We start from the raw sequence: 53,728 nt of genomic DNA, 5'->3' as shown, positions 1-53,728 counted from the left end.
CCACGTCCTCCTCGGGTTCCCGCCCCGGGGTCTTCAGATCGAACTTCATGATCGCAAACCGGAAGACCGCGTAGTACACCACCGCGAAGCACAGCCCGATCGGAATGATCAGCCACGGCTTGGTCGCCAGGTTCCAGTTGATGACGTAGTCGATCAGCCCCGCCGAGAAGCTGAACCCGTCCTTCACCCCCAGCGCCCACGTCACCGCCATCGACACACCCGTCAGCACCGCGTGCGCCGCGTACAGCAGCGGAGCGATGAACAGGAACGAGTACTCCAGCGGCTCGGTGATCCCCGTCACGAACGAGGTCAGCCCCACCGACAGCATCAGGCCGCCGACCTCCTTGCGCCGGTGCGGCTTCGCGCAGTGCGTGATCGCCAGCGCCGCCGCCGGCAGCGCGAACATCATGATCGGGAAGAAGCCCGTCGTGAACTGACCCGCGTCCGGGTCGCCAGCCAGGAACATGTTGATGTCACCGTGCACCACCGTGCCGTCCGGCTTCGTGTACGAACCGAACTGGAACCACATCGGCACGTTCAGGAACTGATGCAGACCGATCACCAGCAGCGCCCGGTTCGCCAGACCGAACACACCCGCACCCCACGCGCCGATCCCGGTCATCCAGTCACTGAAACTCTCCAGCGCGTCACCGATCGGCGGCCACACCCACAGACACAGCGCCGCGAACACGATCGCCACGAACGCCATGATGATCGGCACCAGCCGGCGGCCGTTGAAGAAGCCCAGCCAGTCCACCAGCCTCGTCCGGTGGAAACGCTGCCAGAAGTACGCCGTCAGCAACCCCATCACGATGCCGCCGAAGACGCCCGGGTTCTGGAAGACGAACGCCGTCACCTCACCGTCACCGCCGGTCGGCTGACACCCGACCTGCGGGACCACCTTCGACCCCTCCGGGCAGTCCTCCGGGAACTGCCGCAGCACGTTGTAGTAGACGAGGAACCCCGCCACCGCCGCGAGCGCCGTCGAACCGTCGGCCTTCTTGGCCATCCCGATGGCCACACCCACACAGAACAGCAGCGGCAGCCCCAGCGACCCGTCGAGCAGCGCGCCGCCCGCACCCGTCATCACCTTCGAGACGTTCGTCCAGCCCAGACCGTCGTCCCCGAACACGTCCGGCTGCCCCAGCCGGTTGAGAATGCCGGCGGCGGGCAGGACCGCGATGGGCAACTGCAGGGAGCGACCCATCTTCTGCAACCCTTGGAACGCCTTGTTCCAGCGGGCGCGAGCGGGACTGACCGTGCTGTCGGCACTCATCCGGTCTCCATCCGGTCGCCGGTACACTGGTGTAGACCAGTTGACAGACGGCACCGCCGTCGTGACGCCATCATTCGGTACGCACCGCATGACCGCTCGCGAAGATGGGCCAACTGTGGGTTACTGCGACAAAGCGGTCCGGATCAGGGAGAACGAACATGGCCAGCAAGGCTGAGAAGATCGTCGCCGGCCTCGGCGGCATCGACAACATCGACGAGGTCGAAGGCTGCATCACCCGCCTCCGCACCGAGGTCAAGGACGCTTCCAAGGTCGACGACGCCGCCCTCAAGGCCGCCGGCGCCCACGGCGTCGTCAAGATGGGCACCGCCATCCAGGTCGTCATCGGCACCGACGCCGACCCGATCGCCGCGGACATCGAAGACATGATGTGAGCCACCGGCTCACCGGCAAGGGGCCTTTCCCACTCCGGGACGGGCCCCTTCCCCATGGGCCGCTAGGCTCACCCGCATGTCACGAATCGACGGCCGCACCCCCCAGCAGCTCCGCCCCGTCACCATCGAACGCGGCTGGAGCAAGCACGCCGAAGGCTCCGTCCTCGTCTCCTTCGGCGACACCAAGGTCCTCTGCAACGCCTCGGTCACCGAAGGCGTCCCGCGCTGGCGCAAGGGCAGCGGCGAAGGCTGGGTCACCGCCGAGTACGCCATGCTCCCCCGCGCCACCAACACCCGCGGCGACCGCGAGTCCGTCAAGGGCCGCATCGGCGGCCGCACCCACGAGATCAGCCGCCTCATCGGCCGGTCCCTGCGCGCCGTCATCGACTACAAGGCGCTCGGCGAGAACACCGTCGTCCTGGACTGCGACGTCCTCCAGGCCGACGGCGGCACCCGCACCGCCGCCATCACCGGCGCCTACGTCGCCCTCGCCGACGCCATCGGCTGGGCCCAGGGCCGGAAGCTGATCAAGGCCAACCGCAAGCCGCTCACCGGCACCGTCTCCGCCGTCTCCGTCGGCATCGTCGACGGCACCCCGCTCCTCGACCTGCGCTACGAGGAGGACGTCCGCGCCGACACCGACATGAACGTCGTCTGCACCGGCGACGGCCGCTTCGTCGAGGTCCAGGGCACCGCCGAGGCCGAGCCCTTCGCCCGCGACGAGCTCAACACCCTGCTCGACCTCGCCACCGCCGGCTGCACGGAACTGGCCGACCTCCAGCGCAAGGCACTCGACGCGGTCCTCGAAAGGTAAAGCGAGTAAAGGGAACGCCAAAAGCAGGCAACTGGGCCGCCCACGGACGCGTCCCTAGCAGTACAGCACCACGGGCGTACGGCAGACCTTGCCGTACGCCCGACGCCGCACCGCACACGGGCCGCCCGGCCCTGTCCCAAGGGGAGGACCGAGACCCATGGCCGCGAGCCGCCACCGCCGCCTTCGCCGCACCGCCACCGCCGTCGCCACCGTGGCGACCATCGCCCTGACGGCCGGCCTCACCACCGGCTGCGACGCCGTCGACAAGGCCCTCGACTGCGTACGCACGGCCGACGCGATAGCCGACAGCGTCACCGAACTCCAGCAGGCCGTGGAGAACGCGGACGACCCCACCCAGTGGGAGGAATCCCTCAACTCCATCGACAAGAACCTCGACAAGATCGGCGACCAGACCGACAACACCGACGTCAACAAGGCCGTCGACGACCTCGGCAAGGCCGTCGACAACGTCCGCACCTCGGTAGAGAACGGCGACGAGACCCCCGACCTCAGCCCCGTCACCGACGCGGCGGGCGAACTGACCAAGGTCTGCACGCCGTAGGCAGGGCCCGGCCGGGCGAGGATCGGGGTCCGGAATACTGGGCCCCATGACCCGCCTCATCCTCGCCACCCGCAACGCCGGAAAGATCACCGAACTGAGGGCCATCCTCGCCGACGCGGGCCTGCCGCACGACCTCGTCGGCGCGGACGCCTACCCGCACATCCCCGACGTCAAGGAAACCGGCGTCACCTTCGCCGAGAACGCCCTCCTCAAGGCCCACGCCCTCGCCGAGGCCACCGGCCTGCCCGCCGTCGCCGACGACTCCGGCCTCTGCGTCGACGTCCTGAACGGCGCCCCCGGCATCTTCTCCGCCCGCTGGGCCGGCCGCCACGGCGACGACAAGGCCAACCTCGACCTGTTGTTGGCCCAGATCGGCGACATCGCCGACGAACACCGGGGCGCGTACTTCGCCTGCGCGGCGGCCCTGGCCCTCCCCGACGGCACGGAGCGAGTGGTCGAGGGCCAACTGAAGGGCACCCTCCGCCACGCCCCCGCCGGCACGGGCGGCTTCGGCTACGACCCGATCCTCCAGCCCGACGGCGAGACCCGCACCTGCGCGGAACTGACGGCAGCGGAGAAGAACGCCATCAGCCACCGCGGGAAGGCGTTCCGGGCGCTGGTGCCGGTGGTGCGGGAGCTGCTGCGCTGAATGACATCGGAGGGGCCACTCGTTGAGTGGCCCCTCCGGATGCGCGTGCGGCCGGTGGGACTCGAACCCACACGGGTGTGAACCCACTGGGACCTAAACCCAGCATGACTGCCAAATTCCATCACGGCCGCTCAAAAACGGTCATCATGCTCGACCAGCGGCATTCAGTGTACGGGGAGACCGGGTCACCCTGCGAGGGGCGCTCTGTCTTTCCGGCCGGTGTTGCCGCAGGTCTCGCAAGAGTACGGCAGGCCGATCTCGCCCAGAGCCTCTGTGCAGTTGGGCCCTGTTGGTTCGGCCGGCGTGAGACGGGAGAACGATCAGCACTCGGTCAGCGACAGGATCTGGGGCGGGTGACTCTGCACGCCCCCAGGACCTGCGCTCGAAGTGACTGGTGTCCACGAGCTACGCCGACGTCATGCGCAGCCTCGGGCTGGAGGTCAGTGACGTCAACCATCGCCGAGTCCGACGCGCGGTCGGGCGTCTCAGTATCGGTGATCGACGTCGGTTCCTGCTGGCTGATGCGGCGCCGAATGTGGGACAGGGTGCCGGTGGCTGGGGTGGCGCCGAGCTTCAGCGCCACCTCGCGTAGAGAGGATGACGAGGCGGCTGCCTCAGCGATGGCCGCGTCGGGATCCGCCAAAAGGGACTCAGATCCCCAAGTCCTTGATGATCTTGGCCACGTGGCCCGTCGCGCGGACGTTGTACAGGGCGCGTTCGACCTTGCCCTCTTCGTCGACGACGATGGTGGAGCGGATGACGCCCATGTAGGTGCGGCCGTAGTTCTTCTTCTCGCCGAAGGCGCCGTACGCGTCGAGGGCCTTCTTGTCCGGGTCGGCGAGGAGGGTGACCTTCAGGGACTCGGCCTCGCGGAACTTGGCCAGCTTCTCCGGCTTGTCGGGGGAGATGCCGATCACGTCGTACCCGGCGCCGGTCAGCAGCTCCAGGTTGTCCGTGAAGTCGCAGGCCTGCTTCGTGCAGCCGGGGGTAAGCGCGGCAGGGTAGAAGTAGACGATGACCTTGCGGCCCTTGTGGTCGGACAGGGACACCTCGTTGCCGTCGGCGTCCGGGAGGGTGAAGGCGGGGGCCGTGTCCCCGGGCTGGAGTCGCTCGCTCATCGATCCAGCGTAACGGGGGGTCCTGACAGTGCGGAGACGCAAGTAGCTGACAGACTGTCCGGGACAGCGTCAGAGCGGACTTCGGAGGCGTACGGTGGCGGACACGTCGGACATCAGGACCCCGGCGCAGATCGAGGCGGACATCAAGCGCCGCCGCGAGGTGCTGGCCGAGACGCTCGACGAGCTCGGGATGCGGGTGCACCCGAAGACGATCGTCGACGATGCGAAGGCCAAGGTCGCCTCCAGCGTCGATCACACCCTCGGCCGGGCGTACGTCCAGGTCAATCGCGTGGTGAGCGACGTGAAGGCGCAGTTCGTGGACGAGACGGGCGCCCCGCGGATGGAGCGGATCGTGCCCGTCGCGCTGGTGGCGGTCGGGGTCGTGGGGCTGCTCGCCCTGGGCGGCACCCGGCGGCGCGGGCGCTGAGCGGGGGCAGGTAGGTTCAGGGCGTGAGCGCCAAGAGAAACGAGCAGGGTCCCCAGGACGACAAGCTGCCCATCCGGATGCTGCACGACCGTGTGCTCGTGCGGCAGGACTCCGGTGAGGGCGAGCGGCGTTCCGGGGGCGGCATCCTGATCCCCGCGACGGCGGCCGTCGGCAAGCGGCTGGCCTGGGCCGAGGTGGTCGCGGTCGGACAGAACGTACGGACCGTGGAGCCGGGCGACCGGGTGCTGTACGACCCGGAGGACCGTGCCGAGGTCGAGGTGCGGGGTGTGGGCTACGTGCTCATGCGTGAGCGCGATCTGCACGCCGTGGCGGCGGACCGGTTCGAGGGGTCGGAGGACTCCACCGGGCTGTACCTCTGAAGCACGGGTTCGCAGCACGACTCAGGGGCTGGTGATCAAGGTCACCGGCCCCTTTCTCCTGTCTTTGCTACCTTGGGAAGCACCCCGACGAGACGCGCCGTACCGGGCTGAAGGCAAAGACGACGCACCACCGTTCAGTTCGTTCACGGAGGTGCCTGTCATGGCGTGGGTTCTGTTGTTCGTCGCCGGTCTGCTCGAGGTCGGCTGGTCGATCGGGATGAAGTACACCGACGGTTTCACCCGGCTGTGGCCGAGTGTGTTCACGGGTGCCGGGATCGTCGCGAGCATGATGCTGCTGTCGTATGCGGCCCGGACGCTGCCCATCGGTACCGCCTACGGCGTGTGGGTGGGGATCGGCGCGGCCGGGGCGGCGGTGCTCGGCATGGTGGTGCTGGGGGAGCCGGCGACCGCCGCCCGGATCTTCTTCATTTGTTTGCTGCTGGTCGCCGTTGTGGGTCTCAAGGCGACCTCCGGTCACTGACGCCGAGGCGTGACGGGGAGGCCGGGGAAGCCGGTGTTCGAGTCCCCGCCGCCCGCGCCGTCGGTGTCTCCGCCGCCCGGCCCGGTGCCGCCGTTGGAGGAGTCGTCGCCGCCCGAGTCGCCGCCGCCGGTGGGGCCCGGCTCAGTGCTGGGGCCGCCGGTGGAAGGGGTGCCGCCGCCGGTCGACGGGGGGTCGGACTCGGTGCCGCCGCCGTCGCCGGGCGGGGTGCTGCTGCCGCCGGAGTCGCCGGGGGTCGCGGAGCCGGAGCCGTCCTCGTCGCCGGTGGAGTCCTCGTCCGTCTCGCCGCTGCCGCTCTCGTCGCCGTCGCCCGGTTCGTCCGAGGCGTCGCTGCTCGGGGGCGCGGTGACGTCGGCGCCGTCCTGGAGCTGGAGGTCGAAGTCGCTGACCGGTTCGCCCTCGAGGGCGTTGCGGGTGTACTGGCCCCAGATCTCGGCGGGGGCGCCGCCGCCGTTGATGCGGGCCAGGCCCATGGCGCCGTACAGGGGCTTGTGGGCGGCGGTCTTCGGGTCCTGGCCCATCACGGCGACGACGGTGGCGAGGTCGGGGGTGTAGCCGGCGAACCAGGCGGCCGTGTCCTCCTCGGCGGTGCCGGTCTTGCCTGCCGCGGGACGGCCGGCGGCCTGGGCGGCGGTGGCGGTGCCGTTCTGGACGACGCTGCGCAGGACGGACGTGGTGGTGTCGGCGGCCTCCCGGCTGACGGCCTGGTGCTCGCGCCGTTCGGGCAGCTCGACCTCCTGCTTGCCGTCCTTCATGACCTTCTCGACGAAGGTGTACGTGCCGTGCCTGCCGTGGTTGGCGAGGGTGGCGTAGGCCTCCGCCATGTCGAGGGGGCTGGCGGTGGCGACGCCGAGGGCGATGGAGGGGGAGGGGGTCAGCTCGGGGGTGTTCTTGGAGAGTCCGAGGTCGATCGCGGTCTGCTTGACCTTGTCGGAGCCGACGTCGACGGCCATCTGCGCGTACACGGCGTTGATGGACTTGTCGGTGGCCTCGCGGACGGTGACGTGGCCGTAGTCGCGGTGGTCCTCGTTCTCGGGGGCGTAGCGGCCGCCGGTCCAGCCCTGGACGGGGCGTTCGCTGGTGCCGTCGTAGCGCGTGTTCGGGTTGATCGTCTGGCCGCTCTGCGTCTCGGAGTGGTTCTCGACGGCGGAGGTGAAGACGAAGGGCTTGAAGGTGGAGCCGACCTGGAAGTCGCGGCGGACGGCGTTGGGTGTGTACTGCTTGACGTAGTCGATGCCGTTGTACATCGCGACGACCTTGCCGGTCTTCGGGTCGACGGAGGCGCCGCCGGCGCGGACGTAGGTGTCGACCTTGCGTTCCTTCTTGTCCAGCTGGGACATCAGCTTGTCGTCGACGGCCTTGACGAAGGCGTCCTGCTTGTCCTTCTGGAGGGTGGTGGTGATGCGGTAGCCGCCGCGGCCCAGTTCCTCCTCGTCGACGATGCCGTTCTCGATCAGGTACTTCTTGACGATGTTGACGACGTAGCCGCGCTGTCCGGACATGCCGGTGGAGACGGTGGACTCCTTGGGCTTGGGGAACTTCGCCGCGGCGCGGTCGGAGGCGCTGAGCCAGCCCTTGTCGACCATGCCGTTCATGACGTAGTTCCAGCGGGCCTCGGCGGCGGGCCGGTTCTCGGGGTGGGCGACGACGTCGTACTGGCTGGGGGCGTTGAGCAGGGAGGCGAGGTAGGCGCCCTGGGCGGCGGTGAGGTCCTTGGCGTCGACGCCGAAGTACGCCTGGGCGGCGGCCTGGATGCCGTAGGCGCCGCGGCCGAAGAAGCTGGTGTTGAGGTAGCCCTCGAGGATCTCGTTCTTGCTCTTCTCCCGGTCGAGCTTGATCGAGATGAAGAACTCCTTCACCTTGCGGGTGACGGTCTGCTCCTGGGCCAGGTAGTAGTTCTTGACGTACTGCTGGGTGATCGTGGAGCCGGACTGCTTGCCCTTGCCTGTGGCGGTGTTCCAGCCGGCCCGGACCATCGCCATGGGGTCGATGGCGGACTCGGTGTAGAAGTCGCGGTCCTCGGCGGCGAGGACGGCGTGCTGGGCGTCCTTGGAGATGCGGGCGAGGCCGACGCTCTCGCGGTTGACCTCGCCGTCGCGGGCGAGGACGCTGCCGTCGGCGTACAGGTAGACGTTGGACTGCTTGGTGGCGAGCGCGTTGGCGGCGGGGATCTGGACGAGGTGGTAGCCGAGGAAGAAGCCGCCGACGATCAGCAGGAGGCCGACGACGACGGTGCTCAGCGCGATGCGCCAGGTCGGGATCAGGCGGCGCCATCCGGTGCGCTTGGGGCGCTTGGGCTTCTTCGCCTTCCCGGACGCGTCCGTTGTGCCGGGTGCTCCCGGCTGCCCGGTCTGCCCGTCGCCGGCCGCCTCCGGCTCCCTCTTGGCCCAGCCCGGGTGCGGCTGCTGCGGCTGCGGCTCGTCGCTCATCTCGTGCACGGACTCCTGTTTCGCTTCTGCTTCGCTTCGTACGGTTTTCGGAACGTCTGAGTTTCTTCTGAAGAAGACTCTCGCACCGGGCGTTCCGTTCCCACTCGACGGCACACCGGTGAAATTCCGTGGCAGGCGTCCCCGCGGTCGCACTAGGCTCCTGCGCTTTGGTGCCGGTCGGACGGGGAGGGCAGTGCGGGTGGGCTCGGGGCGGTTGTACGTGGCCGTCGCGGCGGGTGGATTCCGACGGTACGCGACGTATCGGGCGGCGACCGCCGCCGGGGTGTTCACCAACACGGTCTTCGGACTGATCCTGGTGTACACCTATCTGGCGCTGTGGGACGAGAAACCGCAGCTCGGCGGGTACGACCAGGCGCAGGCCGTGACCTTCGTGTGGCTGGGGCAGGCGCTGCTGGCGGCGCTGGCGATCGGCGGCGGCGGCTTCGAGGACGAGTTGATGGAGCGCATCCGTTCGGGTGATGTCGCCGTCGATCTGTACCGCCCGGCGGATCTCCAGCTGTGGTGGCTGGCGGCGGACGTGGGACGGGCGCTGTTCCAGTTGCTGGGCCGGGGCGTGGTGCCGTTCGTGTTCGGGTCGCTGTTCTTCCCGGTGGCACTGCCGCGGGAGGTGTCCGTGTGGGCGGCGTTCCTGGTGACGCTGCTGCTGGCGATGCTGGTGGGTTTCGCGCTGCGCTACCTGGTGGCGCTCTCGGCGTTCTGGCTGCTGGACGGCACCGGGGTGACGCAGATGGCGTGGCTGGCGGGGCTGTTCTGCTCGGGGATGCTGCTGCCGCTGAACGTGTTCCCGGGGGCGCTCGGCGAGGTGGTGCGGGCGCTGCCGTGGTCGTCGCTGCTCCAGGCGCCCGCGGACGTGCTGCTCGGCGAGGCGGATCCGCTGGGGACGTATCTCTTCCAGGCGTCCTGGGCGGTGGCGCTGCTGGCGCTGGGCCGGCTGGTGCAGTCGGCGGCGACGCGACGGGTGGTGGTCCAGGGTGGCTGAGGCGACCGAAGCGACCGAAGCGGCCGAGGCGGCCGGGGCGGGGGTGCGGCGCGGGCGGGTCGTCGAGGGGGTGCGCGCGTACGGGCTGATCGCCGGGATGTGGATCAGGTCGACGATGGCGTACCGGACGTCCTTCGCGCTGACGACGTTCGGGAACTTCGCGATGACCGCGCTGGACTTCGTGGCGATCCTGCTGATGTTCTCCCGGGTCGACGCGCTGGGCGGCTGGTCGCTGCCCGAGGTGGCGTTCCTGTACGGGCTGTCGGCGGTGTCCTTCGGGCTGGCCGACCTGGCGATCGGCTCGATGGAGCGGCTGGGCCGCCGGGTGCGGGACGGCACGCTGGACACGCTGCTGGTGCGTCCGGTGCCGGTGCTGGCGCAGGTGGCGGCGGACCGGTTCGGGCTGCGCCGTCTTGGCCGGGTGGTGCAGGGGCTGCTGGTGCTCGGGTACGCGCTGGCGGTGGTCGGCGTCGACTGGACGGCGGCGAAGCTGCTGCTGTTGCCGGTGGCGCTGCTCAGCGGGGCGGGGATCTTCTGCGCGGTGTTCGTGGCGGCGGCGGCGTTCCAGTTCGTGGCGCAGGACGCCTCGGAGGTGTCCAACGCCTTCACCTACGGCGGCACGACGATGCTGCAGTACCCGCCGGCGGTGTTCGCCCTTGACCTGGTGCGCGGGGCGACGTTCGTGGTGCCGCTGGCGTTCGTGAACTGGCTGCCGGCGAGTTTCGTGCTGGAGCGGCCGTATCCGCTGGACCTGCCCGGGTGGGTGGCGTTCACGCCGCCGCTGGTGGCCGCGGCCTGCTGTGCGCTGGCGGGGCTGGCCTGGCGGGCGGGCCTGCGTTCGTACCGGAGCACGGGGAGCTGACGGAGATGGCGGAGACGACCGAGACCACGGAGACCACGGAGACGACGGAGGCCACGGGGATGGCGGAGACGGCGGAGTCGGACGGGGCGACCGGTGCCCGGACCCCGGCCTTCATCGAGCTGGACGGTGTCGAGAAGGTCTTCGACGTGCGCAGGAAGACCGGTTTCCTGAAGCGGGAGCGGCGGCAGGTGCGGGCCGTGGACGGGCTGTCGTTCACGGTGTCGCGCGGCGAGATGGTCGGCTACATCGGCCCGAACGGTGCCGGCAAGTCCACGACGATCAAGATGCTCACCGGCATCCTGACGCCCAGCGGCGGCCGGCTGCGGGTGGCCGGGATCGATCCGTCCCGGGAGCGGACCCGGCTGGCGCACCGCATCGGGGTGGTGTTCGGGCAGCGGACGACGCTGTGGTGGGACCTGCCGCTGATCGACTCCTACCGGCTGATGCACCGCATGTACCGCATCCCGGACGCCCGTTACCGCGAGAACCTGGACCGCTGCGTGGAACTCCTCCAGCTCGCCGAGCTGCTGGACGTGCCGGTGCGTCAACTCTCGCTCGGCCAGCGGATGCGCGGCGACATCGCGGCGGCGCTGCTGCACGACCCGGAGGTGCTGTACCTGGACGAGCCGACGATCGGCCTGGACGTGGTCTCCAAGGCCAAGGTGCGGGGATTCCTGCGGGACTTGAACGCCGAGCGCGGTACGACGGTGCTGCTGACCACGCACGACCTCCAGGACATCGAGCAGCTGTGCTCGCGCGTGATGGTCATCGACCACGGGCGGCTGATGTACGACGGCCCCCTGAGCGGTCTGCACGAGGCGGGGGAGAGCGAACGCACCCTGGTGGTGGACCTGGAACGGGAGTTGCCGCCGATCCGGGCGCCGGAGCCGGCGCGGGTGGTGCGGGTGGAGGGGCCGCGGCAGTGGCTGGCGTTCCCGGCGTCGGCGTCGGCGGCCGGGCTGGTGGCACGGATCGCGGCGGAGTATCCGCTGGTGGACCTGTCGGTGCGGGAGCCGGACATCGAGTCGGTGATCGCGAAGATGTACGCGGAACGCGCGGGCGCGTAGTGTCCGGCGCGGTGACCTCGTAGGCTGCTGTACATGACCGACGACGCCCCGGAACTCCGCGCATCCGACGCCGACCGTGAACGAGTCGCCGAGGTCCTGCGCGACGCCCTCGCCGAGGGGCGCCTGGACATGACCGAGTTCGAGGAGCGGCTGGACGCCACCTACAAGGCCCGCACCTACGGGGAGCTGGCGCCGATCACCCGGGACCTGCCGGTCGGCGGGGTGGCGGCGGCACCGCGGGTGTCGATGGCCAAGGAGCCCGAGCGGAGCGGCGGCTGGGCGGGCCGGATCACCGGCGGCGAGGGCTCGTCGACCTGGGCGGTCGCCGTGATGTCCGGCTTCCAGCGCAAGGGGCGCTGGACGGTGCCGAGGCGGTTCAATTCCTTCGCGTTCTGGGGCGGCGGGGAGATCGACCTGCGCGAGGCGGACTTCGCGGCCGGCGAGGTCGTGATCAACTGCGTCGCGATCATGGGCGGGGCGAACGTGATCGTGCCGCCGGGTGTCGAGGTGATCGTGCGCGGCATCGGCATCATGGGCGGCTTCGACCACAGCGAGGAGGGCGTCCCCGGTGACCCGGGCGCCCCGCGCGTGATCGTGACGGGCTTCGCCTTCTGGGGCGGCGTCGGCGTCGAGCGCAAGGTGACGCGGGCGGAGCGGCAGCGGCTGAAGGAGGAGCGCCGGCAGGAGAAGCTGGAGCGCAGGGCCGCGCAGCGGGAGCTGCGCTCCTCGGACCGGGACGACGTGGCGGACGCGCACCGCAGGATGCTGGACGACCACCGGGACATGGTGCGCGAGCACCGTGACGCCCGCCGCGAGGACCGCGAGCTGCGCCGCGAGGACCGCGACCGCCGCAGGCGGGGCGAGGACTGAGCGCGGCGCGGACGGCCCTCCCGGCTCCCCGCAGTCGCCCCTGACAGGGGCGCGGGGTTGTGTCGATTTGCGGCTCCGCCGCGTGGGCGCGAACGGCCCCACCGGCCGGCAGCCGGAGAACTACGGCGAGATTCACACCCGCATCAGCTGCGGCGCCTCCCGACGCACCGGGTCGGGACCCGGGCGGCGCCCCCGCTTCCCGGGCGGCGCCCCCCGCTTCCCCTGCGGGCCGGTTACGCCGCCACCGGCGCCGCGCCCTTCAGCGCGTCCAGGTCGAGGACCTGGCCCATGCGCGCGTACCCCTTGTCGCTGGGGTGCAGGTGGTCGCCGCTGTCGTAGTCGGAGCGCAGGCTGCGCGGGTCGTAGGGGTCGCGCAGGGCCTTGTCGAAGTCGACGACCGCGTCGAAGACCCGGCCGGAGCGGATCTCCTCGTTGATCTCCTGCCGCATCGCCTCGCGGGCCTTGGTGTGACCGCGGTGGCCGCCGAACGGCATGATCGTCGCCCCCACGACCCGCAGCCCTCGGTCGTGCGCCCGGTCGACCAGGGTGCGCAGGCCGGTGAGGATGCCGTCGCGGTCGGCGAGTTCCGGACTGTTCAGGATGTCGTTGACACCGAGGACGATGACGACGGCCTTGACGTTGGTGCGCTCCAGCACGTCGCGTTCGAAGCGGCTCAGTCCGCTCGGGTTGTCGGCCGGGCGGCCCGACCTGCTGGTGAGGATCCGGTTGCCGCTGATGCCCTCGTTCACCACGCTGTAGCGGGGCGTGTCCCGGTCGGTGCCGGCCGCCTCGTGGAGGCGGGCGGCGAGGATGTCGGTCCAGCGGTGGTTGGCGTCGGTCTCGGCGCCGAGGCCGTCGGTGATCGAGTCGCCGAACGCCACCAGGGTGCCGTCGGCCTCGTGGCTCAGCACGTCCAGCGCGGTGAGGTAGCGCCAGTACGGCGTGGGGGTGGTGTACGCGACGGCGGTGACGTCGGCCGTGCGGTCGCCGTCGGCGAGGTAGCTGGTCTGCCGGGCCTGCGGGTGGTAGGTCACCGGCCCTGACGGGATGGGCGAGTACGTGGTGACCAGGACGTTCGCCCCGTACGGGATGGCGATGCGGGCGATGTCGCTCATCACCTGGCCGCCCGCCGGGATGATCACCCGGGCGCTGCCGCCGAAGGTCAGCCGGCGCATGGTGTCGGCGATCGCGGCGGCCGTGTCGGGCCCGGCGGCCAGGGCGATCGAGGCGTGCGTGACGGTCAGCGGCGCCTGCCCGTACAGGTTGGACAGGGTGATCCGCGCGCTGGTGCCGCCGACCGAGGTGTGCACGACGTTGCGCACGGAGCGGCCCGCCATGCCGGTCGTCTCGGTGCCCGGCTCGGCCGCGGCCGGTGCGGTGGCCCAGGCGCCCACCCAGGCGCCGGTGGAGGCGGGGGCGGCGTCACCGCGCGGGAGACGGCCTCCGGCCTGCAGAGTGTGCCCACTGGTGCCGTCGTCCGCGGACGCTCCGGCGTATATGGCCGCGGAGATCGCCACTATCAGGGTGACGATCGCCGCGAGCAGGGCACGGTGCTTGCTGGGAGGCGCCCCCGCACCTCCGTCACGACCCCGGGTCATGCTGTGCTGTTCTCCTCGGGCGAGGGGAGCCCCGAGGCTCCGGTCCGATGAACCCATGATGCGTCATGGGCGGGAGAAAGGCCGCAGGAGCCCCGGGCGTTCCCCCTCCCGTGACAGACGCCGGGAACTTGTGTTCCGTTCCGGGAGTCGGTCAGGAAGGGACAATGTGTGAGGGACGTATCAGCGAACGGTGGAGTGGATGGAACGCACGAAGGCGGAACTTCCTGAAGGTGCGGGGGGTACGGGTGGTTCCGGGGGCGCCGGGGAGGGCGCGGCGGCTCCCGGCGGCGCGGCCGCGGGGGCGGTCCGCGACCGCGCGATGACGTCCTTCAGCCCGGCCGACGAGGAAAAGCGCCGCGGCGTGCGCCGGATGAAACTGACCGCCACCGGTCTGCTGCTCTTCGTCGCCCTGGTCTACGTCCTGGCCGAGTGGGCCTCCCACCGGGGCGCGGGCGCCTGGGCGGGCTACGTGTCGGCCGCCGCCGAGGCGGGCATGGTCGGCGCGCTCGCCGACTGGTTCGCGGTCACCGCGCTCTTCCGCCACCCGCTCGGCATCCCCATCCCGCACACCGCGATCATCCCGAAGAAGAAGGACCAGCTCGGCGTCTCGCTGGGCGAGTTCGTCGGCGAGAACTTCCTCTCCGAGGCCGTCGTGCGCCGTCGGCTGCGCGCCGTCGGCATCGGCAGCCGCCTCGGCGCCTGGCTCGCCGTGCCCGAACACGCCGACCGGGTGACGGCCGAGCTGTCCGCCGCCCTGCGGGGCGCCCTGACCGTGCTGCGGGACTCCGACGTCCAGGCCGTGGTCGGCGAGGCGATCACCCGCCGGGCCGACGCCCAGGAGATCGCCCCCGGCATCGGCAAGATGCTGGACCGGGTCGTCTCCGACGGCGGTCACAAGCGCGCCGTCGACCTGATCGTCTCCCGCGCCCACGACTGGCTGATCCTGCACGGCGACTCCGTGATGGACGCCGTACAGGGCGGGGCACCCGGCTGGACCCCCCGGTTCGTCGACAAGAAGATCGGCGACCGGGTCTACAAGGAGCTGCTGCGCTTCGTCACCGAGATGCGCGACATGCCCGCCCACCCGGCGCGCGGCGCCCTGGACCGCTTCCTCACCGACTTCGCCGCAGACCTCCAGTCCGACACGGAGACCCGGGCCCGGGTGGAGCGGCTGAAGACCGAGGTGCTGGGCCGCGGCGAGGTCCAGGATCTGATCGCGTCCGCCTGGACGGCCGTACGATCCATGATCGTCTCGGCGGCGGAGGACGAGCGCAGCGAACTGCGCCTCAGGGTGCGCGCCTCGCTGCTCTCCCTGGGCTCCCGGATGGCCTCCGACGCCAAGGTGCAGGCCAAGGTCGACGGCTGGGTGGAGGGCGCCGCGGTGTACGTGGTGACCACCTACCGCAAGGAGATCACCTCCCTGATCACCGACACGGTGGCGAGCTGGGACGCCGAGCACACCACGAAGAAGATCGAGGCGAACATCGGCCGCGACCTCCAGTTCATCCGCATCAACGGCACGGTGGTCGGCTCACTGGCCGGGCTGCTGATCTACGCGGTCTCCCGCATCCTGGGGGCGTAGGGCTGCCGCGGGCGGCCCATGGCCTCCCGGCGCGGCGGGCGTGTTCCCTCCGGCGCCGGGCACACGTGAGGCGTTCGCTCGACGGAGAGCCGCCGGAGGGGTGCCATGACAGCAGAAGCGTCGTCGTCGGGCTCGGTGCCCGCCTCCACCGGGACGGTCACCACGGCCGTCCCGGCCCGCCTGGACCGGCTGCCGTGGTCGCGCTGGCACTGGATGATCGTGATCGGACTGGGCACCGTCTGGATCCTGGACGGCCTGGAAGTCACGATCGTCGGCAACGTCGCCGGACGCATCGCCGAGGACGGCAGCGGCCTGGACATCAGCTCCGCCCAGATCACCGGCCTCGCCGCGGCCCTGTACGTGGCGGGTGCCTGTTCCGGCGCGCTGTTCTTCGGCTGGCTGACCGACCGGCACGGCCGCAAGAAGCTGTTCATGATCACGCTGGTCGTCTATCTGGCGGCCACCGCGTTGACCGCGGTCTCCTTCGAGTCCTGGTGGTTCTTCCTCTTCCGCTTCCTCACCGGTTTCGGTATCGGCGGCGAGTACGCGGCGATCAACTCCGCGATCGACGAGCTGATCCCCTCCCACTACCGGGGCCGGGTCGACCTCATCATCAACGGCAGCTACTGGCTGGGCGCGATCGGCGGCGCCCTGCTGTCCATCGTCATGCTGGACACCGACATCTTCGCCAAGGACCTCGGCTGGCGGCTCAGCTTCGCCCTCGGTGTGGTCCTGGGCCTGGTGGTGCTGCTGGTGCGGCGGCACGTGCCGGAGAGCCCACGCTGGCAGTTCATCCACGGCCAGGGCGAGAAGGCGGACACCCTCGTCTCCTCCGTCGAACGGGAGATCGAGCGGGAGAAGGGCGAGAAGCTGCCGCCACCGGCCGGTGAGATCACCATCCACCAGCGCAAGTCCATCGGCTTCGGCCTGATCGCCAAGACCGTCTTCGGCCGCTACCCGCGCCGCGCGGTCCTCGGCCTGTCCCTCTTCATCGGCCAGGCATTCCTCTACAACGCGATCACCTTCGGCTTCGGCACCATCCTCATCACCTTCTTCGACGTGCCGACCGGCTCCACCGGCTACTACTTCGCCGTCATCGCCGCGGGCAACTTCTGCGGCCCGCTGGTGCTCGGCCACCTCTTCGACACCGTCGGGCGCCGGATCATGATCTCCAGCACCTATCTGCTCTCCGGCATCCTGCTCTTCGGCACCGCCTGGCTCTTCGACCGGGGCTCGCTCACGGCGACGACCATGACGGCCTGCTGGTGCGTGGTGCTGTTCTTCGCCTCGGCGGGCGCCTCCAGCGCGTACCTGACCGTCTCCGAGATCTTCCCGATGGAGACCCGGGCCATGGCCATCGCCTTCTTCTACGCCCTCGGCACCGCCGCCGGCGGTATCAGCGGCCCGCTGCTCTTCGCCGACCTGACCGAGTCGGGCGTGGTCGGCGACACGGTCCTGGCCTTCCAGATCGGCGCGGGGCTGATGTGCGCGGCCGGTCTGGTCGCCGCGTTCCTCGCGGTGAAGGCGGAACGCCGCTCGCTGGAGGACATCGCCGAGCCGCTGTCGACGGCGGCGCCGGATGCGCCGGGAACGGCGGGCCCAGGACAGAAGACCGCGTAGCGTCGCACCCGTCGACCCGACCCGACCGGTACGGACGCCAGACGTCGAGGAGTCCCGATGAGCATCCGCAGGATCGTCCCCAACATCCACGTCCAGGCCGAGGAGCAGTGGAACACGAGCCGTGAGTTCTACGGCCTGCTCGGCTTCGAGGAGGTCATGGACATGGGCTGGGTGACGACCCTGGCCTCCCCGTCCAACCCCACCGCCCAGATCAGCCTCTTCACCGAGGAGCGCACGGCGCCCGTCGTCCCCGACCTGAGCGTGGAGGTCGAGGACGTCGACGCGGTCTACGAACAGGTGCTCGCGTCGGGCGCCGAGATCGTGCGGGAGCCGCAGGACGAGGAGTGGGGGGTACGGCGCTTCTTCGTGCGCGACCCGAACGGCCGGGTGATCAACGTGCTCACCCACCACTCCTGACCGGCGCCGCCGTTCAGGCGCGCCGGTCGGCGACCGCCCACGAGGCCAGGGCCACGGCGCCCGCCGCACCGAACACGGCGGGCCAGGCGCCCACCTTCTTGGCCAGCGGGTGCGACCCGGCGAAGGCGGCGACGTACGCCGCCGTCAGCGCGCCCGCGGCCCTCCCGCCGGCCCGCGCCCGCCACTGCTGTGCCGCGGCTGCCCCGGCGACGGCGAGGACGGCCCCGCCGAGCTGCCGCTTCTTCGTCCAGCGGGCCACGCCGTACCCGCCGACGAGACCGCCCGCGGCGATCACCGCGCTGGGAACCTTCGCCATCCCTGCCTCCTGCTCCGACCTCGGCCGGACCGGCTCCGGCCGTACCGACTTGTCAGGACCGAGGCTAATCCCCGCCTCTTTCGGCCGAACACCGAGCCCTGACCGCGACACCTCCGGGTATCCGCTCCGTTGGGGAGACGAGTGGGGAGACGAGCCACCCCGGAGGAGACCCATGACCACGCAGCGCCCCGGCAGCACGTACGGCCAGACCCGCCCCCGGACGGTCACGGTGGACGGCGCCCGCCTCGCCTGCTGGGAGTCGGGACCGCCGGACGGCGAGCCCGTCCTGCTCCTGCACGGCTACCCGGCCGACCACCGCAGCTGGCGTCACCAGGTGCCGCCCCTGTCGGCCCGGTACCGGGTCATCACGCCCGACCTGCTCGGCTGGGGCGCCTCCGACCGCCCCCTGCACCTGTCCTTCGACTACGACACGGAGGTCGCCCGGCTCGGCCGGCTCCTCGACGCGCTGGAACTGGACTCGGTGAACCTGGTCGGCCACGACTACGGCGGCTTCCTCGCCCTCGGCTTCACCCAGAACCACCCCGGCCGGGTCCGCAGGCTGGCACTCCTCAACAGCCGCGCGCACGCCACCTTCACCCGCCGCTGGTACGCCGTCTTCAGCCTGCTCGGCGTCTTCGGACGCAGCCCCCTGCTCCGCCGCCCGGCGCTCCACCTGCCGTACGTCGCCCTGCACCGCCGGTCCTTCGCGCCGCTCGTGCGCGCCGGGCACCTCGACGCGCACCTCCTGGACGGCTACGTCGGCTGGATGGCCACCCCCGAGGGCCGCCGCTGGCTGCTCCACTACTTCGGCGACTACCGCACCCCGGCCCGCCCCGAACTGCGCCGCCGCCTGCGTGACATCACCTGCCCGACGGCGGTCGTCTGGGGCCGCGCCGACCCGTACCTGAGCCCGGCGATCGCCACCGAGCTGGCCGGGGCCGTGCCCCGCGCCGAGCTGACGATGCTGGACGACGCCGGCCACTGGGTGATGGACGAACGCCCCGCCGCGGTGACCCGGGCACTGGGCCGACTGCTGGAACGCACGACCGCCAGCGGGTGAGACGCAGGTCACAAGCGGGTCGCGCCCCGGCCTGTCACATCGCGCAGCCGGCATCCGTCGTAGCTGTGTAGGGCGAAGAAGCCGGACACCGGACACCGAACACCGGGCACCGGACAAGCGACGACGGAGGATCCACCATGGAAGCGCGTCTCAACCTCTTCAGCAACCCGCTCGCCGGCAAGCTGCTGCGGCACATCAACTCCGCCGGCAAGGCCGTGGGCGACTCGACGCTGCCGGCCGCGACCCAGGAGCTGGTCAAGATCCGCGCCAGCCAGATCAACGGCTGCGGCTTCTGCCTCGACATGCACACCAAGGACGCCGCGGAGGCCGGGGAGACCTCGCTGCGCCTCAACCTGATCGCCGCCTGGCGGGAGGCCAAGGTGTTCACCGACGCCGAGCGCGCCGCCCTGGAACTGACCGAGCAGGGCACCCGCATCGCCGACGCCTCCGGCGGTGTCACCGACGAGGCATGGGCGAACGCGGCGAAGCACTACGACGAGGAGCAGCTCACCGCCCTCGTCGGACTGATCGCCGTCATCAACACCTACAACCGCCTGAACGTGATCACCCAGCAGCCGGCCGGCGACTACCGGCCGGGGATGTTCGGCTGAGGCCATCGCCGCCTCCGCCGTCGTCCCCGGCCGCCCGGTCCCGTCGCCCGCCGCTCAGCCGGCGTGCAGCAGGACCGGGAGCCGCTGGTGGCCGTTGCTGATCAGCGAGGGCACCGGCGGCAGCTCCTCGGCCGGGTCGGCGAGGCGGAGGTCGGGGAAGCGGCCGAAGAGGCTCTCCAGCGCGAGGGTCACCTCCATGCGGGCCAGCGGCGCGCCCAGGCAGAAGTGGACGCCGTGGCCGAAGGCGAGGTGCTCCTTGAGCGTGCGGGTCGCGTCGAAGGTGTCGGCGTCCTCGTGCCAGTCGGGGTGGCGGTTGGCGGCGGCGTACGAGGCGAGGATCGCCTCCCCGCGGGCGATGGTCCGCCCGTCCGGCAGGGCGATGTCGGTGACCGCGTACCGCAGCGGCAGGTGCTTGACCGCCGGTTCGTGGCGCAGCGTCTCCTCCACCACGTCCCCCCAGGTGACCTCGCCCTTGCGGACCAGCGCGAGCTGGTCGGGGCGGGTCAGCAGGGTGTGCACGGCCTGGTCGATGACGTTGACGGTGGTCTCGTACCCGGCGCTGATCATCAGCAGCAGGGTGTCGCGCAGTTCCTCGGGGGAGAGGCGGTCGCCGTCCCCCTCGTCGTCCCGCGCCGCGATGAGCAGGGACGTCATGTCGTCGCCCGGCGTGGCGCGCTTGGCCGCGATGAGCTGGTCGAGGACCTCGTACAGGCGCGCGGTGTTGGCCTGGGCCTCGGCCTGGTCCAGGGTGGTGTCGAAGACGCCGTCCACCAGGGCGCGGAAGCCGTCGCGCCGGTCCTCCGGCACACCCATCAGATGGCCGATCACCGCGATGGGCAGCGGATAGGCCAGCTCCTGCCGCAGGTCCACCGGCTCCCCGGCGGGCAGCTCCGCGAGCCGGTCGACCAGCCCGGTCACCATGGCCTCCACGGCCGGCCGCATCGCCTCGATCCGGCGGGCGCTGAAGGCGGGCGCCACCAGGCGGCGCAGCTTGCGGTGATTGGGGCCGTACGCGGTGAACATGTTCTCCACCGCCACCCACAGGGCCAGCGGCCAGGTGCTGACGACCTCGCCGAACGCGGGCCAGTGCGCCCGGGCGTCCTTGGAGACGTCGGGGCTGGTCAGCAGCTGTTTCAGGAGGACGGGGTCGCTGACCGACCAGGCCTGGACCCCGAGGACGTCCACCCGGGTGGCGGGACCGGCCTCCCGCAGGGTGCGGTGCTCGGCGTGGTGACCGGCGCCGGTGGGGTCGAGGACGAGGACGGGCTGCTGGGTCGCCATGGCCTGGCTCCTTAGTGTGCGGCGGGCTGTGCGGCGGTCTGCGCGACGGGGAAGGTGACGGGCAGGGATTCGAGGGCGCGGTGGAACGGGCCCGGGCGCCAGGTCAGTTCGTCGAGGGGGCGGGCCAGGTCCGTCTCCGGCAGCGCGTCCAGCAGGTGGGTGACCGCGGTCTCGGCGATGAGGTAGGCGTGCGAACGGGCGGGGCAGGTGTGCGGGCCGATGCTCCAGGCCAGGTGGGCGCGGTTGCCGCCGTGCTGCCCCTGGGGGACGCCCTCGGTGAGGGCCGGGTCGTTGTTCGCCGCCGCCATCGAGATCACCACCGGCTGGTCGGCGGGCAGCAGCACGCCCTCCACGTCGATGGGGTACGGCGGGTAGGAGATGCAGTAGTTGGCCATCGGCGGGTCGGTGTAGAGGACGGCGTCGAGTGCGTCGCGCACCGTGGACAGACCGGCGTGCAGGTCCGCGGAGAACTCCTCGTCGGTGAGGATCTTCAGGATCGTGTTGCTGATCAGGTTGGTCATGGGTTCGATGCCGGCGCCGTAGAGCGTGACGAGCTGGTGGCTCATCTCCTCGTCGCTCAGCTCGACGGGGTGCAGGGCCAGCCGGGACGTGATGTCGTCGCCGGGGTGGGTCCGGCGCAGGGTCACCAGATCGGACACCGCCCGGGCGAGGATCACGTTGCCCTGCTCGGCGTTGGTGGTGTCGAAGATCTTCGCCATGCCGTCGGCGATGCGCTGCCCGATCTCGTCCGGGCAGCCAAGGAGCGCGCTCAGCACCCGGAAGGCGATGGGGAAGGAGTACTGGGTGAGCAGGTCCGCCGAGCCGGTGGCGCGGAACCCGTCGATGGCGCCGTCGGCGACCTGCTCCACGAGGGCACGCAGCCCGTGCTGGTCGACCTGGTCGATGGCGTGGGTGTTCGCCGACCGGTAGCGGGCGTGCTCGGCGCCGCCCGAGCGCAGCGCGTTGGGCCGCCACTCCATCATCGGCCGCACCGGGCAGGTCGCCGGGATCAGCTTCTCCCAGGCCCGCGGGTCGGCCGGGAAGTGCAGCGGGTCGTTCAGGATGCGGCGCGCCTGGTAGTAGCCGATCACCAGGGTCGCGGGCACGCCGGGCGCCAGGTCCACCGGGACCAGCGGACCGTGGGTGCGGCGCATGCGCCGGTAGGCGGCGTGCGGGTCGGCGGCGAACTCCGGGGCGTACAGGGCGATCCGGCCCGACGGACCGGCCTGCGCGGTCTCGGCGGAGGGCAACGTCATCGGCGGGTCTCCAGGAGTGCGGCTGAACGGTGCTCGGAGAGGTACTCCGTGAGCGTGATCAGGGCGTGCAGGGAGGAGGTGCGGTCGCGGGCGTCGCAGTGCGTCAGCGGTGTGGCCGGGTCCAGGGCCAGCGCCTCGCGCAGCTCGGCCTCGGGGTAACTCGGGGACCCGGGAAAGGTGTTGATGGCGACGGCGTACGGGATGCCCGCGCCGTCCAGCAGACCCAGGGCGTCGTGGGAGGCGTCGAGGTCGCGGGTGTCGGCCAGGACCAGGCAGCCGAGGGCGCCCTCGGCCAGGTCCTCCCACAGCGGCTGGAACCGGGACTGCCCCGGCAGCCCGAACAGGTACAGCGCGATCCGCCCGCCGGCCATGTGGATGCGGCCGAAGTCCATCGCCACGGTGGTCGTCGTCTTGTGCGGGGTGCCGCGCAGGTCGTCCACACCGGCGCTGGCCTGCGTGATCGGCTCCTCCATCCGCAGCGGCCGCACCTCCGAGACGCTGCCGATCAGTGTCGTCTTGCCGACGCCGAACCCGCCCGCGACCACGATCTTGGCCGACCGGGTCACCGTGGCGGGGACGTAGGTGACGGGCCGGTCGGTGCCCGCGGCCCCGGCGGACTCGTCGGTCCGGTCGGCCCGGTCAGACCATGGAGCGAAGTCCACGGAGTACCTCCTGCAGCAGGTCGAAGTCGGGCTGGTCGTCGATCGCGGCGACCGGGCTGGAGAGGTGGCCGGAGTCCATCAGCGAGGAGACGAGGATGCGCACCGTGGAGGGCGGCAGCTCCAGCGCGGCGGCGATGTCGGCGACGGCCAGGCCGCCGTCCGCGCCGGCGAAGAGCCGCATCACCCGGCGGGCGTCCGGGCCGAGGGTGTCCGTGGGACCGGTCGCGGCGATGACCACGCTCTCCAGGCGCACGTCCTCGCGCGCGCGGATCCGGCCCTGGGTGCGGACGTAGGGCCGGACCATGTCGGGATCGCGCCGCGGCCCGCTCATACCGGTGAGCCGCCGTCCGCGACCGGCACGCGCTCCTCCGTGGCCAGCTCGTGCCCCACCCGGGTGGCGAGCCGCACCATGTGGTGCGAGATCAGACCGACGTCGGCGTCGGGACCGGTCGTGCACACCGACAGCATGGTGTTCTTCGCGGCGGTCGTCGTCAGGCCGATGCAGCCGACCGACTCGATCAGCAGCTGCCGCATCCCCGCGCCGCCGGTGAACTCGTCCCATGCCTTGCCCGCCGCACGCAGCGCCGCCGTCAGCGCGGCGAACTTCTCCCCGTCGTCCTGGCCGATCGTCTGGGTGCGGGCCTTCAGCAGCCCGTCGCTGCTCATCAGCACGGCGTACCGGACGCCCTCGACGCTGCCGAGTTCCTGGTCCAGCAGCCAGCCCAGGCTGTTGGTGTGTGTGTCTTGCACGATCAGAGTCCTTCGTCGTCAGCGGCGTCGTGGGGGGTGGTGCGGGCGGCGGTCCGCGCGGCGGTGCCGGTGGTGTCGGCGGGCCCCGGCGAGGACTGCTCCCCCTCCCGGCCGAGGCGGGTGCCGGCCGCCCAGGCGGCGGCGACGGCGGGACGGCCGGGCTCGGTGTCGTCGGGGGCGGCGGGACGGCGCGCGGGGGTGGGCGCGGTGGAGCGCCGGCGGACGGTCAGGCCGCTGGCGGTGGTGGCCGAGGGGGCGGCCGCGGCGGGCGGGGCGACGGGCTCGGACACCGGCTCGGCGGCGGGCGCGAGGGACGCGACGGGTGCGACGGGTTCTGCGGGCGCCCCGGAGGGCGTGGCCGGGGCCTGCTCGTCGGTCCGGTCCTCGGTTCGGGCCACGATCTGGTCCGCGTTCCGGTCCGTCTCCTGCACGGCGGCCGTAGGCGGCACGGTCCGGGACACCGCCTGCGGCACCGGCTGGGCGGACCCAGGGTCGACGATCAGGTTCTTCGGCAGGACGACCATGGCCCGGGTCCCCTGGTAGATGTTGGGCGCGGTCAACTCGACGCGGAAGCCGTAGCTCTCCGCCAGCAGGGACGCCACGCGCAACCCGGTCTGGGGGTGGGCGCCCAGGCGTGTGATGTCGTCGCGCTGTTCGCCGGACATCACGTCGCTGGCCCACAGCAGCCGCTCGTCGTCCATGCGCAGTCCGGCGTCGTCCACGATCAGGAAGCAGGCGTGGTGCCCCTGCTCCAGTGAGACGTGGACACTGGCGGCGGGCGGCGAGTAGCGCAGCGCGTTGTCCAGCAGTACGGCGAGCGCGTGCACGACGGCCTCCACGGCGCGGCCCTCGACCACCACCGACCCCATCTCGGGGTGCTTGATCCGCTCGTACCCCTCGATCCGGCCCATGGCCGCCCGCACGATGTCGGTCAACGTGGTGGCGGGCCAGCGCCGGGACAGCTTGTCCCCGGCGAGTACGGAGTACCCGGACGCCGTGAGCAGCATCTGCTGCGCGAGGTGGTCGATCTCCACGAGCGTGGCGTACGCCTCGTCCGAGATGTGCCGCCGTACGCCCTGGCTGACGGCCCGGCCGAGCCGTGCGGAGCGGGCCACCACGTTGTTGGCGAAGCCGCGCACGGCGGCCCGGGCCACGCCGACGGACTCGCGCCGTACCTGGGCGAGCTGCCGCTCGGTGTCCTGCCGCACCCGGTCGGCGGCGTGGGCCGTGGCCCGCTCGGCGGCCGCCCGCTCCTGCGTCCGTACGTCTCCCACCGCCGCGGCCACCGCGCCGGGTACCGCACGCAGCCGCTCGGCGAGCGGTGTCCCGTCGAGCTGCGCCGGTACGAGCAGCCCGCCCGCGGGGCCGGAGTCGTCCCGCCCGCCCTTCGCCGCCGCCGGGATCACGGTGGCCGCGAGGTGTCCCACGCACTGCTCGGCCGCGACGAGTTGCAGGGTGAGCCGGTCGGCGTGTTCGCGCAGCTGCTCGGCCCGGCGCCGGGCCTGCTCGCCCCTGCGCCGGAAGTACCACGCGGCCCCGACTGCGGCCACCGCCAGCACGGCGGTGGCGGTCACTATCAGTTCAGTCATCTGGTCCTCACGGATCGGAAGCCGTCGATCGGGCTCTCAGCGGGCCGGAGCGGACCGGTGTCTTCCGCGGTCACCCCGTGCCGCGGAGTCGGCAGCGATGCGGAGGACGGCGAAGGCGCACGACATGGATCTCCCGGGAACACGCGAGGGCCGGTACGAAGCAGGGGGCGCGCCGGTGACGCGGACTCGAAACGGCACGGGACCGCGCATCCCGAAGCGCCTCGAACTCCCGTGTCCACGACCGGCGTTCGACGTTCGGGAAGGGACCATACCGCTTGTGCTCACGTCGTGCTCACTCGTCGTGTCGGTCTCGTGACCACGGCGTGGAACCGTCGGGGGTTTGACGCGAAAAATGCCCCGATGACGCCCGAACTCCTTTGGCTGAAAAGGTCGTTGGCCTGCCGGGCGGCGCACTGGTAGAGGCCGGTCAGGTGCCCCGGCGGGGGATCAGCCGCCGTCGGCGAGGCGCTTCAGCCACTCGCCCAGCAGCCGCTGCTCCGCCTCGCTGAGCGCCGTCTGCTCGGGGAGGGTGGCGCGCAGCGCGCGGGCGGCGCCCGCCGGACCGGCGTCCCGTACGGCCGGGCGCTCGTGGGTGACGGCGGTGACCATGGACTCGCGCAGGGTGGTGAACAGGGCCGGGTCGCGCCGGTCCTCGGGCAGGGACAGCCAGGTGAGCACCGCGCCGCGGGCCGTGGCGTGGATGATCTGGGCCGCCAGCTCCTCGTCCACGCGGAGCCATCCGCCGGCCGCGAGCCGCCGCATACGGCCCATCAGGATCTCCATGCCGGTCTTGAAGGCGGCCGAACCCGTCCGCGCGGGTTCGGTGTACATCAGCGTGTACAGCGCGGGATTGGCCAGACCGAACTCGACCGCGAGGTCCCAGCCGGCCCGCAGGTCCTCGATGGGGTCCTGTGGGTCGGGGTCGACGTGCTTGGTGGCGAGGAAGCTCGCGAAGCCGTGCTCGGCGACCGCGTCGAGCAGCCCGTCCTTGTCGCCGAACAGCCGGTAGATGGCCGGCGGCTGCAGCCCCGCCGCCTCGGCGACCGCGCGGGTGGTGACGGCGTCGCGGCCGCCGCGCGTCAGCAGACCGATGGCGGCCTCGATGACCCGCTGCCGGGTCCGGTCGGAACGAGAGGACATGTATCGACGATATCGCAGCCGTGTACTCATCGGAATTATCGGTGTTACCGTAGAAATGGTTCCGCTGGAAACACTCCATGGAGAGCAGCGGAAACACACCCATGAGCACACGTGTGCGAGAGCACCCGAGTACTGGAGCGAGCCATGATCATCGTGACCGGAGCCACCGGACAGCTGGGCCGACGGATCGTCGAGCACCTGCTCACCCGGGTGCCCGCGGAACAGGTGGGCGTCAGCGTCCGCGACCCGGGCAGTCCGCGGGCGCGGACCTTCGCCGACCAGGGGGTGCGGGTGCGCGGGGGCGACTTCGCGGACGCCGGGAGCCTCGCCCACGCCTTCGAGGGCGCCTCCCAGGTCCTCGTCGTCTCCGTGGACAAACTGGGCGAGGAGTGCGTCAAGCAGCACCGCACCGCGATCGAGGCGGCCGTCGCGGCGGGCGCCCGCCGGGTCCTCTACACCAGCCAGATGGGCGCCGGTGCGGCCTCCCACTTCCAGGCCTGCCGCGATCACGCCGCCACCGAGGAGATCCTGCGCGGCTGCGGAGTCCCCTTCACCGCACTGCGCAACGGCTTCTACGCCGCCAGCGCGACGCGCTTCCTCGACCACGCCCTGGAGACCGGCGAGATACTGCTCCCCGCGGACGGCCCGGTCGCCTGGACCACGCACGACGACCTCGCCGAGGCGACCGCCGCCGTACTCGCCGACGAGGGCCGCTTCGAGGGCCCCACCCCGCCCCTCACCGCGTCGCGGGCGCTGACCTTCGACGACATCGCGGCCCTGGCGTCCGAGGTGACGGGCCGGCGGTTCACGCGGAGCACCGCGCCCGAGGCCGCCTTCCGCGACCAGCTGGTGGCCCAGGGCGTCCCCGCGCACTACGCCGACCAGTTCCTGGGCATCTTCGCCGCCGCCCGCGCCGGCGAGTTCGCCACGGCCGACCCGGCGCTGGCCGAGCTGCTGGGGCGGGAACCGGTCGGCATGCGGGAGGTGCTGGGTGAGGCGCTGCGGGAGGCGCCGGGCGGGCATCCGTCCGACGGCTGAGCGGGCCGGGAGCAGGGGGCGGGCCTGTATCGCCTGCTTCCCCCTGCTCCCGCCCCTCCCGCGTCGTCAACTGGAGGCGAGCTGGTCCGTGATCTCCTTGATCACGTCGGCCTTCTCGGCCGGGTTCATGAGCCGCGCCTCCCACTCGGCCGGTCGCAGCTTGTGGTCCTCGGGACCGGCCTTGATCAGGATCAGCAGTTGCAGGGCGGAGGCGCGCAGGGCGGGATCGGTGCCCTCGCGGGAGATCATGTTGTAGATCTTGTGCGCCGCCAGCTGGCGCTTGTACTTCGTGATCTTCTTCCAGAACTTCATGGCGTGCAGCAGCGAATCCCCGGTGTCCTTGGCCGTGGGTATCGGCTCGCCCTCCGGCGTGTAGAGCTCGGGGTGGTGGGCCTCCTGGAACCGTCCGTAGGCCGCACTGCCTCCCTTGTAGGCGGCGGTAGTGAGGACGAGGCCCGCCCCTACCGCGGCAGTGATCCAGCCCGCAGGGTTGGACGCCAGGCCCACGGTGGCGGCGATGGCCACGGTCGCGACGCCGCCCGCTCCCTTGAGGCCCTCGCCCATGACGCCGCCCCCCATTTCCTTGACCGCCTTGCTGACCTGCCTGCTCTTCGCGAGATCCGTGGCGAAGTTCAGGTCCTCCAGGTCCCGCGCGAGGCTGAGGAAGTCGGCCTTGGCCCGGGCCTCGATCAGCGCCGTCCTCTCGTACGCGGCCCCGGCGGTTCTGAGGTCCGCCGCCCACTCCTCCTCCGTACGGCCTTCGCGGTCGTCCCTCGCCCGCTCCACGGCCTCGCGGGCGAAACGGGCGTTGAGCTCGGCGGTGTTGGCCTCGGCCTCCAGCCGGAGCAGCCGTTGGGACTGGGCGGCGTTGTGCTTCTGGAGCTGCCTCAGACCGTGGATCTTCGCGATCGCACCCTTGGACTTGAACGCGGCCCGGACGGCCTTGGCCACACCTGCGACGCCGCTGAGCACACCGCTCGCCTCGGCGGAGGCCACGGTGCTTCCCACCCCCTGCAGCTTGACCGCTTCCTTGGCGATGGTGCCGGCGTTGGCGCCCGTACTGGCGACACTCATGCCCGCGTCGGTCGCCTTGGTCTTCCCCTTCTTGTGAGCGTTGTGGTACCCGGCCCCGCTCCCCTTGCTCAGAGCCGTCCTCAGGTTCCTGAACGAATCGGCGACGCTGGCCGCGCCGGAGAAGAGCTCGGTGAGGCCGCTCAGCGATGCGCCGGAGACTCCCGCGGCGGAGGCGTCGTGGGTCTGGGCGGCAGCCTGCGCGGCGGCGGCGGTGTCGTTCTTCGGGGCGGAGGCCGCCGCGGCGGTGGCGTCCTGGCCGAGGCCCGCGGCGGTCGGGGCCTGGACACCCTTGCCCAGGGCGTCCGTGGGATCGAGGAGCCTCTTGCCGTGGTCCGCGTTCTCGGCGACCGCCTTCAGGCGATCACTCCTGACCTCCGCTCTGGTGTCGGCGGCGGTGCGTTCCTCGGACCGGCGTGCTTCCTCTTCCTCGACGGGAGGCGCCTCTTCCTCGGTGGGGGCCGTGTATCGGACGCCGGAGTCGGAGCCGCGTCGGGTGAGGTCGGCGGGCTCGGGCCGGATGTCGAGGTCCGAGCCGCGTCGCGTGCGGCCCGACGGGGTGAAGCGGGCCTCGAGTTCGGCGATGCGTCTGTCTCTGGCCGCGCGTTCCTCGGGCGCGAGCGTGACCTCCTCCACGGAGACGCGTGCTTCCTCTTCCTCCTCGACGGCGGTGTGCGTCACTGCTTCTTCGACGGCGGTGTGGGCTTCCTCGACGACGGGCGGTCGTGCTTCCTCTTCGAGGCGGCGGCGTCGATCTGCCTCGGCGGCTGCTTCCGCCTCGCGGCGGCGCCGGTCCTCTTCCGCTGCCGCTGCTTTGGCTGCCGCGATGCGCTCTCGGGCTTTGGCCTCGGCCGCTTCCGCCTCCGCGCGAAGTTGCCTCTCCCTTTCCGCTGCGGCTGCGGCTGCCTCCGCTTCTTCACGGAGGCGGGCCGCTCTGGCGGCTGCTTCCTCGGCCTCGCGTCTGGCGGTGGCGGCCTGTGCTTGGAGGGCGGGGTCGATGTCCATGCCGTGGGTGCCGGACTGGGAGCCGCGTCGGGTGCGGCCTGCGGGGGCGGGCCGGGTGTCGGCGTCGGAGGCGCGTCGGGTGCGGCCCGAGGGGGTGAAACCGGCTGCGAGGGCTTCTCGTCTGGCGGTGGTGGCCTGCTCCTGGAGGGCCGGGTCGACGTCCATGCCCTGGGCGCCGGACTCGGAGCCGCGCCGGGCGAGACCGCCGGGGCCGGGCCGGGTGTCGGTGTCGGAGCCGCGCCGGGTGCGGCCCGAGGGAGGGAACCTGGCCGTGAGGGCGGCGCGCCGCGCGCTGGTGGCCTGCTCCTGGAGGGCGGGGTCGATGTCCATGCCCTGGGTGCCGGACTCGGAGCCGCGCCGGGTGCGACCGGCGGGGTCGCGCCGGCCGCCGGGCGCGGAGCCGGGGCGGTCGGTGTCGGTCCCCGGGGTCCGCTCCAGGGTCCTGCCCCTGGCGCGCTGCACCGTGGCGGCCGCCGCCCGGTTGCCGGCGCTGGACTGCAGTCCGAGGAGGGCCTGCTCCGCCGAGGTCCGGGACCCGGAAGAACTTCCCGTCCGGCCTTCCTCCCGACGCTCCCGGGCCGATGTCAGGGCGGCTACGGAAGGCCGTTCGGAGGTGCGGTGGACAGGGGTGCTCATGGACATACCTCTCCTGCGGCCGGACCGGGCCACGCGAAGGTAGCCAGGCACGGCGAACAGAAGGAGTGCGGCGGGGAAACACCTCAGGGACGCACGCGGAACGTGCAGTGATCACGACGTATCGTCAAAAGGCCGTACTGCGCGCCGAGTTCACCAGCCCCACCCGGAGCGCGGGCTCACTTGTAGGTCAGCCCGTGGGACGGATCCTGGACGGGACCGAGCCGCCAGTACCTCCGGCCCGTCTCCGGGTTGCGCAGCCACACGCCGTCTTCGGCCAGCCAGGAGTCGCAGAGGAAAGCGGCGGCGACGAGGGTCCCCATGGCTGCGAAACTCAAAGAAAGAGTGGCGGCGAAGTGCCCGTCGGGATCGAAGGTCACCACGTTGAGCCCGATCAGGACGACGGTCGTGACGGCGGCGGCCAGGGCCAGGGCCGCCCGGATCCGTCGGCGCTTGCGCGTCTCGGCCACGCCCAGGACGACGCACGAGACGGTCTGGTCGCAGGTCGGGCAGACCTGCTGGCGGATGACGGATCCCGCGGGAGGCCGGGACACCAGGAGGGGATGGATCATGTACCACTGCAGGATCCGGTCACCGACCTTGGTGCTCACCAGCCTGCACGCCAGACGGATCGTCGGGTCGGGCCCGACGGGTCCCCTGCTGGAACGTCGCCTCACACCGGTCCTCCGCCCCCGAGCGCCGCACTCCGCGTGGGATGGTAGCCACCCCGGCACCGTCGGCCACCCCCCGTGCGGAAACCGTCGGAGAACTTCCACATCCGTCCGCCGCGCCCGCCCGCCCACACGGACGGACGGACCGGCCGGCGAGGCGGGCGCGGGCCCTCGCCGGTGAACGCGTGCGGACCCCCGCCGGTAAGCGCGACCGCCCGCTCAACGGGCGGCGCCCGGGACGGCCGACGGTCGCCACTCCCGCCTGAGCAGTCCGTACACCCAGGAGTCGGACACCTCGCCGTCCACGACGCAGTCCTCCCGCAACGTCCCCTCGCGCACGAAGCCCACCTTCTCCAGCACCCGGGCGGACGCCGCGTTGCGCGTGTCGGCCTCGGCCTGTACCCGGTTCAGGTCCAGCGTGTCGAAGGCCCACCGCAGCAGGGCGTGCGCGGCCTCCGTCGCGTAGCCGTGGCCCCACATCGCCTCGTCGAGGCAGTAACCCAGCGACGCGCTGCGGTAGACCGGGTTCCACTCGACCAGGCAGACCCAGCCGACGAACGCCCCGTCGGAAGCCCGCTCGACGGCCACCCGCACGCCGGTGCCCTCCTCCGCCATCGTCCGGCACATCGAGAGAAAGCGGTCGGCACGGGCCCGGTCGGTCCACGGCGGGGAGTCCCAGTAGCGCATCACGTGCGCGCTGCCGTGCATGGCGTGCAGGAAGTCCGCATCGGCTTCCGTGAAGGGCCGCAGCCGCAGGCGATCGGTGCTCAGGGCGGGGGTGGTCAGAGTCATGGTCGCCATCCTGTGCCCCTACCGGGCGGACGGGACACCGAATTTCCGCCCCGGCACTTCCCAGGTCCTCGCCCCCTTGTGGAGTTGCGCGATGGACATCACGACCCTCGGCACCATGGAGTTCCACCAGGCCAAGTGACAGCTGCCCCGCTTCAGTTCGGCGCAGAGGAGGAGCGGGCACGGGCGCACGGTCACCGAGCCCACTCGTACGCGTGGTCAGCGACGAATTCGGCGAAGGTACGCGGCGGACGGCCGGTCAGTTCGAGCACCGCGGTGCTGACCTGGTCTTCGCGTCCCTCCTTGATTCCGCGCTCGACGGCGGCAAGGGCGGCAGCGAACTCGGCCGGCATTCCGGAGGAACGGTAGGCGGCAGCCTGTTCCTCCTCCGTAACGGGCTCCACCCGAACCCGTCGGCCGGTCCGCTCGGTGATGATCAGCGCGGCCTGTGGATAGCTCATCCCGTACGGCCCGGTGATCAGGTAGTCGTTTCGGGCGTCCACCTTGAAGTCGGCCAAGAGCGCGGCAGCGCCGGCCGCGATGTCCCGCGCGTCGACCCACCCCAGTCTGCCGTCACCGGCAGCGGTGCGGATCTCACCGTGTCGATGGATGTGCTCGGCCAGTGGGTGCGGGCGCAGAAAGTTCTGCATGAAGCCGGAAGCGCGCAGTACGACACCTCCGGGCAGAGCCCGGACCCGAGTGGCCAGCTCCGCAGCGCCGGGTGCGTTCGGCAGCACGATGGCGGAGCCGAGCATCACGAGGCGCTGGATACCGGCCCGCTGCGCCTGCTGCAGGAAGGGCTCGACCAGCGGCAGCGGGTCCACACTCTCCACCGGCGGAAGCAGGAAGACCCGGTCCGTCCCGTCGAGCGCGGGGCCGAACGTGGTCGGGTCGTTCCAGTCGAGGCGGACCGCGTCGGGATCGGCCGCGGCCGGGTTCCGGCTGGCGGCCCGGGTCCGCACACCGGCGCCGCGGAGCACTCGCACCAGCGCCTTGCCCGTCTTGCCGGTCCCTCCGGTCACGAGCACTCCGGACATCAGGTGTTCTTCCTTCCGAGCGAGTCGATCAGTCCGGCCAGACCCCCGGCAGCGGCGGCCGCCGACAGCGGACTCCAGTAGTCCCGGTACAGAGCGATCAACCCGTCGCGGACCGTGAGGACCACGACGTAGTCCAGGCGGTAGGGCTGGGAAGTGGCCACGGTGAGGCCGGTGGCCGTCCACTCCACCACGACGGTGTCCGCTTGATCCGTTGGCCGCACGGTCAGCGCGGCCACCTCCTTCATGTCCATCAGATCCGGATAGTGGGCGAGGTAGGCACGTACCTCCTCACGTCCGCGCAGCACACGAGGCAAGTTCCCGGCCGCGAAAGGGAACTCAGCGATTCCGTCAGCAGCCCACAGCTCTGCCACGGCATTCATGTCCTTGGCCAGCATCAGATCGATCATGCGGCGAAAGATCTCCGCAGGGGTCCTGGTCACCTTTTCTCCTCGTGGTCGACAAACCGACCAGGCCACCATGCGCAGCGGACTCATGGACGTGGAACGGACAGCCAAGCCCCGGACCGGCAGTGCGAGGCTCGGCCGTCCCCTCCCGTGGCAGCATGGAACAGTGAGCAGCCAGGAACTCGCAGATTTTCTCCGCCGCCGCCGCGAGAGCCTGCGACCGGAAGACGTGCGGGCCGACGCGGTACTTCCACCCGGCCGCCGCGCCCGTCGCACACCCGGCCTGCGGCGCGAAGAGGTGGCCTCCCTGGCGCAGGTGTCGGTGAGCTACTACGAACGCCTGGAACGGGCACGGGCACCTCGGCCCTCATCCCAGGTGCTGTCCGCGCTGGCGAGGGCGCTCCAGCTCACCGAGGCAGAGCGCGACCACCTGGCCCGCCTGGCCGGACAAGTGCTGCCGACGCAGAGTGACGGCGCGCCGGAGGACGTACCCGCGGACGCCCGCCAACTGCTCGCCCGACTCGACGGCATCCCTGCCTACGTCGTCAACCCCCGGCAGGACATCGTCGCCTGGAACCCGGCAGCCGCAGCTCTGATCACGGACTTCTCTCGGCTCACACCCAAGGAGCGCAACCTCACGCGCATCTCAGCGAGATTCCGTGGCACCCTCTGCAACGCCGCCCCCGGTTCGGAGCCCGGTTTCTCCCAGCAGATAGCCGCTCAACTGCGCGCGGCCAGCGTTCTGCACCCCTCGGACAACGCGCTCGCAGAGCTGATCAACGAGTTCGCAACCCACGATCCGGACTTCGCGAGCAGCTGGCGAAATCACGCTGTGCGCCTCATACCCAGCGTGCGAAAGAACCTCCATCACCCCACACTCGGCGAGCTGGAAATCGACCGACACACTCTGAGTCTGCCCGGCTCGGGTTTCTCCCTCGTGATGTACACGGCAGAAGCCGGCAGCCCCAGCGCCACCGCGCTGAGGAGCCTTTGACCTCTGCGGTCACCAGGGGCGGAATAGGCCCCTCCGTGGCGATCTGTGGCCAGTTCGGCCCTCACGCCACCACACCGTGTGGCCGTTACATTCACCCCGACGTGACCCACACGACCAGGGGGGAACACACAACGATGCGCTCCACAGGACCCGTCCGCAGCATCGGCAGATTACTCATGGCGACGACCGCGACCGCGGCCGCCGGGGCGGTCACCGCCCTGAGCCTGGCCGCCTCACCGGCCGCCGCGGCACCCACCGGGACGACGGCCGCCCGGCCCGGCGACGCCTGCACGGCGGCCGACCTCGGCACCCGCCACCCGTACATCAGGACCACCGAAGTGTCGCCGACGATCACCCACTTCAAGGGCTGGTACGTCACCGAGGGCACCACCGGCCAGCAGACCGTCAGCACCGACACCACGACGGTCATCTCGGTCTCCGTCGGCCTCAACGACACGATCGAGACCAGTTTCGCGGTCGAGGCGCTCAGCAACGTCAAGGCGACCGTCGGTCTGGACGTGAAGCTCGATTACACCTCCACCAGCGAGGAGTCGAACTCGGTCACCTGGAACCTGACCCAGCCCGGCTACTACGGCTTCTACAAGGGCACCAAGAAGGTCACCGGCACGTACGGAAGCCTCAACTGCAACCGCGCCCAACAGGACGACGGAAGCTGGGCGCTGAAGTGGACCGAGGGGCCCGGCAGCGGCAGCTTCACCACCTTCACCACCCTGGAGGAAGGAGCGGTGCGCTGCCAGGACAGCGTGCCCGCCGACAGCATCATGGCCAGGGCACAGGCCCTCCTCGACTGCGGCTCCGCCGCCGCGAAGGCCGACCACCCGGCGGGCGCGGTGGCGCCGACGTCGAAGCAGAAGCCGGACCGCCCCGCGCCGCAGCCGGCTCCCACCGCCGGCACCCCCGCCGAACAGCCCACCGCCACCGGGCACAGCACGCGGGCCGCCCTCGACTGCTCGACCGAGGCATACAAGATCGCCGTACCCGGCAAGCCCCTGTCCTGGGGCGCGCCGCTCCTCGCGGACGACGGCGTCAGGCTGCGGCCCTCGTCGATCTTCAGCGCCCACCTGGACAACTGGCGCCTGTGCAACGTGACCGAGCAGGACGGCGTCCTCGAGGCATCCCTGTGGAACTGGGGCAACGGTGGCTGCGCGACCGTCGCCGAGCAGAACGCGTCCACCGAACGAGCGGTCCTGATGACGGTCCCGTGCGCGGAGGACGACCTCCAGCGGTTCTACATCTACCGCGACGTCCCCGGCAGCTCGAAGATCGGCGTGCAGAACAAGTACACCGGTTCCATGATGGGCTACGACCGGTACGCGGACGGCGAGTTCATACGCCAGTACTCCAGCGGCAGGCAGGACGGCACGGGCACGTTCGACCTGACCGCAGTCTGACCGCCCGACGCCGTCGCGGGCTCCGCACGTGAACCTGGAGATCCGGGCTCGGTGCGGGGCCCGCGGGCCGTGAGGGCGCCCTGCTCCGTTCATCAGCCCCCTGGGGGAAGCCGCAGCTGCGGCACGCGCGCGTGCAGCAGCCGTTGTCCGTCGCCGTCCACCCGCAGGGTGTACGACTCTGGCCCCGGCCGACCCGCCGCGTCGAAGGCGTCGACGAAGTCCTCGATCCGGCTCCACAACTTCACCGGGCCGCTTTCCCGGACACTCCAGTCCCCGTCCTCGGGAGTGAGCGTGGCGACGGCCCCGGCGACCACGTCGATGAGGTGCAGCACCCCGCCGACGGTGACCAGTTGCGCGTCCGGTACGGCACTCTGGGCGAGGAACCGCAGGTGGAAGGCATCCTCGGTCGCGGCCGTAATCCGCTCCGGTGCATGCCGCACAGACCGGGACTGCACCTCGTGCAGCCCTGCGGCCCAGTCCCCGGGATTCCCGTACGCCGGTGCCGCATGGGTCCGGGCGGGCATGAAGGAGATGGTGCCGGGCAGCAAGGGGCCCTCGGCGGTGCCGTCCTCGGCAACGGTGAGCAGGACGCGGGCGTTGCCGTAGAGCCACCCCGAGAGTGGGAGCAGGACTTTCCCGCCAGGGCGCGTCTGCCTGAGCAGGGCGGGCGGCACGGACCGGAAGGAACAGGCGGCCACGATCCGGTCGAACCAGGCCTCGGGCCAGTACCCGTACGACCCGTCGGCCCGGGCGAGAGTCGGTGTGTAGCCACGGCCGTAGAGAGCGTCGGCCGCTCCCTCCAGCCGTACGGAGTCGACCTCGACGCTGGTCACGTGGGACGAGCCCAGCCGTTCACAGGCGAGCGCGGTCGAGTATCCCGTCCCCGTCCCGATCTCCAGGACCGTGTGCCCCTCGGAGACATCGGCGTCCGACCACATGCGCAGGACGAGCGAGGGAAGCGTTGACGACGACGTCGGCGCCCCTCCGTGCCGGACGGCCGGCCGTTCCCAGTCGGTCTCCTCGCCGTCGAACTGGGTGATCAGTGTGGTGTCCGAGTACGCGGCGGCGAGCCACCGCCCGTAGTCGAGTTTCGACGTCACGGGCTCCCACACCGTGAGCCCCTGCGCGTCGGGTGCGTCGGCGGGGAGGTAGAAGCCGGGCACGAAGGCGTGGCGGGGCACCTTGCCCGCGGCGGCGAGCCAGGCCGGATGCATAGGTACGTCGGCAGCGGGATCGGGATCGGCGTCGGCAGGGGGATCGGCATCGGCATCGGCGAGGCCCTTCACCATGGCCGCGCGCAATGCGTCCGCGTCGTTGTCGAGGTCCGTGGGCAGAGTCATGAGCCGCTGCTGGTCCCTTCCGTGCTCAGAATGTCGGCGAAGGCTTCGGTGATCGCGGGCGCGTCCGGCAGCCAGCCCCACTGCCCGTTGGGATTGCATTCGATCGCCCACCAGTCGTCCGGAGAACTCCCCTCACCGGTGAGCGCGAAATCGAAGCAGCCGAAGACCAGTCCGGAGGCGGCCAGGTAGCCGTGCAGGGCGGTCTCGACGACCGAGGGGACGGCGACGGGAGTGTGGACCAGGTCGTCCCAGTCACCGCACCGCCAGTCGACGGCGCCGCGCGGGTCGGTGATCCGCTGGGCGAAGACGCGCCGGCCGACCACGGTGACCCGTACGTCGCCGCCTTTCGGCACCTCGGCCTGGAACAGATGTGCCGTCACCGAGAGCGAGTCGTCGAAGTCCTCGCGGTGCACGCGTTGAGCCCAGATCGCACCGGCGCGGCCGTCCTCGCCGGGCGGTAGCCCCCGGAACGTCTTGCAGACGACGGACGGATGCGCCAGACCGAACTCACTCGCAGCCACGACATCGTTGGTGACGAGGGTCGCGGGAACCCGTAACCCCAGCTCGACGAACTGCTGAAGCTGCCCCGGCTTGAACTCCGCGCGGGCCACAGCCGCCGGGTGATTGACGTACCTGGCGGAACGCAGACTGCGCAGTACACCGTCGAGCCCGTGCCTCGCCTCGGCCGCCGCGAACTGGCGCTGCTGCCGCGGCAACCGCGCGAATCGGTTCCGGTAGGGAGTGGGGCGCCGATAGTAGACGGCCTGGATCTCCCGCAGATCCACCTCCCGGCTCTCCGTACGCAGGATTCCGCTCCAGGTGGACTCACCGGATCCGATGCGGAACCCGAAGGACAGACGTGGCCCGATGTCAGCGGGGTCCACCCGCACGACGGGCACCTCACGCTCGTTCAGCGCGGCGACGACCCAGTCGGCGGTCACGTCCTCCAGCGCCGTGACGACCAGAACGGTACGGGCCATCGTTCAGTCCGATTCGTAGTCGGTCGTCGTGTCGTCCTGCGCCTGGGGCTGCGGCTGCTGCCCGTCCCCACCGCCCGACACGGACGCCGTACCGCTCGTCCGCGAGGTCCCGTGCTTCCCCATCTCGACCACGCGGCCGACGGCGTCGGTGTAACGGGCGGTCTGAGTGGCGGGGTCCAGGGTGACGGAGGTGTAGGGGGCGGGGGAGATCGGCAGGCGGTCGGTGACGAGACGCATAGCCCACGGGGTGTTGATGGAGGCTGCGAGGCTTAGAGCCCGATCTCTGTTCTGGGAGTCCGAGAGGTCCATGCCGACCAAGCTAGGAACGCCGGAGGGCAGCCCTCAACGAACGTGTGTGAACTTGCACGTGGTCACCCGAGCGAGTCGATCGCCGACGTGATCAGTGTGCGTGCGGACGCGCCGTAGACCGCCGAGTCGGCGAGAGCGGCGAAGGTCCGTGCGTACATGCCGACCTCGTGCGGCTGCGTGATGGTCAGGAAGGCGGAGACCAACTCGACGTTCACTTGGGAGTCGTCGAAGACCCAGAAGTCCTCGACGGGCCACAGCGCGGTACGGTCCGTGTTCAGCGGAATCACACCCAGGCTGACGTTGGGGAGTGTCGCCAGCGACAGTAGGTGCCCGAGTTGGCCAGCCATGGTCTCAGGCCCACCGATCAGGTGCCGAAGCGTGCTCTCCTCCAGGACGACGGCGAATCGGCGCGCACCCTCGTACAGGACCCCCTGCTTGTCCACGCGAATGCCGACGGCTGCCTCAAGGTCGTCAGGCAGCGCGCGACGGTCGCGGATCGACATCAGAAGAGCCTTGATGTACGCAGGTGTCTGAAACGGTCCGGGTATGAGCCACGACGAGTACGCCCGGAAGTGCCGGGTGCGCTCCCACAAAGGCATGACCGATTCCTGCGCACGACGCAGTCCGGAACGCTCCATGCGCCGCCACTCGACGTAAGCGCCGTCTATGTTGCGAGCTGTGGCGATCAGGTCGGCCGTCTGGTCGGCCGCGGCGCAGTAGAGCGTGTACACCCGCAGATCGTCATCCGAGGGTGGCGTACGGCCGTTCTCGATGCGGCTGCACTTGCTTTCGTGCCAGCCGGCCCTGGCGGCAAGGTCCCGAGCGGTCAGACCCGAGTCCTTCCGGATCTCGCGCAGTCGCTTGCCCAGGGCCTCTCGTGCCTGCTGGACACTGGATGACGAAGACATGGGAATATGCGGGCGGTTCCTGTCAGGTCGGCTGGTAGTCCTCATGCGGGATTGCCCGCTCCCAGACGGCGGCGAACGCGGTGGAGCAGAGGCTGACGACGGTCTGGTCTGTCACCAGTTCCTCGCCGGTCATCGTCCCGTCCCCGGCGAAGTGGTTGAAGAGGACGGCGGTGCCGTCGAAAAGCCAGAAGTCGTTCCCCGGCAGCGCAAGGCCGGAAGCGCGCCTGCGGGGCAGCCAGCGCACGTCTTCACCGGCCTTGACGTTGTGCCCTCCGGTCAGCTCGTACTCGTAGCGGGTGTAGGAGGACAACGGTTCGGAGACGACGCGTGCGCGTTGCACGTCGACGCCGCGGGCCACCGCCGAAGAGACGAGCTCGATCCACCACGGCCAGCGCTCCGCCGGGTCGAACCGGTGACCGGCCGACCACTCCCGATAGTCCTCGTCAAGGCCGTAGGCATCGCGCATCTCCAGGTGACGCGCGCTGTGTCGGGTTGAGCGGAAGAGCTCCTCAAACGTCGGCTGCGGCACCCCCGCTCACCTCCGGGAAGAACTGCATCATGCGCCTGGGAAACTCGATCACCGTCTCGTGCCCGGGGACGTCCAGCTGGGACAGCCGCTCAGTGTCCGTGACCCGCCAGCCTTGGAGGATGTAGTTCCCGGTTTCGTCGTCCAGGTACACGGTCGGAGACCCGTTGTTGGGACTCTCGGGGTCCTTGCCCAGGCGGTGCAGCGCCATGATGCCCTCCGGTGGATTGAGGTCTGTCGAGATGACCAGGCTTGCGCGGTCGAAGCGTGGTGGGCCAGCGACTTGCACGAACTTCTACCAGCGCGCTCCGTCCCCTGCCGACAGGCGCCACTCCAACAGCCCGATGGCCCTCCGTTCCGCCCGTGCTCCCGCCGCGCTCGTCGGACGTCGGAGAACCTCCGAGGCACTCGCCGATCCACGCCGGGCCTCCCGCTTCTCCTTGTCACCAGGAAACCCGAGCCCTGCCGCCAGAGCCGCCCGCACGTCCCCGACGGCCCCCAAGGGCAACGGTGAGTACGCGTCGATCTCCACGAGCTGGCCCTTCGAGTGAGGTGAACAGGCCGTACCCGCCTCGGTCGGTCAGGAGGACGGCTGCGAGCCGTGGCGTACTGAGTCGATGAACAGACGCCAGCTGCTCAGCCGCACGTCCAGTGTGGGGCCATCGGCGCACTTGGAGTCGCGTATCAACGCGCCATATGGGCCGTACGCGCACTCAACGCATTCAGTGCCGCTGCCCCCGCTGTACGAGGACTTGAACCAGCGAGGCTCCGGGCTGGCTGCTATCAAGACTCACTCCTTGCTGACCCGGTCGATGAGTTCGACCGAGGACTCGAGGTCGAGCGCCTGGGCGCTGAGGTAGTCGAAGGCCAACCTATATCGCTCCAGTTCCTCCGGCTTTTCCATGAACACTCCGCCACCGAGGAGGTCCACATAGACGACGTCCAGCTCACGGGCTTGGCCGCGAAGTGTGACGAAGCTTCCGACTGCGGCGGCATGTGCTCCCAGAGAGAACGGTAGGACTTGAATGGTGATGTGTGGTCGCTCCGCACAGGCCAACAGGTGGGTGAGTTGCTCGCGCATGACGTCACGGCCTCCGACCTGGCGTCGGATAGCGGCTTCATCGATCACGCACCAGATACGCGGAGGCTCTTCGCGCTCCAGCAACTCCTGGCGCTTCATGCGGATGTCGACCATGTGCTGGACTTCGCGTTCGTCGCACTGCACCTCTGAAGCGCGATGGACCGCTTCCGCGTAGGTGCGGGTCTGGAGGAGTCCCGGAACGTACATGCACGCGTAGTGGTCCTCGCGTACGACCTCGTCTTCCAAGGTCAGCATCAGATTCATGGAGTCGGGGATGGGGTCGGCGAGCGATCGCCACCATCCTTGGATCCTGGCGCCCTTCGCCAACTCCACGAGGGCGAGGCGCTCTTCGTCCGATGCAGAGTACTCACGGCACAGGGCGTCCACGGCCGGCCACTTGACCGTGCCTTCCTTCGTCTCGTAGCGGCTCAACGTCGCTTTCGAGATGCCGACGCGGGAGCCTGCCTCTTCGAGCGTCAGTCCCTTGCGTTCCCGGAGCCGTCGCAGATCGGCGCCGAGCTGGCGCCTACGAGTGGTGGGTCCGACTGCCATGTCTCAGTCCTTCACGTTGGTCCAGTAGATCGTGGTGCTCCGCCGGTGGCGGCGGCAAGAAGGTGTGCGCCGGGGGCGCGTGACTACGTTGCGTGCCCCTGCCAGTGCCTAGTGAGAGTTCCATTTCGAGAGTTTCAATGCAACTCGGAGTCGCGAAAACATCACAGTGAGGCATCGACGGTGGGGAGTGGACAGGACATGGATGACGCCCTTTGGAGGCCGACGCAGCCGTGGAGGCTTTCGTTTCTGGCGGAGGCCGAGCAGGTGTGGGCTCTTCGACGCGCTCTGCGGATCCACCTGGAGTATTGGGGGCTGCGTGAGCTGACGGATGCCGCCGAGCTCTGCGTAGGTGAACTCGTCGCCAATGTGATCAAGCACGTCGGACCGGGGACGCCGACCACACTGGTCGCTTCACTCGGAGGCTCCCACCTGCGGATCGAGGTTCACGATCCCGATGCCCGCGCCCTTCCGACGCTCGCCTGCGCGACTCTCGATGCGGAGGCGGGTCGGGGGATGACGCTGGTCGACGCCGTGAGCGACCGCTGGGGCGTAGAGCTCACCGGTGATCGCAAAATCACCTGGTGCGAGTTCCGCATGGACGCGGCCCGGGTCGAACGGCAGCACATGCCCGTGCCGCGGCTAGCGCGAGTCGCGAACGTGCTGAACCTTTACGGTGGTTCGGGAACGACCCGGGATCCGATCGTTCCCGGCCGGTTGGCGACGGCTACGGCGGAAGATGCCGCGATCAACGCCATTGCCGACCTGCTGCACTGGTTCCGCACCCGAGGATGGGACGCGGACGACGCGCTCGACCGGGCCCAGTCGCACTTCGAGGCGGAGTGCGAAGTGCGACTGCCCTGAGCCGTTCCGGCCACGGTCGATGTACCTGGATCAACTCGCCTGAATCGCCGCCGAGTAGGACCACACATCGGCCGGGAGCGGGTGATCGAGGTGCCAGGTGATCGCCATCGGCTTGCTGCCGGTGTGCTGCACGTACCTTGCCGGGCCCAGAAGCATCCACGGCTGGGACTTGCCCGTGTCCGTGGTCGAGTAACGGCGCATGAACAGCAGGACGTGGGAGCCGAGACCGGCGTGCTGCTGGTAGCGCTTGCCCGTGGCGGAATCGGGGGAAATCGCGTTCTGGGACTCCCAGTGGAAGAGATTCGGGCTGATCGCGTAGTCCTTGTACCGGACGGTGGGCGAGAAGTCCTTCTCGTCCTTCTCCAGCGTGATCAGCAGAGCGTCCGTCTGCAACTCTTCCGTCCACTGCACGCCCTGGGCGAAGGATCTCGGCATCTGCCCACCGAACCGGGCGACGCCGAGCGCGGCCAGTATCTCCGACCGGTTGTACGAGCTGTGGACCTTCAGCGGTACAGAGCCGAGGCCATCGGACAGCGGGATCGGGACATGGTCGGCTCGGTCGATGACGTACGACAGCACCTGCCGGAGTTCATCCCTGAGGGCTCGCTGCGGACGCAGCGTCGCGAGCCCCTCCGGGTAGCTGGTGAACCCGCCCGCGTTGTCCCACAGGTTGAAGAACAGCATGCGGGCGTAGGCCCGGCCGGTCTGGTCGAGCTCCTTGTAGGGAGGGGCGTCGTCCGCCAGAAGGCTCAGATACGCATGCGCACGCTCGGGATCGTCCACGTGCAGGAACGCGTGGACTCGCTTGAGCAGGGCTTCCTCACCCGGCGTAGCCGGTTCGGTGACCAGGCCGGCACGACGCAGAACGAGGGTCCAGGAATTGCCGTTCTTGTACAGCTCCTTGATCTCTCTGCGGCTCTCCCGGAGATAGTCGGCGAGGAGTGGAGTGCTGTACTCCTTGACCTCCTTCACCAGCGTCTTCACTGTGGCGGCCAATTGCGTCCTGATGTTGTCGAGGACCAGCTTCTTGGCCTTGCCCTCCAGGATGATCTGGCAGCCCGACGGCAACTGGGGAAAGCCGCGCTCGATGTGCTCGACCAGCCGGTTGCGCGACAGATTGGTCATGGCCCGGAACTGCTCCTCGAAGCGGAACTCGGCTCGGTGCTGCCCGATGAAGTCCAGGACCGTGAGGACCGGCTTCGTGTCGGTACGCCGTAGCCCCCGGCCCAGTTGCTGGAGGAAGACGGTGGCGCTGTTGGTGGGCCGCAGCAAGAGGAGGGTGTCCACGTCCGGGATGTCGAGACCCTCGTTGAACAGGTCCACCGAGAAGATGACCTGGACCTTGCCGTCCCGGAGGTCGCGCAGGGCTTGAGCGCGCAACTCGGACGACGAGTCGCTGTCGAGGGCCGCAGCCTGGAAACCGGCCTTGCGGAAGTAGTCGGCCATGAAATGGGCGTGCGCCTTGGTGACGCAGAAGCCGAGCGCACGCATGGCGCCGGGGTCGGAGATCTTGTCCCGGACCTGCTTGACGATGATGCGCGCTCGCGCGTCGTTGCCGGTCAGCAGGTTGCCGAGCTCTTGATCGGCGTACGAGCCCTTTTGCCAGCCGAGATTCGTGAGGTCGGTCCCGTCAGGGATGCCGAAGTAGTGGAAGGGAGACAGCAGGTCGTTCTCCAGGGCCTCCCAAAGCCTCATCTCGGCGGCGATGCGGCCATCGAAGAATTCGTCCTGGACGTTGATCCCGTCCATCCGCTCCGGGGTGGCGGTGAGTCCCAGCAGTTCCTTCGGCGTGAAGTGTTCGATCACCCGGCGGTACGTACTGGCCGTGGCGTGGTGGAACTCGTCGATGACGATGACGTCGAAGTGGTCTGGCGCGAGCTGCTCCAGCCTCGAGACGTTGAGTGACTGGACGCTGGCGAAGACGTGGGTCCACTCCTGCGGATCGGCCCCGCCGTACAGCAACTCGCCGAACGAGGCGTCGTCCAGCACTTCGCGATACGTACGCAAGGACTGCTTGAGGATCTCCTTGCGATGCGCCACGAACAGCAGCCTCGGTCGACCGGAGGTCGCCTGACTACTCAGATCGCGGTAGTCGAGGGCGGCCATCACGGTCTTCCCCGTGCCGGTCGCCGCGACCAGCAGATTGCGGTGCCGTCCGCGGATTTCGCGCTCTGCGCTGAGGCGCTCCAGCATGTCCCGCTGGTGTGGGAAGGGGTGCACCTGAAGACCGGAAAGGTTGATCTTCAAGTCTGTGGTCGACGCCGTCCCACCCGCCTGGGCAAGCGCAGCGTCGAGGCGCTTGCCGTCCTCATCCGGGTCGTACGTCTCGAACGCCGCGTCGTTCCAGTACGCCTCGAAGGTGGCCTCGAACTTCTCCATCACCGCCGGTGTGGCCACCGACGACAGTCGTACGTTCCACTCCAGGCCGTCGAGCAGCGCCGCACGGGAGAGGTTCGAACTGCCGACGTACGCCGTGTCGAATCCTGTCCCGCGCCGGAACAGCCACGCCTTGGCGTGCAACCGGGTCGAGCGGGTCTCGTAGTTCACCTTCACGGTGGCGCCGAACTCGCGCACGAGCCGGTCGAGCGCGCGGCGGTCCGTGGCGCCCATGTAGGTCGTGGTGATGATCCGGATCGGGACGCCCCGCTCCTTGGCCGCGAGGAGTGAGTCCTCCAGCACGCGGATGCCGTACCACTTCACGAAGGCACAGAGCAGGTCGATCCGATCCGCAGTGGCCAACTCGGCCCGCAACTCCGAGCCCAGGTTCAGGTCCTCGGGGGAGTTGGTGAGAAGCGAGGTCTCGGACAGGGGCGTGAGCGGACGGATCGCATAGGCACCCGGTGCCTCCTGTTCCGCCAGAGCCAGCAACTGCCTGGGGCCCTCGACGATGGCGCTGACGGGCTCGGCGCCGCCCAGCCCACCAACCTCTGCCGCCAGGGACTCGAGGACGCGATTGGCGAAGGGAACTCGGTGTTCGGGCCGGAGCTGGTTGAGGTGGTGGGCCACTATGTCACCGACGTGGCGGGCCAGCACATGGGGTGACGATTCTGCGCCGACCTCGGCGTCGATGGCCTTCCAGCCCGCGGCCTCAAGACGCTCCAGTTCACCACGCACGCGGTCCGTGACCAGTCGCTCGTAGACCCCCGCGACCGGCTGCTCCCGACTCCCCGGCTGCTCCACCCCGACCCCTTTCCCCACCATGTTGTTGTGGAGGCAGTTCTAGCAGGAGCCACTGACACGAGGGCTGGGCCGACCGATATCGCGGGCAGGTTCTGCCCCCACCGGCATCGTCGTTCTCCGCGCGTTGGAAGGTCAGGTCCGCGCCGCGTGGCGGGCGACGGGGACCGGCCGCCAGCGCACTCGTCCTCGCGGCGTTGCCCGCCGCATGCTGCAGTGCGCGGAGTGCGCCCCTTTCGGCGCACCGCCATCGGCGAGCCGTCCGAGCCCTTCGAGCCGTCCGAGCTGTCCGAGCCGTTCGGGCTGTCCCGGCGGCACGGCCGTACGGGTTGGTAATCTGCCGCGATGGACGAGGTGTTGGACGAGGGACCGTTCTTCCACGGTACGAAGGCCGATCTGCGGGTCGGGGAGCACCTCACCGCCGGCTTTCCTTCGAACTACCGGCCCGAGGTCGTGATGAACCACATCTACTTCACCGCGTTGCGCGACGGTGCGGGGCTCGCCGCCGAGCTTGCCGCCGGTGACGGGGAGCCGCGGGTGTATGCGGTCGAGCCGACCGGGGAGTTCGAGAACGACCCGAACGTGACCGACAAGAAGTTCCCCGGCAATCCCACCCGCTCCTATCGGAGTACGGCGCCGCTCCGGGTCGTAGGTGAAGTCACCGACTGGACGCGGCTGACTCCCGAAGCCCTCCAGACGTGGCGGGACCGGCTGGCCGCGATGAATCAGGACGGGCGGGCCGAGATCATCAACTGACCTGCATGGACGAGGCGTGGACACTTCACCGGGAAGTGTTCACGCCTCGCTGCGTCGGTGCCCTGGCAGTGGGTGCGGCCGGGCGGCGGTGCTCAGCCCCGTGCCCCGCCCGCCAGGAACCCGGTCAGGCCGTCAAGCAGCATGTTGCTGCCCTGCTCCGCGCCGTCCCGTTCCTCCGCCGTGTCGCAGGTCTGGCGGAGGGTGATCACGGTGTTGCGCGGGCCCTGCTCCGCCAGTTCGACGATCATCGCCGCCGGGTCCGGGCGGCCCGGGACGTCCATGCCGACGGTCAGCCGGCTGGGCTCGGCGACCTCGATGTAGGACCCGGTCAACGGGAACTCCGTGCCGTCGGGGGTACGCATCGTGGCCTTCCAGGCACCGCCGGGGCGGACGTCCATCTCCACGGAGCCGGGGACGGCGTAGGCCCACTGGGCGTACTGGTCGGGGGTGGTCCACGCCTGCCAGACCTGGGACGCGGGGGCGTCCAGGGTGCGGGTGAGGGTGTAGGAGAAGCCGTTCTCCGCCGCGGTGGGCGTCTGCTCGGTGCTCATGGTGTGTGTCTCCTCGGAGCGGCTCGCCCGAAGCACTGCCTTCCGCGTCGGGCTCTCGCAGCTGTAGACGCCCGGCGGCCCCCGAACTCATCGGTCCGCCGCGACGGCTCCTTCCGTACCGTGGCACTCGCCGTACGGCCGCTGCGAGCCGCACCAGCACGCCGTCCCGCGCTGCGGCGGCCAGGCCACCGCGAGTCCGCGGGCCGCCAGTGTCGTCGCGTACTGCGGGAGCAGGGTCGGGTCGGCCGGGGACGCGCCCTCCGACGCCGCGAACGCCTCGTAGGACGGGACCGTGCCCGGGACCACGCCCAGGTTCGGGGTGCCCGACGCCGCCAGCTCGCGCAGGGCCGCCTCTATCGTCGCCAGGTGCTCCTCGTAGGAGGGGTACTCCGAGGACAGGGCGGGGTACGCCTCGATCAGTTCCGCCAGTTCACCGGCCGGCCAGTGGAGCATGGCCACCGGGAAGGGGCGGGACAGGGCCTCGCGGTAGGCGCCCAGCTCGGCGCGCAGGCGGGAGATCTCCGCCTCCAGGTCCGCCGGGTCCTCCGAGCCCAGGGACCAGACGCGCTTCGGGTCGTGCAGCTCGTCCAGGGAGACCGGCATGGTGTGCAGGGTGTCGGCCAGAGCGTCCCACTCGTCGTGGGGCAGGCCCAGCATGCGGCGGACGCGGTGGCGGCCGTAGAGGAGGGGATGGGTGGAGTACGGGGGTTCCGGCACGTCCGTCAGGAGCAGGCGGGCGCCCTCCGTGAACGTCTCGTGCGCCGCCTCCAGCTCGTCGTGGGACTCCAGGGCCTCGGCCACGATCACCCAGGGGGCCGGGTCCCGCGGCGACGCCGCCCGCACGCCGTCGATGATCGCCCTGGCCTCCGCCTCGTGGTCGTACTCCCAGAGGTTCGACGCCTTCAGGGCGCGGACCAGGGACGGATTGTCCAGAGGGACGGACGTCTCGGAGGACAGCAGGCGGTCGTACAGCTTGGTCGCGGCGGGGCGGTCGCCGGACAGTTCCAGGTGGGCGGCGGCGCGGAGCAGCAGGGCCTCGGCGTCCTCGGGGTAGAGGCCGGCGGTCCGTTCCAGGCGGGCCGCCTCGGCGGCGTGGTCGACGTTTTCGGCGGGCGTGTCGGGGCGCATGGGGGACACCGTACTGCCGAGAGGTGACGAGGGTCAGCCACCCCGGGGGGCGGAGGAGGGGGAGCGGGCCAGGGGAGCGCCTCAGGTCCGGGGCGTGTTGGTCAGTGCCGTTCCCGCAGCGTCGCCACCAGGACCGCCGCCGCGACCGCCAGTCCCGCCGACACCCACAGCGCCACGTCCGTGCCCGCCCCCGGGCTCCCCGCCGACGTCGCGATCGCGATCGTCAGGGCGACCCCGGCGCACGAGCCGATGTAGCGGAACGTTTGCTGCGCGCCCGAGCCCATCGCCGCGCGGGCCGCCGGTACCGACTCCACCGCGAGCAGCGGCAGCGCGGCGTTCAGCAGGCCGCTGCCGACGCCCGCCACGACCAGGCCGGGCAGCAGTCGGGGCCAGGAGCCCGCGCCGACCGCGCCGAGCATGGTCAGGACGCCGGCCGCGTGCAGGGCGAAGCCGACGGCCAACTGGTGGCGTGCGGAGACGCGGTGGGCGATGCGGCGGGCCTGGAGGGCCACCGCGAAGGCGAGACCGGCCCAGAGCAGGGAGAGCAGGGCCGTGTCCATCGGGGACAGGCCGAGCGCTCGTTGCAGCACCGTCGGCAGGAAGCTGAAGAAGCCGATCACCGACAGGCCCGTGAACAGGCCGCCCGCCGAGGACGCCAGGAAGAGCGGGCGGCGCAGCAGCGACAGGTCGATCATCGGGGTGGCCGCGCGGCGCTCCAGTACGACGAACAGGGCGCCCAGGAGGACGGCCGCCGCCAGCAGCAGGCCCACCGGTGCGCGCAGCCATCCCTCGCGCCCCAGCGTCAGCGCCGCCACCAGCGCGACCAGCGCCGGTCCGAACGTCAACGCCCCGGCGAGGTCCGGCCGGCCCGCCCGCGGTGAGCGCGACTCCGACAGGTACCGCGCGCCCAGCCCGGCCACCACCAGCGCGGCGGCGCCCAGGGCCCCTTGTGCCGGCCGCCAGTCGGGGAACGCCCCGACGAGAACGGGGCCCACCGCTATCCCGCCGCTGACGAAGGCACCCCACACGCCGGTCGCGCGCAGCCGCCCCGCGGGGGTCGGGAAGGCGTGCACGAGCAGGCCGAGGCTGCTGGCCAGCAGCGCCGCGCTGGCCGCGCCCTGCGCGATCCGGGCCAGCGTGAACAGCCAGGTCGTGGACGCGAAGGCGCCCAGGACGGTGGTCACGCCGAGGGCCAGCGTGCCGGAGACGAACAGCCGGCGGCGCCCGTAGTCGTCGGCCAGGCTGCCGGCCACCAGGAGCAGGGCGGCCAGGCCGAGCGGGGTGCCGTTCAGCAGCCATGCCTGGGCGGACAGCGAGGTGTGCAGGTCGGCGGCCGTCTGGGGGAGCGTGACCAGCGGTGCGGTGTACGTCATCAGCGCCACGGCGGTCGCGGCGCTGGTCAGCGCGAGGGTGCGGCCGGGGTGCGGGGGCGGCGAGGCCCGTTCCGCGGTGGCGGCCAGGGGTGCCGGTGTCGCGGTGGTCGGGGAATCCGTGCCGGTGTCGGTCATGGCTGACTGTCCGCTCCACTCGGGGTCGGGGTCGGGGTCGGGGTCGGGGTTGGTTGGGTTGGCGGGGTTGGTTCGGTCAATGAACTGACTTGGGTGGCCCAACCTAGCACCATCAGTTCGGTGAATGAACCGAGCGTCGGAAAGTGGCTACAGTGGAGCCCATGGCACTGGGCAAGGACTACGCGACGCAGGAGTGCTCGATCGCCCGCGCGCTGGAGGTCGTCGGCGAGCGATGGACGCTCCTGGTGATCCGCGACGCGCTGTACGGCGTGCGGCGGTACAACGACTTCCTCGTCCACCTCGGCATCCCGCGCGCCGTCCTGGCCAACCGCCTCCAGACGCTCACCGCCGAGGGGATCCTGGAGAAGCGCAGGTACCAGGAGTCGCCGCCCCGGGACGAGTACGTCCTCACCGACCGCGGCATCGCCCTGTGGCCCGCCCTTCGGGCACTCGGCATCTGGGGGCGCGAGCAGCTCGGCGGCGAGCCGATGCGCACCTTCTGGCACGCCGACTGCGGCACCGAACTCAGCCCCTACGGCGCCTGCCCCACCTGCGGGGCCCTCGTCGCCGTCCGCGACATCGACATGCGGCCGGGCCCCGGACTCGACCCCGACCCGGCGGACCCGGTCAGCCGGGCGCTGCTCGGTCCCCGGCGGCTCCTCCAGCCGATCGAGACCGAGCAGCAGGGACCCGCACGTCGTCGTCCCGCATGAGCAGTCGGCCCGCATGAGCAGTCGTCCTGTTACAAGCAGTCGCCGATAAGCAGTCGTCCTGTATAACTGGGGCAAACGCGCGTACGAGAGGGGGAGTGGCCGATGATCCGCGAACGGGCCGTCCCGCGCCCCCTCCTCGTCCTGCTGCTGGTCCTCCTGCCCGTCGCGCTCGTAGACGTCGGCAGCCTCTCCGCCACCGTCGCCCTCGCCGCGACCGCCGCGGTCGGTTCCGCGCTCGCCGTGAGCGCCGTCATCGCCGCACGCTGCGCGCCCGCCGTGCCGCCCACCCGGGTGCGCACGGCCATCAGGGACCGGGACCTGCGTACGGCCTTCCTGCCGCAACGCGACCCCGACGCGCCCGGCCGCCGCCGGCCCCGAGCGCCCGGACGCGCCCTCCCGGCGACCACCGCGTAGGGCACGGCTCTTTCCACACCTGGCCCCGCGCCGGTCGTGTCGTCATGCCGCCTCACCTCACCCCGGCACGACGAGACCCCCGGAGGGCTCACCCGCTCATGTCCGTTTTCGCCAGCCTGGTCGAGCACCTCGCCGACCTGCTCCAGCCCCTGTTCGGCGCCTCGGCCGCGGCCGCCGCCATTGTCCTGTTCACCGCGCTCGTACGGCTCCTCGTCCACCCCCTCTCCCGGGCCGCCGCCCGCGGGCAGAAGGCGCGCACCGAACTCCAGCCGCGGATCGCCGAACTGCGCCGCAAGCACGCCAAGAACCCCGAGAAGCTCCAGCGGGCCGTGCTCGAACTGCACGCCGAGGAGAAGGTCTCCCCGCTGTCCGGCTGCCTGCCCAGCCTGTGCCAGATCCCCGCCTTCTTCCTGCTCTACCACCTCTTCTCCAGCTCGACGATCGGCGGCGAGGCCAACGGACTCCTCTCCCACCGGCTCCTGTCCGCCCCGCTCGGCGGACGGTGGGCCGACGCCTTCGGGGACGGCGGACCCCTCGGTGGGGCCGGGCTCGTGTACGTGGTCCTGTTCGCGGTCGTCGCCGCGGTCGCCACCTTCAGCTACCGGCTCACCAGGCGGACGATGGCCGACCGGCCGGTGCTGCCCGCCGGTGACGGGCAGGCCGTACCGGGGGTCGGCGCGATCACCAGGGTCATGCCGTTCATGTCCTTCTTCACGCTCGTCACCGTGGCCGTGGTGCCGCTGGCCGCCGCGCTGTACGTCGTCACCAGCACGACGTGGAGCGCCGTCGAGCGGGCCGTGCTCTACCGCTGAGCGGGTCCGCCGGGGCCCGGCCGTGGCGCGCGTGGCTACGGTCCAGTACGTGAACGGGGTCTTGCGGAGTGGAACCGGGCCTTGGACGATCGACCAGTCCTCCGATGGCTGCCGCGGTACTGCCGCACCCAGGTCGCGCAACGTCGGGCGGGCTGCCCGCGATCGAGGAGTTGGGGATCATGAAGCTGTTGCGAGTCGGTACGGCGGGGTCCGAGCGGCCCGCGCTGCTCGACGCCGACGGGACCCTGCGAGACCTGTCGGGCGTCGTGGCGGACATCGACGGCGACCTGCTCGCCGACGAGGACGCGCTCGGCCGGATCCGGTCCGCCGCCGCGGCCGGTGGGCTGCCCGCCCTGGACGGCACCGGGCTGCGCGTCGGACCGCCGGTGGGTCGCATCGGCAAGATCGTGTGCATCGGGCTCAACTACCACGACCACGCCCGCGAGACCGGTGCCGAGCCGCCCGCCGAGCCCGTCGTCTTCTTCAAGGCGCCGGACACGGTGGTCGGGCCGCACGACACGGTGCTCGTGCCGCGCGGTTCCACCAAGACCGACTGGGAGGTGGAGCTGGCGGTCGTCATCGGGCGTACGGCCCGCTACCTGGAGTCGGCGGAGGAGGGGCTCGCGTGTGTCGCCGGGTACGCGGTCGCGCACGACGTGTCCGAGCGGGAGTTCCAGATCGAGCGCGGCGGGACCTGGGACAAGGGCAAGAACTGCGAGACGTTCAACCCGCTGGGCCCGTGGCTGGTGACCGCCGACGAGGTGCCCGACCCGCAGCGGCTGTCGCTGCGGCTGTGGGTGAACGGCGAGTTGAAGCAGGACGGGACGACGGCGGAGCAGATCTTCCCGGTGGGGGAGGTCGTGCGGTACGTCAGCCGGTTCATGGTGCTGCGTCCCGGTGACGTCATCAACACCGGGACGCCGGCGGGCGTGGCGATGGGGCAGCCCGAGCCGAAGCCGTACCTGCGGGCCGGGGACGTGGTCGAGCTGGAGGTCGAGGGGCTGGGGCGGCAGCGGCAGGAGCTCAAGGGGGCCTGAGCGAGCGCGGGCCCGTCGGCGCCGGTGGAGCGGCCGGCGCCGGTGGCCCACCGCGCGGCGTGACCCGGACGCCCACCACGTCGGCCGTGACCCGGACGCACACCACGCCGGCCGCGCGGACCTCGCCCCGCGGCCGGCGTTCGTGCGTTCGACTCAGCCGCGCCCGCGCCCGCGCCCGCCGTCAGGCCAGGAGCGCGGCGAGCCGGCGCCAGCCCTCCCGCGGGAGGCGGTTCATGTCGTCCTCCACCAGCTGGAGGGCGACATGATCGGCGCCCGCGTCGTGGAAGGCGTCGATGCGGGCGCGGACCGTGGCCTCGTCGCCCCAGGCGAAGACGGCGTCGATGAGGCGGTCGCTGCCGCCGCCGCTGACGTCGTCGTCCGTGAAGCCGAGGTTCAGGAAGTTCTTCGTGTAGTTCGGCAGCTTCAGGTACATGGCCAGGTAGGCGCGGGCCGTCGCACGGGCGCGGGAGGGGTCCGCGTCGAGGACGACCTTGAACTCCGGGGCCAGCAGCGGGCCGCCGCCGAGCCGCTCGCGGGCCTGCGCGGTGTGCTCCGGCGTGACCAGGTACGGGATGGCGCCCGCCGCCCGGTCCCGGGCCAGGTCCAGCATCTTCGGGCCGAGCGCGGCCAGCACCCGGTGGCCGGAGCGCATCCCGGCCCGGTCCAGCTCGTCCAGGTAGCCGACCATCGTCGAGTACGGGCGGCGGTACCCCTGCGCGAGCGGGGCGTGGCTCACGCCGAGGCCGAGTACGAAGCGGCCCGGGTGGGACACCTCCAGCTCGGCGAAGCCCGCTGCCGCCTCGGACGCCTTGTGCTCCCAGATGCTCTGGATGCTGGTGCCGACCACGATCCGCTCGGTCGCCCCGATCAGCGGCGCGGCGTGCCGGGCGGCGGTGTTGCCGCCGAGCCACAGGGCGCCGTAGCCGAGCTGCTCCAACTCGGCGACCGCCTCGGCGCGTTCGGGCGCGCCTTCCGGGTCCTCGGAGCGAAGCCCGCCGCTCCAGACGCCGTACCGTCCGACTGATTCCTTCAGGGAAGCCGTCGCCTCGTTCATCGCTTGCGATCCCTCCGGTGGGCACCGTGATCATCTGGGTGTCTGGCTGACAACCACGGGTACCCACCGCTGATTCCCCGGTCACCTCCGGCGGGGCCGGTCGGGCTACTCGCCCAGGAACCGCTCCAGCGCCTCGACGACCAGCCGGTGGTCCTCCACCTGCGGCAGCCCGGAGACCGTCACCGTGCCGACGACGCCGACCTCGGCGACGGTGAGGGGGAAGGAGCCGCCGTGCGCCGCGTACGCGTCGGGGTCGAGCCGGGAGGACTCCTCGAAGGTCGTGCCCTTGGCCCGGAACCGCGAACCGACCAGGTACGACGCCGAGCCGTACCGCTCCACGACACGGCGCTTGCGGGCGATCCAGGCGTCGTTGTCGGGGGTCGAGCCGGGCAGCGCGGCGTGGAACAGCTGCTGTCCGGCGCGGTGGATGTCGATGGCGACCGGGGCCTCGCGCTCCCGGGCCAGCTCGACGAGCAGGGAGCCCAGCGCCCACGCGTCGTCGTTCGTGAACCGGCGGAAGACCAGGCGGCGTTCCTGCTCCTCCAGCTCCGCCACGGTGGGTGTCGTCGGTGCCGTGCTCACAGGGACACCACCACCCCGTCCCGGGCGGACCGGCGGGCCGCCTCCAGTACGTCCAGGGCGGCGGCCGCCTCCAACGCGTCCACCGGGTTCGGGCCGCCCTCGCGCAGGGCCTTCGCCACGGCCGCGTAGTACGCCGGGTAGTCGCCCGGGTCGGTCCG

At 70.9% G+C, this 53,728-nt stretch carries 58 protein-coding genes, 1 tRNA gene and 1 riboswitch (2 of these 60 running past the window's edge); of the genes, 26 read left to right on the top strand and 33 right to left on the bottom strand.

What is annotated here, in order from left to right:
• Positions 1 to 1,276, bottom strand: the 5' portion of a protein-coding gene (locus IE258_RS11550) for a PTS transporter subunit EIIC (RefSeq protein ID WP_189742429.1). The gene continues 20 nt to the left of window position 1, outside the view; only the first 1,276 of its 1,296 coding nucleotides appear in the window; it begins with the start codon at positions 1,274 to 1,276; the stop codon falls past the left edge of the window.
• A 158-nt stretch (positions 1,277 to 1,434) separates the two neighbouring features.
• Between IE258_RS11550 and IE258_RS11545 the strand changes: the two genes are divergently transcribed.
• The 4 genes from IE258_RS11545 (at position 1,435) to rdgB (ending at position 3,693) form a co-directional block, all read left to right on the top strand.
• Positions 1,435 to 1,668 carry a PTS sugar transporter subunit IIB gene (locus tag IE258_RS11545; protein WP_109032686.1) on the top strand — a complete coding sequence of 78 codons (234 nt, stop codon included), beginning with the start codon at positions 1,435 to 1,437 and terminating at the stop codon, positions 1,666 to 1,668.
• A 76-nt stretch (positions 1,669 to 1,744) separates the two neighbouring features.
• Positions 1,745 to 2,482: a ribonuclease PH gene (gene rph / locus IE258_RS11540; RefSeq protein ID WP_159328830.1), complete on the top strand. Its 738-nt coding sequence runs from the start codon at positions 1,745 to 1,747 to the stop codon at positions 2,480 to 2,482.
• Positions 2,483 to 2,639: 157 nt separating this feature from the next.
• Complete coding sequence (locus IE258_RS11535) at positions 2,640 to 3,044, top strand: hypothetical protein (protein ID WP_159328831.1); 405 nt, start codon at positions 2,640 to 2,642, stop codon at positions 3,042 to 3,044.
• Positions 3,045 to 3,090: 46 nt separating this feature from the next.
• Complete coding sequence (rdgB, locus tag IE258_RS11530; protein ID WP_189742426.1) at positions 3,091 to 3,693, top strand: RdgB/HAM1 family non-canonical purine NTP pyrophosphatase; 603 nt, start codon at positions 3,091 to 3,093, stop codon at positions 3,691 to 3,693.
• 46 nt (positions 3,694 to 3,739) lie between these two features.
• Here the strand turns inward: rdgB and IE258_RS11525 are convergent.
• Both IE258_RS11525 and bcp read right to left on the bottom strand, forming a co-directional pair.
• Positions 3,740 to 3,824: transfer RNA gene (locus IE258_RS11525), tRNA-Leu, on the bottom strand.
• 519 nt (positions 3,825 to 4,343) lie between these two features.
• Positions 4,344 to 4,811, bottom strand: coding sequence for a thioredoxin-dependent thiol peroxidase (bcp, locus tag IE258_RS11520; RefSeq protein ID WP_109032691.1), 468 nt, complete (start codon positions 4,809 to 4,811; stop codon positions 4,344 to 4,346).
• A 94-nt stretch (positions 4,812 to 4,905) separates the two neighbouring features.
• On the opposite strand from bcp, the gene IE258_RS11515 reads away from it, so the two are divergent.
• The 3 genes from IE258_RS11515 to IE258_RS11505 all read left to right on the top strand — a co-directional run bounded on the left by IE258_RS11515 (position 4,906) and on the right by IE258_RS11505 (position 6,099).
• Positions 4,906 to 5,238, top strand: coding sequence for a DUF3618 domain-containing protein (locus IE258_RS11515; protein WP_189742423.1), 333 nt, complete (start codon positions 4,906 to 4,908; stop codon positions 5,236 to 5,238).
• A 23-nt stretch (positions 5,239 to 5,261) separates the two neighbouring features.
• The gene (locus IE258_RS11510) at positions 5,262 to 5,618 is read left to right on the top strand and encodes a GroES family chaperonin (RefSeq protein WP_159328834.1); all 357 of its coding nucleotides are present in this window, start codon (positions 5,262 to 5,264) and stop codon (positions 5,616 to 5,618) included.
• 61 nt (positions 5,619 to 5,679) lie between these two features.
• Positions 5,680 to 5,747, top strand: a riboswitch (guanidine-III (ykkC-III) riboswitch).
• A gap of 31 nt (positions 5,748 to 5,778) precedes the next feature.
• The gene (locus IE258_RS11505) at positions 5,779 to 6,099 is read left to right on the top strand and encodes a DMT family transporter (RefSeq protein WP_003975912.1); all 321 of its coding nucleotides are present in this window, start codon (positions 5,779 to 5,781) and stop codon (positions 6,097 to 6,099) included.
• On the opposite strand, the gene IE258_RS11500 is transcribed toward IE258_RS11505, so the two are convergent.
• Entirely contained in the window at positions 6,093 to 8,546 is a 2,454-nt protein-coding gene (locus IE258_RS11500) for a transglycosylase domain-containing protein (RefSeq protein WP_189742420.1), read from the bottom strand. The two genes, IE258_RS11505 and IE258_RS11500, sit on opposite strands and share 7 nt — an antisense overlap.
• A 193-nt stretch (positions 8,547 to 8,739) precedes the next feature.
• On the opposite strand from IE258_RS11500, the gene IE258_RS11495 reads away from it, so the two are divergent.
• Genes IE258_RS11495 through IE258_RS11480 form a run of 4 tightly spaced genes read left to right on the top strand, consistent with a single transcriptional unit; the run spans position 8,740 to position 12,345 of the window.
• Positions 8,740 to 9,546 (top strand): ABC transporter permease, encoded by an 807-nt coding sequence (locus tag IE258_RS11495; RefSeq protein WP_142199335.1) that lies wholly within the window; start codon positions 8,740 to 8,742, stop codon positions 9,544 to 9,546.
• 43 nt (positions 9,547 to 9,589) lie between these two features.
• Positions 9,590 to 10,408, top strand: a complete 819-nt coding sequence (locus IE258_RS11490; protein WP_373309746.1) for an ABC transporter permease — start codon at positions 9,590 to 9,592, stop codon at positions 10,406 to 10,408.
• A gap of 59 nt (positions 10,409 to 10,467) precedes the next feature.
• Complete coding sequence (locus IE258_RS11485) at positions 10,468 to 11,475, top strand: ABC transporter ATP-binding protein (protein WP_189742669.1); 1,008 nt, start codon at positions 10,468 to 10,470, stop codon at positions 11,473 to 11,475.
• A 33-nt stretch (positions 11,476 to 11,508) separates the two neighbouring features.
• Positions 11,509 to 12,345, top strand: a complete 837-nt coding sequence (locus IE258_RS11480) for a DUF1707 SHOCT-like domain-containing protein (RefSeq protein ID WP_189742418.1) — start codon at positions 11,509 to 11,511, stop codon at positions 12,343 to 12,345.
• A gap of 233 nt (positions 12,346 to 12,578) precedes the next feature.
• Here the strand turns inward: IE258_RS11480 and IE258_RS11475 are convergent, their stop codons facing one another.
• Entirely contained in the window at positions 12,579 to 13,943 is a 1,365-nt protein-coding gene (locus tag IE258_RS11475) for an SGNH/GDSL hydrolase family protein (RefSeq protein ID WP_189742415.1), read from the bottom strand.
• Between the two features lie 199 nt (positions 13,944 to 14,142).
• Between IE258_RS11475 and IE258_RS11470 the strand changes: the two genes are divergently transcribed.
• From IE258_RS11470 to IE258_RS11460, 3 genes are all read left to right on the top strand, one after another.
• Positions 14,143 to 15,525 (top strand): DUF445 domain-containing protein, encoded by a 1,383-nt coding sequence (locus tag IE258_RS11470; protein ID WP_189742412.1) that lies wholly within the window; start codon positions 14,143 to 14,145, stop codon positions 15,523 to 15,525.
• Between the two features lie 105 nt (positions 15,526 to 15,630).
• Positions 15,631 to 17,145: an MFS transporter gene (locus tag IE258_RS11465; RefSeq protein ID WP_189742409.1), complete on the top strand. Its 1,515-nt coding sequence runs from the start codon at positions 15,631 to 15,633 to the stop codon at positions 17,143 to 17,145.
• Between the two features lie 57 nt (positions 17,146 to 17,202).
• Positions 17,203 to 17,562 (top strand): VOC family protein, encoded by a 360-nt coding sequence (locus IE258_RS11460; protein ID WP_189742406.1) that lies wholly within the window; start codon positions 17,203 to 17,205, stop codon positions 17,560 to 17,562.
• A 13-nt stretch (positions 17,563 to 17,575) separates the two neighbouring features.
• Here IE258_RS11460 and IE258_RS11455 read toward each other — a convergent pair whose 3' ends face one another.
• A complete protein-coding gene (locus IE258_RS11455) occupies positions 17,576 to 17,878 on the bottom strand; it encodes a hypothetical protein (protein WP_161376679.1) in 303 nt (100 codons plus the stop codon).
• Positions 17,879 to 18,050: 172 nt separating this feature from the next.
• On the opposite strand from IE258_RS11455, the gene IE258_RS11450 reads away from it, so the two are divergent.
• Together IE258_RS11450 and IE258_RS11445 are read left to right on the top strand one after the other, a co-directional pair.
• A complete protein-coding gene (locus IE258_RS11450; protein WP_189742404.1) occupies positions 18,051 to 18,938 on the top strand; it encodes an alpha/beta fold hydrolase in 888 nt (295 codons plus the stop codon).
• 137 nt (positions 18,939 to 19,075) lie between these two features.
• The gene (locus IE258_RS11445; protein WP_189742401.1) at positions 19,076 to 19,549 is read left to right on the top strand and encodes a carboxymuconolactone decarboxylase family protein; all 474 of its coding nucleotides are present in this window, start codon (positions 19,076 to 19,078) and stop codon (positions 19,547 to 19,549) included.
• Between the two features lie 54 nt (positions 19,550 to 19,603).
• Here the strand turns inward: IE258_RS11445 and IE258_RS11440 are convergent, their stop codons facing one another.
• From IE258_RS11440 to IE258_RS11410, 7 genes are all read right to left on the bottom strand, one after another.
• Positions 19,604 to 20,830, bottom strand: a complete 1,227-nt coding sequence (locus IE258_RS11440; protein ID WP_189742399.1) for a cytochrome P450 family protein — start codon at positions 20,828 to 20,830, stop codon at positions 19,604 to 19,606.
• An 11-nt stretch (positions 20,831 to 20,841) separates the two neighbouring features.
• The gene (locus IE258_RS11435; RefSeq protein ID WP_189742396.1) at positions 20,842 to 22,086 is read right to left on the bottom strand and encodes a cytochrome P450; all 1,245 of its coding nucleotides are present in this window, start codon (positions 22,084 to 22,086) and stop codon (positions 20,842 to 20,844) included.
• Positions 22,083 to 22,631 carry a GTP-binding protein gene (locus IE258_RS11430; RefSeq protein ID WP_159328872.1) on the bottom strand — a complete coding sequence of 183 codons (549 nt, stop codon included), beginning with the start codon at positions 22,629 to 22,631 and terminating at the stop codon, positions 22,083 to 22,085. Before IE258_RS11430 ends, IE258_RS11435 begins: the two co-directional genes overlap by 4 nt.
• 94 nt (positions 22,632 to 22,725) lie before the next feature.
• Complete coding sequence (locus IE258_RS11425; protein WP_159328847.1) at positions 22,726 to 23,079, bottom strand: DUF742 domain-containing protein; 354 nt, start codon at positions 23,077 to 23,079, stop codon at positions 22,726 to 22,728.
• Positions 23,076 to 23,498, bottom strand: coding sequence for a roadblock/LC7 domain-containing protein (locus IE258_RS11420; protein ID WP_087809118.1), 423 nt, complete (start codon positions 23,496 to 23,498; stop codon positions 23,076 to 23,078). The genes IE258_RS11425 and IE258_RS11420 overlap by 4 nt, the downstream gene beginning before the upstream one ends.
• Before the next feature lie 2 nt (positions 23,499 to 23,500).
• Positions 23,501 to 25,087 (bottom strand): ATP-binding protein, encoded by a 1,587-nt coding sequence (locus IE258_RS11415; RefSeq protein WP_189742393.1) that lies wholly within the window; start codon positions 25,085 to 25,087, stop codon positions 23,501 to 23,503.
• Positions 25,088 to 25,534: 447 nt separating this feature from the next.
• Complete coding sequence (locus IE258_RS11410) at positions 25,535 to 26,227, bottom strand: TetR/AcrR family transcriptional regulator (RefSeq protein ID WP_229892056.1); 693 nt, start codon at positions 26,225 to 26,227, stop codon at positions 25,535 to 25,537.
• Between the two features lie 144 nt (positions 26,228 to 26,371).
• Between IE258_RS11410 and IE258_RS11405 the strand changes: the two genes are divergently transcribed.
• A complete protein-coding gene (locus IE258_RS11405; RefSeq protein ID WP_189742386.1) occupies positions 26,372 to 27,265 on the top strand; it encodes an NmrA family NAD(P)-binding protein in 894 nt (297 codons plus the stop codon).
• 66 nt (positions 27,266 to 27,331) lie between these two features.
• Here the strand turns inward: IE258_RS11405 and IE258_RS11400 are convergent, their stop codons facing one another.
• The 3 genes from IE258_RS11400 to IE258_RS11390 all read right to left on the bottom strand — a co-directional run bounded on the left by IE258_RS11400 (position 27,332) and on the right by IE258_RS11390 (position 31,437).
• On the bottom strand, positions 27,332 to 29,977 hold the full coding sequence (locus IE258_RS11400) for a hypothetical protein (RefSeq protein ID WP_189742384.1): 2,646 nt from the start codon (positions 29,975 to 29,977) through the stop codon (positions 27,332 to 27,334).
• A 176-nt stretch (positions 29,978 to 30,153) separates the two neighbouring features.
• The gene (locus tag IE258_RS11395; RefSeq protein WP_189742381.1) at positions 30,154 to 30,585 is read right to left on the bottom strand and encodes a hypothetical protein; all 432 of its coding nucleotides are present in this window, start codon (positions 30,583 to 30,585) and stop codon (positions 30,154 to 30,156) included.
• 279 nt (positions 30,586 to 30,864) lie between these two features.
• A complete protein-coding gene (locus tag IE258_RS11390) occupies positions 30,865 to 31,437 on the bottom strand; it encodes a GNAT family N-acetyltransferase (RefSeq protein WP_189742378.1) in 573 nt (190 codons plus the stop codon).
• Between IE258_RS11390 and IE258_RS11385 the strand changes: the two genes are divergently transcribed.
• Positions 31,436 to 31,576: a hypothetical protein gene (locus tag IE258_RS11385; protein ID WP_189742375.1), complete on the top strand. Its 141-nt coding sequence runs from the start codon at positions 31,436 to 31,438 to the stop codon at positions 31,574 to 31,576. The two genes, IE258_RS11390 and IE258_RS11385, sit on opposite strands and share 2 nt — an antisense overlap.
• A gap of 52 nt (positions 31,577 to 31,628) precedes the next feature.
• Here the strand turns inward: IE258_RS11385 and IE258_RS11380 are convergent, their stop codons facing one another.
• Both IE258_RS11380 and IE258_RS11375 read right to left on the bottom strand, forming a co-directional pair.
• Entirely contained in the window at positions 31,629 to 32,471 is an 843-nt protein-coding gene (locus IE258_RS11380) for an NAD(P)H-binding protein (RefSeq protein ID WP_189742371.1), read from the bottom strand.
• Complete coding sequence (locus IE258_RS11375; protein ID WP_189742368.1) at positions 32,471 to 32,878, bottom strand: nuclear transport factor 2 family protein; 408 nt, start codon at positions 32,876 to 32,878, stop codon at positions 32,471 to 32,473. The genes IE258_RS11380 and IE258_RS11375 overlap by 1 nt, the downstream gene beginning before the upstream one ends.
• A gap of 163 nt (positions 32,879 to 33,041) precedes the next feature.
• Here IE258_RS11375 and IE258_RS11370 point away from each other — a divergent pair, with 163 nt between their 5' ends.
• A complete protein-coding gene (locus tag IE258_RS11370; protein ID WP_189742365.1) occupies positions 33,042 to 33,869 on the top strand; it encodes a helix-turn-helix transcriptional regulator in 828 nt (275 codons plus the stop codon).
• Between the two features lie 176 nt (positions 33,870 to 34,045).
• Entirely contained in the window at positions 34,046 to 35,281 is a 1,236-nt protein-coding gene (locus IE258_RS11365) for a hypothetical protein (protein WP_373309741.1), read from the top strand.
• 92 nt (positions 35,282 to 35,373) lie between these two features.
• On the opposite strand, the gene tgmC is transcribed toward IE258_RS11365, so the two are convergent.
• From tgmC to IE258_RS11325, 8 genes are all read right to left on the bottom strand, one after another.
• On the bottom strand, positions 35,374 to 36,621 hold the full coding sequence (tgmC, locus tag IE258_RS11360) for an ATP-grasp peptide maturase system methyltransferase (protein WP_189742358.1): 1,248 nt from the start codon (positions 36,619 to 36,621) through the stop codon (positions 35,374 to 35,376).
• Complete coding sequence (tgmB, locus tag IE258_RS11355) at positions 36,618 to 37,601, bottom strand: ATP-grasp ribosomal peptide maturase (protein ID WP_189742356.1); 984 nt, start codon at positions 37,599 to 37,601, stop codon at positions 36,618 to 36,620. Before tgmB ends, tgmC begins: the two co-directional genes overlap by 4 nt.
• Positions 37,602 to 37,604: 3 nt before the next feature.
• Entirely contained in the window at positions 37,605 to 37,838 is a 234-nt protein-coding gene (locus IE258_RS11350; protein WP_189742351.1) for a putative ATP-grasp-modified RiPP, read from the bottom strand.
• Positions 37,839 to 37,972: 134 nt separating this feature from the next.
• On the bottom strand, positions 37,973 to 38,818 hold the full coding sequence (locus IE258_RS11345; protein ID WP_189742665.1) for a helix-turn-helix domain-containing protein: 846 nt from the start codon (positions 38,816 to 38,818) through the stop codon (positions 37,973 to 37,975).
• A 22-nt stretch (positions 38,819 to 38,840) separates the two neighbouring features.
• A complete protein-coding gene (locus IE258_RS11340) occupies positions 38,841 to 39,284 on the bottom strand; it encodes a DUF6879 family protein (RefSeq protein WP_373309745.1) in 444 nt (147 codons plus the stop codon).
• 43 nt (positions 39,285 to 39,327) lie between these two features.
• Positions 39,328 to 39,555, bottom strand: coding sequence for a hypothetical protein (locus IE258_RS11335; protein WP_189742344.1), 228 nt, complete (start codon positions 39,553 to 39,555; stop codon positions 39,328 to 39,330).
• Positions 39,556 to 39,924: 369 nt separating this feature from the next.
• A complete protein-coding gene (locus IE258_RS11330) occupies positions 39,925 to 40,131 on the bottom strand; it encodes a DUF397 domain-containing protein (protein ID WP_308434154.1) in 207 nt (68 codons plus the stop codon).
• A 3-nt stretch (positions 40,132 to 40,134) separates the two neighbouring features.
• A complete protein-coding gene (locus IE258_RS11325) occupies positions 40,135 to 40,977 on the bottom strand; it encodes a helix-turn-helix domain-containing protein (protein WP_159328857.1) in 843 nt (280 codons plus the stop codon).
• Between the two features lie 198 nt (positions 40,978 to 41,175).
• Between IE258_RS11325 and IE258_RS11320 the strand changes: the two genes are divergently transcribed.
• The gene (locus IE258_RS11320; protein ID WP_189742341.1) at positions 41,176 to 41,838 is read left to right on the top strand and encodes an ATP-binding protein; all 663 of its coding nucleotides are present in this window, start codon (positions 41,176 to 41,178) and stop codon (positions 41,836 to 41,838) included.
• Between the two features lie 30 nt (positions 41,839 to 41,868).
• On the opposite strand, the gene IE258_RS11315 is transcribed toward IE258_RS11320, so the two are convergent.
• A complete protein-coding gene (locus IE258_RS11315; protein ID WP_189742338.1) occupies positions 41,869 to 45,039 on the bottom strand; it encodes a DEAD/DEAH box helicase in 3,171 nt (1,056 codons plus the stop codon).
• A gap of 321 nt (positions 45,040 to 45,360) precedes the next feature.
• Here IE258_RS11315 and arr point away from each other — a divergent pair, with 321 nt between their 5' ends.
• Complete coding sequence (gene arr / locus IE258_RS11310; RefSeq protein ID WP_189742335.1) at positions 45,361 to 45,771, top strand: NAD(+)--rifampin ADP-ribosyltransferase; 411 nt, start codon at positions 45,361 to 45,363, stop codon at positions 45,769 to 45,771.
• Between the two features lie 92 nt (positions 45,772 to 45,863).
• Here the strand turns inward: arr and IE258_RS11305 are convergent, their stop codons facing one another.
• The 3 genes from IE258_RS11305 to IE258_RS11295 all read right to left on the bottom strand — a co-directional run bounded on the left by IE258_RS11305 (position 45,864) and on the right by IE258_RS11295 (position 48,958).
• Positions 45,864 to 46,322 carry an SRPBCC family protein gene (locus IE258_RS11305; protein ID WP_189742332.1) on the bottom strand — a complete coding sequence of 153 codons (459 nt, stop codon included), beginning with the start codon at positions 46,320 to 46,322 and terminating at the stop codon, positions 45,864 to 45,866.
• Positions 46,323 to 46,409: 87 nt separating this feature from the next.
• On the bottom strand, positions 46,410 to 47,450 hold the full coding sequence (locus tag IE258_RS11300; RefSeq protein ID WP_189742330.1) for an SEC-C domain-containing protein: 1,041 nt from the start codon (positions 47,448 to 47,450) through the stop codon (positions 46,410 to 46,412).
• A 101-nt stretch (positions 47,451 to 47,551) separates the two neighbouring features.
• A complete protein-coding gene (locus tag IE258_RS11295; RefSeq protein ID WP_189742327.1) occupies positions 47,552 to 48,958 on the bottom strand; it encodes an MFS transporter in 1,407 nt (468 codons plus the stop codon).
• Positions 48,959 to 49,119: 161 nt separating this feature from the next.
• Between IE258_RS11295 and IE258_RS11290 the strand changes: the two genes are divergently transcribed.
• The 4 genes from IE258_RS11290 to IE258_RS11275 all read left to right on the top strand — a co-directional run bounded on the left by IE258_RS11290 (position 49,120) and on the right by IE258_RS11275 (position 51,934).
• Positions 49,120 to 49,671 (top strand): winged helix-turn-helix transcriptional regulator, encoded by a 552-nt coding sequence (locus IE258_RS11290; protein ID WP_189742324.1) that lies wholly within the window; start codon positions 49,120 to 49,122, stop codon positions 49,669 to 49,671.
• 102 nt (positions 49,672 to 49,773) lie between these two features.
• Positions 49,774 to 50,085 carry a DUF6412 domain-containing protein gene (locus IE258_RS11285; RefSeq protein WP_189742321.1) on the top strand — a complete coding sequence of 104 codons (312 nt, stop codon included), beginning with the start codon at positions 49,774 to 49,776 and terminating at the stop codon, positions 50,083 to 50,085.
• A gap of 98 nt (positions 50,086 to 50,183) precedes the next feature.
• Positions 50,184 to 50,897 (top strand): YidC/Oxa1 family membrane protein insertase, encoded by a 714-nt coding sequence (locus IE258_RS11280; RefSeq protein ID WP_189742318.1) that lies wholly within the window; start codon positions 50,184 to 50,186, stop codon positions 50,895 to 50,897.
• A gap of 179 nt (positions 50,898 to 51,076) precedes the next feature.
• On the top strand, positions 51,077 to 51,934 hold the full coding sequence (locus IE258_RS11275; protein WP_189742315.1) for a fumarylacetoacetate hydrolase family protein: 858 nt from the start codon (positions 51,077 to 51,079) through the stop codon (positions 51,932 to 51,934).
• Positions 51,935 to 52,115: 181 nt separating this feature from the next.
• Here IE258_RS11275 and IE258_RS11270 read toward each other — a convergent pair whose 3' ends face one another.
• The 3 genes from IE258_RS11270 to IE258_RS11260 all read right to left on the bottom strand — a co-directional run.
• Positions 52,116 to 52,988 carry an LLM class F420-dependent oxidoreductase gene (locus IE258_RS11270; RefSeq protein WP_189742312.1) on the bottom strand — a complete coding sequence of 291 codons (873 nt, stop codon included), beginning with the start codon at positions 52,986 to 52,988 and terminating at the stop codon, positions 52,116 to 52,118.
• A 105-nt stretch (positions 52,989 to 53,093) separates the two neighbouring features.
• The gene (locus IE258_RS11265; RefSeq protein WP_161381944.1) at positions 53,094 to 53,570 is read right to left on the bottom strand and encodes a heme-degrading domain-containing protein; all 477 of its coding nucleotides are present in this window, start codon (positions 53,568 to 53,570) and stop codon (positions 53,094 to 53,096) included.
• A protein-coding gene (locus IE258_RS11260) for a Gfo/Idh/MocA family oxidoreductase (RefSeq protein ID WP_189742310.1) crosses the window boundary here: on the bottom strand, positions 53,567 to 53,728 show its 3' end. Its footprint extends 921 nt past the window's final position; 162 of the gene's 1,083 nt are visible here — the last part of the coding sequence; its start codon lies off the right edge, out of view — the gene reads right to left on this strand; it ends in the stop codon at positions 53,567 to 53,569. Before IE258_RS11260 ends, IE258_RS11265 begins: the two co-directional genes overlap by 4 nt.

It is taken from the genome of Streptomyces tendae, from assembly GCF_014650435.1.
GTDB classification, from domain to species: Bacteria; Actinomycetota; Actinomycetes; order Streptomycetales; family Streptomycetaceae; genus Streptomyces; species Streptomyces tendae.
This window is presented reverse-complemented; position numbering and strand designations above follow the sequence as displayed.

Coding starts and splice junctions, on each gene's coding strand:
- IE258_RS11415 (WP_189742393.1), bottom strand. CDS start 25,087: ATGACTGAACTGATAGTGACCGCCACCGCCGTGCTGGCGGTGGCCGCA.
- IE258_RS11440 (WP_189742399.1), bottom strand. CDS start 20,830: ATGGCGACCCAGCAGCCCGTCCTCGTCCTCGACCCCACCGGCGCCGGT.
- IE258_RS11450 (WP_189742404.1), top strand. CDS start 18,051: ATGACCACGCAGCGCCCCGGCAGCACGTACGGCCAGACCCGCCCCCGG.
- rdgB (WP_189742426.1), top strand. CDS start 3,091: ATGACCCGCCTCATCCTCGCCACCCGCAACGCCGGAAAGATCACCGAA.
- IE258_RS11350 (WP_189742351.1), bottom strand. CDS start 37,838: ATGCGTCTCGTCACCGACCGCCTGCCGATCTCCCCCGCCCCCTACACC.
- IE258_RS11335 (WP_189742344.1), bottom strand. CDS start 39,555: ATGGCGCTGCACCGCCTGGGCAAGGACCCCGAGAGTCCCAACAACGGG.
- IE258_RS11425 (WP_159328847.1), bottom strand. CDS start 23,079: ATGAGCGGGCCGCGGCGCGATCCCGACATGGTCCGGCCCTACGTCCGC.
- IE258_RS11545 (WP_109032686.1), top strand. CDS start 1,435: ATGGCCAGCAAGGCTGAGAAGATCGTCGCCGGCCTCGGCGGCATCGAC.
- IE258_RS11460 (WP_189742406.1), top strand. CDS start 17,203: ATGAGCATCCGCAGGATCGTCCCCAACATCCACGTCCAGGCCGAGGAG.
- IE258_RS11280 (WP_189742318.1), top strand. CDS start 50,184: ATGTCCGTTTTCGCCAGCCTGGTCGAGCACCTCGCCGACCTGCTCCAG.
- tgmC (WP_189742358.1), bottom strand. CDS start 36,621: ATGACTCTGCCCACGGACCTCGACAACGACGCGGACGCATTGCGCGCG.
- rph (WP_159328830.1), top strand. CDS start 1,745: ATGTCACGAATCGACGGCCGCACCCCCCAGCAGCTCCGCCCCGTCACC.
- IE258_RS11295 (WP_189742327.1), bottom strand. CDS start 48,958: ATGACCGACACCGGCACGGATTCCCCGACCACCGCGACACCGGCACCC.
- IE258_RS11390 (WP_189742378.1), bottom strand. CDS start 31,437: ATGACTCTGACCACCCCCGCCCTGAGCACCGATCGCCTGCGGCTGCGG.
- IE258_RS11315 (WP_189742338.1), bottom strand. CDS start 45,039: ATGGTGGGGAAAGGGGTCGGGGTGGAGCAGCCGGGGAGTCGGGAGCAG.
- IE258_RS11345 (WP_189742665.1), bottom strand. CDS start 38,818: ATGTCTTCGTCATCCAGTGTCCAGCAGGCACGAGAGGCCCTGGGCAAG.
- IE258_RS11340 (WP_373309745.1), bottom strand. CDS start 39,284: ATGCGCGATGCCTACGGCCTTGACGAGGACTATCGGGAGTGGTCGGCC.
- tgmB (WP_189742356.1), bottom strand. CDS start 37,601: ATGGCCCGTACCGTTCTGGTCGTCACGGCGCTGGAGGACGTGACCGCC.
- IE258_RS11470 (WP_189742412.1), top strand. CDS start 14,143: ATGGAACGCACGAAGGCGGAACTTCCTGAAGGTGCGGGGGGTACGGGT.
- IE258_RS11290 (WP_189742324.1), top strand. CDS start 49,120: ATGGCACTGGGCAAGGACTACGCGACGCAGGAGTGCTCGATCGCCCGC.
- IE258_RS11375 (WP_189742368.1), bottom strand. CDS start 32,878: ATGATCGATCTGATGCTGGCCAAGGACATGAATGCCGTGGCAGAGCTG.
- IE258_RS11365 (WP_373309741.1), top strand. CDS start 34,046: ATGGCGACGACCGCGACCGCGGCCGCCGGGGCGGTCACCGCCCTGAGC.
- IE258_RS11305 (WP_189742332.1), bottom strand. CDS start 46,322: ATGAGCACCGAGCAGACGCCCACCGCGGCGGAGAACGGCTTCTCCTAC.
- IE258_RS11270 (WP_189742312.1), bottom strand. CDS start 52,988: ATGAACGAGGCGACGGCTTCCCTGAAGGAATCAGTCGGACGGTACGGC.
- IE258_RS11465 (WP_189742409.1), top strand. CDS start 15,631: ATGACAGCAGAAGCGTCGTCGTCGGGCTCGGTGCCCGCCTCCACCGGG.
- IE258_RS11285 (WP_189742321.1), top strand. CDS start 49,774: ATGATCCGCGAACGGGCCGTCCCGCGCCCCCTCCTCGTCCTGCTGCTG.
- IE258_RS11385 (WP_189742375.1), top strand. CDS start 31,436: ATGGTCGCCATCCTGTGCCCCTACCGGGCGGACGGGACACCGAATTTC.
- bcp (WP_109032691.1), bottom strand. CDS start 4,811: ATGAGCGAGCGACTCCAGCCCGGGGACACGGCCCCCGCCTTCACCCTC.
- arr (WP_189742335.1), top strand. CDS start 45,361: ATGGACGAGGTGTTGGACGAGGGACCGTTCTTCCACGGTACGAAGGCC.
- IE258_RS11325 (WP_159328857.1), bottom strand. CDS start 40,977: ATGGCAGTCGGACCCACCACTCGTAGGCGCCAGCTCGGCGCCGATCTG.
- IE258_RS11435 (WP_189742396.1), bottom strand. CDS start 22,086: ATGACGTTGCCCTCCGCCGAGACCGCGCAGGCCGGTCCGTCGGGCCGG.
- IE258_RS11455 (WP_161376679.1), bottom strand. CDS start 17,878: ATGGCGAAGGTTCCCAGCGCGGTGATCGCCGCGGGCGGTCTCGTCGGC.
- IE258_RS11275 (WP_189742315.1), top strand. CDS start 51,077: ATGAAGCTGTTGCGAGTCGGTACGGCGGGGTCCGAGCGGCCCGCGCTG.
- IE258_RS11380 (WP_189742371.1), bottom strand. CDS start 32,471: ATGTCCGGAGTGCTCGTGACCGGAGGGACCGGCAAGACGGGCAAGGCG.
- IE258_RS11485 (WP_189742669.1), top strand. CDS start 10,468: ATGGCGGAGACGGCGGAGTCGGACGGGGCGACCGGTGCCCGGACCCCG.
- IE258_RS11300 (WP_189742330.1), bottom strand. CDS start 47,450: ATGCGCCCCGACACGCCCGCCGAAAACGTCGACCACGCCGCCGAGGCG.
- IE258_RS11500 (WP_189742420.1), bottom strand. CDS start 8,546: ATGAGCGACGAGCCGCAGCCGCAGCAGCCGCACCCGGGCTGGGCCAAG.
- IE258_RS11410 (WP_229892056.1), bottom strand. CDS start 26,227: ATGTCCTCTCGTTCCGACCGGACCCGGCAGCGGGTCATCGAGGCCGCC.
- IE258_RS11480 (WP_189742418.1), top strand. CDS start 11,509: ATGACCGACGACGCCCCGGAACTCCGCGCATCCGACGCCGACCGTGAA.
- IE258_RS11505 (WP_003975912.1), top strand. CDS start 5,779: ATGGCGTGGGTTCTGTTGTTCGTCGCCGGTCTGCTCGAGGTCGGCTGG.
- IE258_RS11405 (WP_189742386.1), top strand. CDS start 26,372: ATGATCATCGTGACCGGAGCCACCGGACAGCTGGGCCGACGGATCGTC.
- IE258_RS11535 (WP_159328831.1), top strand. CDS start 2,640: ATGGCCGCGAGCCGCCACCGCCGCCTTCGCCGCACCGCCACCGCCGTC.
- IE258_RS11445 (WP_189742401.1), top strand. CDS start 19,076: ATGGAAGCGCGTCTCAACCTCTTCAGCAACCCGCTCGCCGGCAAGCTG.
- IE258_RS11320 (WP_189742341.1), top strand. CDS start 41,176: ATGGATGACGCCCTTTGGAGGCCGACGCAGCCGTGGAGGCTTTCGTTT.
- IE258_RS11400 (WP_189742384.1), bottom strand. CDS start 29,977: ATGAGCACCCCTGTCCACCGCACCTCCGAACGGCCTTCCGTAGCCGCC.
- IE258_RS11475 (WP_189742415.1), bottom strand. CDS start 13,943: ATGACCCGGGGTCGTGACGGAGGTGCGGGGGCGCCTCCCAGCAAGCAC.